The 57671-nt window shown below is 44.8% G+C and carries 58 protein-coding genes (1 of these 58 running past the window's edge); 56 read left to right on the forward strand and 2 right to left on the reverse strand.

From position 1 onward, the window contains the following. Positions 1-242 precede the first annotated feature (242 nt). Positions 243-506: a transposase gene (locus SIN01_RS00920; protein ID WP_047035351.1), complete on the reverse strand. Its 264-nt coding sequence runs from the start codon at positions 504-506 to the stop codon at positions 243-245. A gap of 463 nt (positions 507-969) precedes the next feature. Here SIN01_RS00920 and SIN01_RS00925 point away from each other — a divergent pair, with 463 nt between their 5' ends. The 19 genes from SIN01_RS00925 to spoVM all read left to right on the forward strand — a co-directional run bounded on the left by SIN01_RS00925 (position 970) and on the right by spoVM (position 21547). Further along, positions 970-1863: an ATP-binding cassette domain-containing protein gene (locus tag SIN01_RS00925; protein WP_010027083.1), complete on the forward strand. Its 894-nt coding sequence runs from the start codon at positions 970-972 to the stop codon at positions 1861-1863. Continuing rightward, positions 1850-2788, forward strand: a complete 939-nt coding sequence (locus tag SIN01_RS00930) for an ABC transporter permease (RefSeq protein ID WP_010027081.1) — start codon at positions 1850-1852, stop codon at positions 2786-2788. Before SIN01_RS00925 ends, SIN01_RS00930 begins: the two co-directional genes overlap by 14 nt. An 87-nt stretch (positions 2789-2875) precedes the next feature. Further along, on the forward strand, positions 2876-3475 hold the full coding sequence (locus tag SIN01_RS00935; RefSeq protein WP_010027080.1) for a hypothetical protein: 600 nt from the start codon (positions 2876-2878) through the stop codon (positions 3473-3475). Between the two features lie 433 nt (positions 3476-3908). Next, positions 3909-4601 carry a response regulator transcription factor gene (locus SIN01_RS00940; RefSeq protein ID WP_010027079.1) on the forward strand — a complete coding sequence of 231 codons (693 nt, stop codon included), beginning with the start codon at positions 3909-3911 and terminating at the stop codon, positions 4599-4601. Then, entirely contained in the window at positions 4579-6765 is a 2187-nt protein-coding gene (locus SIN01_RS00945) for a sensor histidine kinase (protein ID WP_010027078.1), read from the forward strand. The genes SIN01_RS00940 and SIN01_RS00945 overlap by 23 nt, the downstream gene beginning before the upstream one ends. Positions 6766-6879: 114 nt before the next feature. Beyond that, positions 6880-8607 carry an Rqc2 family fibronectin-binding protein gene (locus SIN01_RS00950; RefSeq protein ID WP_047035354.1) on the forward strand — a complete coding sequence of 576 codons (1728 nt, stop codon included), beginning with the start codon at positions 6880-6882 and terminating at the stop codon, positions 8605-8607. A 75-nt stretch (positions 8608-8682) separates the two neighbouring features. Further along, positions 8683-9570 carry a YicC/YloC family endoribonuclease gene (locus SIN01_RS00955; RefSeq protein WP_029548068.1) on the forward strand — a complete coding sequence of 296 codons (888 nt, stop codon included), beginning with the start codon at positions 8683-8685 and terminating at the stop codon, positions 9568-9570. A gap of 34 nt (positions 9571-9604) precedes the next feature. Next, a complete protein-coding gene (gmk, locus tag SIN01_RS00960; protein WP_010023268.1) occupies positions 9605-10228 on the forward strand; it encodes a guanylate kinase in 624 nt (207 codons plus the stop codon). Continuing rightward, on the forward strand, positions 10228-10422 hold the full coding sequence (gene rpoZ / locus SIN01_RS00965; protein ID WP_010023266.1) for a DNA-directed RNA polymerase subunit omega: 195 nt from the start codon (positions 10228-10230) through the stop codon (positions 10420-10422). Before gmk ends, rpoZ begins: the two co-directional genes overlap by 1 nt. Before the next feature lie 137 nt (positions 10423-10559). Beyond that, entirely contained in the window at positions 10560-10937 is a 378-nt protein-coding gene (locus tag SIN01_RS00970) for an iron chaperone (protein WP_010023264.1), read from the forward strand. 77 nt (positions 10938-11014) lie between these two features. Continuing rightward, a complete protein-coding gene (coaBC, locus tag SIN01_RS00975; RefSeq protein WP_010023262.1) occupies positions 11015-12211 on the forward strand; it encodes a bifunctional phosphopantothenoylcysteine decarboxylase/phosphopantothenate--cysteine ligase CoaBC in 1197 nt (398 codons plus the stop codon). Beyond that, positions 12208-14628 (forward strand): primosomal protein N', encoded by a 2421-nt coding sequence (gene priA, locus SIN01_RS00980; RefSeq protein ID WP_010023261.1) that lies wholly within the window; start codon positions 12208-12210, stop codon positions 14626-14628. Before coaBC ends, priA begins: the two co-directional genes overlap by 4 nt. Positions 14629-14718: 90 nt before the next feature. Further along, complete coding sequence (gene fmt, locus SIN01_RS00985; RefSeq protein ID WP_010023260.1) at positions 14719-15663, forward strand: methionyl-tRNA formyltransferase; 945 nt, start codon at positions 14719-14721, stop codon at positions 15661-15663. After that, positions 15660-17015, forward strand: coding sequence for a 16S rRNA (cytosine(967)-C(5))-methyltransferase RsmB (gene rsmB / locus SIN01_RS00990; protein WP_010023259.1), 1356 nt, complete (start codon positions 15660-15662; stop codon positions 17013-17015). Before fmt ends, rsmB begins: the two co-directional genes overlap by 4 nt. 23 nt (positions 17016-17038) lie before the next feature. After that, a complete protein-coding gene (locus SIN01_RS00995; protein ID WP_010023257.1) occupies positions 17039-17788 on the forward strand; it encodes a Stp1/IreP family PP2C-type Ser/Thr phosphatase in 750 nt (249 codons plus the stop codon). Further along, positions 17785-19758, forward strand: a complete 1974-nt coding sequence (gene pknB, locus SIN01_RS01000; RefSeq protein ID WP_010023255.1) for a Stk1 family PASTA domain-containing Ser/Thr kinase — start codon at positions 17785-17787, stop codon at positions 19756-19758. The genes SIN01_RS00995 and pknB overlap by 4 nt, the downstream gene beginning before the upstream one ends. A 32-nt stretch (positions 19759-19790) precedes the next feature. Beyond that, the gene (rsgA, locus tag SIN01_RS01005; RefSeq protein WP_010023253.1) at positions 19791-20681 is read left to right on the forward strand and encodes a ribosome small subunit-dependent GTPase A; all 891 of its coding nucleotides are present in this window, start codon (positions 19791-19793) and stop codon (positions 20679-20681) included. A 44-nt stretch (positions 20682-20725) separates the two neighbouring features. Next, entirely contained in the window at positions 20726-21367 is a 642-nt protein-coding gene (locus tag SIN01_RS01010; protein WP_010023252.1) for a thiamine diphosphokinase, read from the forward strand. A gap of 99 nt (positions 21368-21466) precedes the next feature. Beyond that, positions 21467-21547, forward strand: coding sequence for a stage V sporulation protein SpoVM (spoVM, locus tag SIN01_RS01015; RefSeq protein WP_010023251.1), 81 nt, complete (start codon positions 21467-21469; stop codon positions 21545-21547). 130 nt (positions 21548-21677) lie between these two features. Here the strand turns inward: spoVM and rpmB are convergent, their stop codons facing one another. Next, a complete protein-coding gene (gene rpmB, locus SIN01_RS01020; protein ID WP_010023250.1) occupies positions 21678-21866 on the reverse strand; it encodes a 50S ribosomal protein L28 in 189 nt (62 codons plus the stop codon). Positions 21867-22116: 250 nt separating this feature from the next. Between rpmB and SIN01_RS01025 the strand changes: the two genes are divergently transcribed. The 37 genes from SIN01_RS01025 to SIN01_RS01205 form a co-directional block, all read left to right on the forward strand. After that, complete coding sequence (locus SIN01_RS01025; RefSeq protein WP_010023249.1) at positions 22117-22515, forward strand: Asp23/Gls24 family envelope stress response protein; 399 nt, start codon at positions 22117-22119, stop codon at positions 22513-22515. Positions 22516-22530: 15 nt separating this feature from the next. Then, a complete protein-coding gene (sdaAB, locus tag SIN01_RS01030; protein ID WP_010023248.1) occupies positions 22531-23193 on the forward strand; it encodes an L-serine ammonia-lyase, iron-sulfur-dependent subunit beta in 663 nt (220 codons plus the stop codon). Between the two features lie 33 nt (positions 23194-23226). Next, positions 23227-24126 carry an L-serine ammonia-lyase, iron-sulfur-dependent, subunit alpha gene (gene sdaAA, locus SIN01_RS01035; RefSeq protein WP_010023246.1) on the forward strand — a complete coding sequence of 300 codons (900 nt, stop codon included), beginning with the start codon at positions 23227-23229 and terminating at the stop codon, positions 24124-24126. Next, complete coding sequence (recG, locus tag SIN01_RS01040; RefSeq protein ID WP_010023245.1) at positions 24126-26174, forward strand: ATP-dependent DNA helicase RecG; 2049 nt, start codon at positions 24126-24128, stop codon at positions 26172-26174. Before sdaAA ends, recG begins: the two co-directional genes overlap by 1 nt. A gap of 236 nt (positions 26175-26410) precedes the next feature. Next, positions 26411-26986, forward strand: coding sequence for a transcription factor FapR (gene fapR, locus SIN01_RS01045; RefSeq protein ID WP_010023244.1), 576 nt, complete (start codon positions 26411-26413; stop codon positions 26984-26986). A 64-nt stretch (positions 26987-27050) separates the two neighbouring features. After that, a complete protein-coding gene (gene fabD / locus SIN01_RS01050) occupies positions 27051-27998 on the forward strand; it encodes an ACP S-malonyltransferase (RefSeq protein WP_010023243.1) in 948 nt (315 codons plus the stop codon). Between the two features lie 2 nt (positions 27999-28000). Further along, positions 28001-28747 (forward strand): 3-oxoacyl-[acyl-carrier-protein] reductase, encoded by a 747-nt coding sequence (fabG, locus tag SIN01_RS01055; RefSeq protein WP_010023242.1) that lies wholly within the window; start codon positions 28001-28003, stop codon positions 28745-28747. A 114-nt stretch (positions 28748-28861) separates the two neighbouring features. Then, positions 28862-29104 carry an acyl carrier protein gene (gene acpP, locus SIN01_RS01060; protein WP_010023240.1) on the forward strand — a complete coding sequence of 81 codons (243 nt, stop codon included), beginning with the start codon at positions 28862-28864 and terminating at the stop codon, positions 29102-29104. Positions 29105-29219: 115 nt separating this feature from the next. Then, complete coding sequence (gene rnc, locus SIN01_RS01065) at positions 29220-29948, forward strand: ribonuclease III (protein WP_010023238.1); 729 nt, start codon at positions 29220-29222, stop codon at positions 29946-29948. 172 nt (positions 29949-30120) lie between these two features. After that, complete coding sequence (gene smc, locus SIN01_RS01070) at positions 30121-33690, forward strand: chromosome segregation protein SMC (protein ID WP_010023237.1); 3570 nt, start codon at positions 30121-30123, stop codon at positions 33688-33690. A gap of 52 nt (positions 33691-33742) precedes the next feature. Continuing rightward, a complete protein-coding gene (ftsY, locus tag SIN01_RS01075) occupies positions 33743-34744 on the forward strand; it encodes a signal recognition particle-docking protein FtsY (protein ID WP_010023236.1) in 1002 nt (333 codons plus the stop codon). A 93-nt stretch (positions 34745-34837) separates the two neighbouring features. Further along, a complete protein-coding gene (locus tag SIN01_RS01080; RefSeq protein ID WP_010023235.1) occupies positions 34838-35173 on the forward strand; it encodes a putative DNA-binding protein in 336 nt (111 codons plus the stop codon). A 12-nt stretch (positions 35174-35185) separates the two neighbouring features. Further along, positions 35186-36529 (forward strand): signal recognition particle protein, encoded by a 1344-nt coding sequence (ffh, locus tag SIN01_RS01085; protein WP_010023234.1) that lies wholly within the window; start codon positions 35186-35188, stop codon positions 36527-36529. Positions 36530-36567: 38 nt separating this feature from the next. After that, positions 36568-36840 carry a 30S ribosomal protein S16 gene (gene rpsP, locus SIN01_RS01090; RefSeq protein ID WP_010023233.1) on the forward strand — a complete coding sequence of 91 codons (273 nt, stop codon included), beginning with the start codon at positions 36568-36570 and terminating at the stop codon, positions 36838-36840. Positions 36841-36860: 20 nt separating this feature from the next. Further along, positions 36861-37097 (forward strand): KH domain-containing protein, encoded by a 237-nt coding sequence (locus tag SIN01_RS01095; protein WP_010023231.1) that lies wholly within the window; start codon positions 36861-36863, stop codon positions 37095-37097. An 82-nt stretch (positions 37098-37179) separates the two neighbouring features. After that, entirely contained in the window at positions 37180-37707 is a 528-nt protein-coding gene (gene rimM, locus SIN01_RS01100; protein WP_047035358.1) for a ribosome maturation factor RimM, read from the forward strand. After that, positions 37697-38440 carry a tRNA (guanosine(37)-N1)-methyltransferase TrmD gene (gene trmD, locus SIN01_RS01105; protein ID WP_047035360.1) on the forward strand — a complete coding sequence of 248 codons (744 nt, stop codon included), beginning with the start codon at positions 37697-37699 and terminating at the stop codon, positions 38438-38440. Before rimM ends, trmD begins: the two co-directional genes overlap by 11 nt. A 141-nt stretch (positions 38441-38581) precedes the next feature. Continuing rightward, the gene (rplS, locus tag SIN01_RS01110; protein ID WP_010023499.1) at positions 38582-38923 is read left to right on the forward strand and encodes a 50S ribosomal protein L19; all 342 of its coding nucleotides are present in this window, start codon (positions 38582-38584) and stop codon (positions 38921-38923) included. A 116-nt stretch (positions 38924-39039) separates the two neighbouring features. Then, positions 39040-39906 (forward strand): ribosome biogenesis GTPase YlqF, encoded by an 867-nt coding sequence (gene ylqF / locus SIN01_RS01115; protein WP_010023500.1) that lies wholly within the window; start codon positions 39040-39042, stop codon positions 39904-39906. Positions 39907-39974: 68 nt separating this feature from the next. Further along, the gene (gene rnhB / locus SIN01_RS01120; protein WP_047035362.1) at positions 39975-40736 is read left to right on the forward strand and encodes a ribonuclease HII; all 762 of its coding nucleotides are present in this window, start codon (positions 39975-39977) and stop codon (positions 40734-40736) included. A gap of 24 nt (positions 40737-40760) precedes the next feature. After that, a complete protein-coding gene (locus tag SIN01_RS01125; protein ID WP_010026554.1) occupies positions 40761-42290 on the forward strand; it encodes a flagellar hook-length control protein FliK in 1530 nt (509 codons plus the stop codon). Continuing rightward, the gene (locus SIN01_RS01130) at positions 42290-42574 is read left to right on the forward strand and encodes an EscU/YscU/HrcU family type III secretion system export apparatus switch protein (RefSeq protein WP_010026555.1); all 285 of its coding nucleotides are present in this window, start codon (positions 42290-42292) and stop codon (positions 42572-42574) included. Before SIN01_RS01125 ends, SIN01_RS01130 begins: the two co-directional genes overlap by 1 nt. A 152-nt stretch (positions 42575-42726) precedes the next feature. Beyond that, positions 42727-43605: a DNA-processing protein DprA gene (dprA, locus tag SIN01_RS01135; RefSeq protein ID WP_010026556.1), complete on the forward strand. Its 879-nt coding sequence runs from the start codon at positions 42727-42729 to the stop codon at positions 43603-43605. Positions 43606-43741: 136 nt separating this feature from the next. Continuing rightward, complete coding sequence (topA, locus tag SIN01_RS01140; RefSeq protein ID WP_010026557.1) at positions 43742-45829, forward strand: type I DNA topoisomerase; 2088 nt, start codon at positions 43742-43744, stop codon at positions 45827-45829. A gap of 34 nt (positions 45830-45863) precedes the next feature. Then, a complete protein-coding gene (gene trmFO, locus SIN01_RS01145) occupies positions 45864-47171 on the forward strand; it encodes an FADH(2)-oxidizing methylenetetrahydrofolate--tRNA-(uracil(54)-C(5))-methyltransferase TrmFO (RefSeq protein ID WP_047035364.1) in 1308 nt (435 codons plus the stop codon). Between the two features lie 492 nt (positions 47172-47663). Continuing rightward, complete coding sequence (gene codY, locus SIN01_RS01150; RefSeq protein ID WP_010027764.1) at positions 47664-48440, forward strand: GTP-sensing pleiotropic transcriptional regulator CodY; 777 nt, start codon at positions 47664-47666, stop codon at positions 48438-48440. An 820-nt stretch (positions 48441-49260) separates the two neighbouring features. Next, complete coding sequence (gene flgB / locus SIN01_RS01155) at positions 49261-49638, forward strand: flagellar basal body rod protein FlgB (protein ID WP_010026264.1); 378 nt, start codon at positions 49261-49263, stop codon at positions 49636-49638. Next, positions 49638-50084, forward strand: a complete 447-nt coding sequence (gene flgC, locus SIN01_RS01160) for a flagellar basal body rod protein FlgC (RefSeq protein WP_010026266.1) — start codon at positions 49638-49640, stop codon at positions 50082-50084. Before flgB ends, flgC begins: the two co-directional genes overlap by 1 nt. 9 nt (positions 50085-50093) lie before the next feature. After that, a complete protein-coding gene (gene fliE, locus SIN01_RS01165) occupies positions 50094-50396 on the forward strand; it encodes a flagellar hook-basal body complex protein FliE (RefSeq protein ID WP_010026267.1) in 303 nt (100 codons plus the stop codon). 36 nt (positions 50397-50432) lie between these two features. Then, a complete protein-coding gene (gene fliF, locus SIN01_RS01170) occupies positions 50433-52022 on the forward strand; it encodes a flagellar basal-body MS-ring/collar protein FliF (RefSeq protein ID WP_010026268.1) in 1590 nt (529 codons plus the stop codon). A 13-nt stretch (positions 52023-52035) separates the two neighbouring features. After that, complete coding sequence (fliG, locus tag SIN01_RS01175) at positions 52036-53052, forward strand: flagellar motor switch protein FliG (protein ID WP_010026270.1); 1017 nt, start codon at positions 52036-52038, stop codon at positions 53050-53052. After that, positions 53045-53806, forward strand: a complete 762-nt coding sequence (gene fliH / locus SIN01_RS01180) for a flagellar assembly protein FliH (protein ID WP_010026272.1) — start codon at positions 53045-53047, stop codon at positions 53804-53806. Before fliG ends, fliH begins: the two co-directional genes overlap by 8 nt. Beyond that, positions 53803-55128 carry a flagellar protein export ATPase FliI gene (gene fliI / locus SIN01_RS01185; RefSeq protein WP_010026273.1) on the forward strand — a complete coding sequence of 442 codons (1326 nt, stop codon included), beginning with the start codon at positions 53803-53805 and terminating at the stop codon, positions 55126-55128. The genes fliH and fliI overlap by 4 nt, the downstream gene beginning before the upstream one ends. Beyond that, on the forward strand, positions 55118-55555 hold the full coding sequence (gene fliJ, locus SIN01_RS01190; RefSeq protein WP_010026274.1) for a flagellar export protein FliJ: 438 nt from the start codon (positions 55118-55120) through the stop codon (positions 55553-55555). Before fliI ends, fliJ begins: the two co-directional genes overlap by 11 nt. A gap of 17 nt (positions 55556-55572) precedes the next feature. After that, positions 55573-56202: a MotE family protein gene (locus tag SIN01_RS01195; RefSeq protein WP_010026275.1), complete on the forward strand. Its 630-nt coding sequence runs from the start codon at positions 55573-55575 to the stop codon at positions 56200-56202. A 34-nt stretch (positions 56203-56236) separates the two neighbouring features. Next, a complete protein-coding gene (locus SIN01_RS01200) occupies positions 56237-57649 on the forward strand; it encodes a flagellar hook-length control protein FliK (protein ID WP_047035378.1) in 1413 nt (470 codons plus the stop codon). 1 nt (position 57650) lies between these two features. Next, positions 57651-57671, forward strand: the beginning of a protein-coding gene (locus tag SIN01_RS01205; RefSeq protein WP_010025514.1) for a flagellar hook capping FlgD N-terminal domain-containing protein. Its footprint extends 450 nt past the window's final position; only the first 21 of its 471 coding nucleotides appear in the window; it begins with the start codon at positions 57651-57653; its stop codon lies off the right edge, out of view.

Here is a 57671-nt window from a genome sequence, read left to right on the forward strand (position 1 = left end):
CTTGGTTAAGCAGACAGGTCATCCGACGAGAACCATAAAACGGGGATTTGGTGTACAACGCATCAAGACGATGCTTGATCATGAGCTCCCTAGGCGAGGGCAGAACGGGCTTGTAGTAGAGGTTTGAACGATTCAGCGAGAGAAGCTCCGACTGTTTCTTGATGGGCAGTTCTGGATCTTCGCAGTCGACTAAAATCAAGCGGTCATCGCGTGACATCGTCGTAGCAAGATTTTTTTTTAAGCTACGAGAGTTCCGTGGTTAAACGTCCAACTTCGCCATAGAGTCGTTCAATTCTTTCTTCGTATTCCTCCTGCATCCGGCTCTGATCATTCCGCTTACGATCGAAGAGCTGTGGGAGCTGGTCTAGGGCTGTCTTTTTCCATTGCCGAAGCTGATTGACATGAACACCGTACGTAGAGGACAATTCGTTTAACGTCTTTTCCTCTTTCAGAATTTCGAGCACGACTTTGACTTTGAATGTTTGAGAGTAAGATTTTCGTTTCATAGATCTACCTTAACACATCCTTATTTTGTGTCTTAATTCTTGGGTCCATTATACTGGAACAATTAGTCCGCAAAATACTGTTAGCGGTGATGGTGGTAAGTCATGGGTTTATTTAAATTATGTTAATCATTTGACGTCTCAAACATCAATGGGCGCAAAATCAAGTGTTGGGAACATGCTCCTTGTAAATTGGCTTCTCACTTATTCTACAGGGAAAACAGCTAGCGGTACAGATACTCCATTCAATAGCACGTGGAAGAGTACTCACATCAAAAATTACGCTAGTACTGGATGGAAGGGGGTTGTATTGAGCGGAACGGCACATACTTGGAATATGAATCTGGTATTACTTAATCCATCAGATAGTGTTTATGTTTATTAATTGCCCGACCCATTCATTCTCAATAACTAACAGAAAATGAATGGGTCATACATAAAAAGTTTGTTGTTGGGAGGATTGAAGATGATCGAATTGAAAAATGTGAGTAAGGCATTTCGAAAACACGTGATACTTCGCCCAACTCATTTAACGCTACACTCAGGAATCAATGCAATGATTGGATTAAACGGAACAGGAAAGACGACTTTATTAAAAATGCTGTCCGGAATCATTAAGAGTGATGAAGGACAAATTGCTTACAATCAGCAAACGATCCGTTCAACAATTTCAAAAATCGGTGTTGCATTTGACCTGCCTTCTTTTTACGGACATTTGTCTGGGTGGCAGAATATGGTCTATTTTAATCAATTTCAACAATCACCCGTTTCTGTCGACGATCTTAAGAAGATTGCTACTGAATGGAACGTCCCATTGGATAAACGCCACACGTCAAAGTACTCACTTGGTATGAAGAAAAGACTATCGTTAGCACTTTCGCTTATTGGTAATCCAGAATTTTGGTTTTTAGATGAACCGTTTAACGGACTTGACTTTGAGTCGAAGGAACAACTGACTGCTAAAATTGAACAATTTAGAAGGAAGAAAAAGACTATTCTACTCATTTCTCATGACCTTAATCTCTGTCTTAACCTCGCCGATCAACTTTTATTTATGCATCATGGCGAACTTCACTATTTACCAAACCAAGAACCCTTGTTGAATCAAGTAATTTTCACCATTATTCATATTGAAAAGTGTCAAATCCCATCCTCAATTCAGCGTTTAATCGTTGAACAAGCGGAAGAGCATAACGGCTTGAGATTAGTCATTATGAAGCAGGACGAACGGCAAATACTTTGCGCTCTAAACGAACGACGCATCTCTATTCTCGGCTTAGAGCATAAGATTCCTTCAATCAGTCAGGCGATCAAAATACTGCACAATAGAATAGGAGGAGAAAACAATGTTGAGTACTGAATGGTTAAGAGTGAAATCAAAGTGGTCACTTTTTATTCTGCCCATTATTCCTGTACTTTGTATCCTAGCGACACTATTTCAACACTATCAGTTAGCTGTGGGCTATCATCACATGCCTTCGGGATCAGACCCATTGGCGGGGCGCTCGTATGCGGTTTTAATGGAATGGTTAACCCCGGATCATCTCTATTATTACGCAATGAATCAGACGATGCAGACGATTTATTTTTTTCCACTGATTTTTTCAGCGGTTATTTGGACTTATGACGATTTAAAACAAGGCATTCTTGCCTATGTTGCAACGCTCCATCGAAATCGCACCCGCTTTTTCGTGACAAAGCTCTTATCGTTAACGATTTATTATGCGCTCATTTTGTTCTTCTATTTTATTTTTTACACGCTGATTTCTTTTTTTATTCCGCATGTCCCGATCGAGCATTGGTGGCATATCTTTTCATGGCAAACGCTCTGTGCCTACTTAATTTATCTGTCCAGTTTGCTCTTTTGGGCAGGCTTCGCCATTGCCATCACCTATGCATTAAATTCTGCGATTGCGGGAACAGGGATTACCGTTTTCTATTTGCTGTTTGAGCGATTGTTCACGAGCATGAGTTCAACGCTTGTTCATCAGCCGTTATTGATGAAAATAAATGAATTCCTTCCTTGGGCAAACTTTCAATCTCTGTTTCTTTATGCAATAGGCTCAGAGCAATGGACCAATCAACTCCATCATAAAATTGATCTTAATCTTTCATCGATGATTCCCGGTATGTTCCGTTTAACGAAAACGCAGCTCAGTGGGGTTTCCGTACCTTTCCCATTTTTGACTCCTTTATATGTGCTTATTATTGTTATTACTGTCTATTTTAGTGTCATGCTCTATGCATGCTGGACACTGTATCATTATCGAATAAATAAATCTTGAAAGTGATGGTGATCACGTTTGCGACGTAGAATCTTTTTTATCTTGCTCTCGGTTATCCTTTTAGGTGCAGCATGGTTTTCCGGAAGGGTGATCTATCAAAAAATGCTCCGTCATCGTGCTGCCCAATCCGTTGCGTGGTTTGATCACACTTGGAGCCATTGGCGATCGAATCCGCAGCTTCATCAGACCGTTGCGAACGTGGGTAATCAGCGGATCACGTATCAAGATTTATGGTCACAGGCAGGATTGGCTATGATTAATCAAGCTTCCTTTGATCCTGAGACTAAGCTGAACGATGCAACTTTTTCAGAAAAAGCGCTTCAGGCTGCTTTTGATCATTGGGTGCTAATTGCTGCGCTAACAAATTATGCACAGGATCATGGGATGGAAGTTAAGCAAAAAGAAGCCATCAATTGGAAGCAGATGGTTCTTGACAGCAACATTCAATCGCCTGTTTCGAAAGACTCCGTGAATGTTTTGGTGACGAGTCAAATTGAAAAGAAGTACTCTTCGATATATAAAAAGGAATGGGTATTCCATTATGCGAATAATGTGATTAACGAAACAATCAGAGTACAAGGAAAACATAAAGCCATTAATGAAATGAAAATCACGACCCAGGCACTAAAAAAATATAAACCGATACTCACGAAAAATGCCCCAAAAGAATTGCAAATCAGAGATTAATAAAAGCGTTTTCCGACTGCACAAAGAGATGGCGATTTGTTGCGTATAGACAGGATGTCATCTCATTCGTCATCCGAAAAATAACGAGTAGCTTGGACACAAAAACATAAAGATCCCCTTTTTTAAAACGTAATCCCAAGTTGTGACACCCCAGATACAACCGTCCGCCATTCCCCAATGCTCTTCTTCAAACGACGTAAAATGGTCTATACGTAGCCTTCATAAACATCAGGAAATATTCCATGCGCCGATTTCATCAATTCATAGCCGTAACATATACTCCTTTTTTCATTTGTGTGTCGACCGGGATCAGCTACGATTCTTTTTCTCACACGGCCTCTCTTAAGAAATCCTTCATTTTTTTCCATTGTCTTTTTTAAGAACTGCCCTTTACAATGAATGAAGTAAGATATAGCGCGGGGGAGCGAAGCGATTGGAAAAATATAATGTGCTTGTTGTTGATGACGATAAAGAAATACGCGATGTTATCGGTATTTACTTATCGAATGAAGGGATGAATGTACTCAAGGCAGAGGATGGGCTGAAGGCGATCGAGCTTCTGCGCAGTCAGACGGTGCATTTAATATTACTTGATATTATGATGCCGCATATGGACGGGATTCAGACAACCTTTAAAATACGCGAACAAAAGAATATACCGATCATTATGATCAGCGCAAAGAGTGAGGATATGGACAAGATCAATGGCCTTCAAGTCGGAGCGGACGATTATGTGACCAAACCGTTCAATCCATTGGAGCTTGTTGCTCGCGTGAAATCGCAGCTGCGCCGTTATGTCACGCTGGGGACCTATGAAGGGAAGAAGAAAACGATCAATTTAAATGGGCTAGTCTTGGAGCAAGCGGAAAAAAGGCTAATGGTCAACGGTGAACCCATTCGCCTGACGCCGATTGAGTATCGGATTGTTGATCTTTTGATGCGCCATGCCGGACGCGTGTTTTCCATTCACGAAATCTATGAACGGGTTTGGCAGGAACCGAGTTACCATGCGGAAAATACCGTTGCAGTACATATTCGTAAGATTCGTGAGAAGATTGAAATTGATCCGAAGAATCCAAGATTCCTGAAGGTGGTGTGGGGCATTGGCTATAAAATGGAAAAATAATACGGTTGCGAAGCTCGTTACTGGTTTATTGATTGTTGGTCTTTCTTTGTTAATTTTTGTTTTTTCAACAGGTCACAACGCCATGTTTGGTTCTTTTGAAAAAACAGATGCTTTTATGAGTAGCTATTATGACTTTCAACACCATTTGGCTTTGCTGAAGCTTAATTATCCGTTTAAGGCAACTGTTGAAAAGTTGCCGGTAACCGATTCGGATATCCACGAGTTCCGCTACCGGTACGGAAGCCTGGAAAAACAGTTGGCCAACGTGCACGGTCAATATGAAGATGTGATTGCAAAAGCAGAGAAAAATAATGATAAAGACGTGGTCAGTTATTATAAGAAAGAACAAAATCGCAAAGTTAAAGCGATTCAACAAAACTTTAAAAGCGACCAGCATGTGATCAAACAAATACGCGATGAACGTGCGGAAAAAATGGATGAGTATGATCAATCGCTCAATGAAGAACGGCAATACTTTAATCAATTGACGAAGGTGTTTCACTACGATTTCGTCAATAAACGGACAGGTGAACGAATCACGAATGTTCGCGCTTCCGACGACAAAGCGCATGTTCAGTTTGAGAAAAAGTTTACGGATTTATCCGCTTATCAAAATTCTGGGAACAGTGATAAAATTGTTGATCGCGTGTTGAAGCTTTCTGCTGATGACTATCAGGGAAGGATCTTTGTCGCAGAAAATGCACCGTTGAAACCGTTGCGTGGATATGCACAGTACCAGTCTGAAAAAAATACAGGTTTTAGCTTACTTGTATTAGGGGTGCTGATGATTGCTGCGGCACTTTTCATTGGCTTCAAACGATCAATCCGTTCACTTGCTGATATTGAGCCAATCCATCACTGGTATGCGCGCATGCCAATCGAACTCAGATTGATCTTCTTTGCCATAGAAAGCTATATCTTTCTTGGCATCTTGGAAATGATTAAGGGTCAAAACTATTCGAGTAGTTATTATTTTGGGGTCATTGGCGGCATCGGCTTCTCAGCTGGGTTTTTCTCGATTGGGTTAGGAATTGCTGTAGCTGTCGCAACGTTGCTCTATCAGGTACAATGGCTGGCACAGATGCTGCGCGATCCATTAAAACGGCAGGTGTGCTGGAACAACAGCATCGTCAAGCAAACCGGTATGATTTTTCAAGAACTGCTGCGGCCGCCATTTACTGTTTTAAAAGTACTCGTGTCCCTTGCGGCGCTGTTCCTTCTTGGCATGTTTACAATGTTCTGTTTCTTCAACAATGTGTCTGCTTTTACTCTGTTCATTCTCTTCTGCACCGCAATGCCGTTGATGTGGTTCATTCTGCATCGCGCTGCTCAGCTTAATCGTATCATCAAACAGGCAGAGGTTGTAGCTGCAGGTGGTGATCCAATCGACTTTTCGACACATGGAAAAGGGACAGTAGGCAGACTGAGCCGCACAATCAATCAGATGCAGGGCGGCATCAGATCTTCACGGCATGCGCAGCTTAAGAGTGAGCGCTTGAAGACCGAACTGATCACCAATGTCAGTCACGACCTGCGTACACCGCTGACGTCGATCATCACCTATAATGATCTATTGAGAAAACCAGGTGTAAGTGAATCGGAACGGCACGATTATGTAGCGATCATTGACCGCAAAGCGAAACGATTGAAACGCTTAATTGACGATTTGTTTGAGGCCTCGAAAATGGCGAGCGGGGCGGTTGAGTTGACAAAAACAAAAGTTGATTTAAGTGAATTGCTTACTCAGGCGCTTGCTGAATACGATGAAGCCATCGAAAAATCGTCGCTTAAATTCCGGATAAAGACGCCGGATGATCGAATCCCGGTTAACGTCGACGGTCAAAAAATCTGGCGCGTGTTTGATAATTTAATCGGCAATATCTTGAAATATTCAATGGAAGGAACGCGCGTTTATATCGAATTGGAAAAGAAGCAGAATCAGACGGTGATTACGTTTAAAAATATCACAAAATATGAACTTGGACGTAATGTCGATGAACTCTTTGAGCGCTTTAAACGCGGAGATGCGTCAAGACATACCGAAGGATCGGGACTCGGGTTTGCCATCGCCAAGTCGATTATCGATCTGCATGATGGAATTTTCGAACTGGATTTAGACGGGGACTTGTTTAAAGTGATGATCAAACTCCCGCTTGTTTCATGATTGCTCAGCCTTGACGCATAGGCATTATGAGTGAGACAATGGAATTCGATATTTAATCGGAAGTTGAAAAGCGAGGGCTCTGCCCCGCTTTTTTTTGAAAGTGAGGAATACGCCATGGCTTATGACGGTATCGTTACGCATGCTGCGGTTGAAGAACTTCAGGACTTTACAGGCGGACGGATTGCCAAAATCTATCAGCCTACACCCACAGATCTGATCTTTCATCTCCGCTCGCGACACGCGCGCGGCAAGTTGCTCATTTCGATAAATGCAGCATTTGCTCGAATGCATTTGACGGAACAGTCTGCCGACAATCCGCAAGAACCGCCGATGTTCTGCATGCTGCTTCGCAAGCATCTTGAGGGCAGTGTGATCCAGCGGATTGAGCAGCTGGGATTTGAACGGATTGTACACATTGACGCGCGGTCGCGCAATGAGTTCGGTGATTTAACGGAAAAACAACTCATTATCGAATTGATGGGCCGCCACAGCAATGTCATTTTGATTGATAAAGAAAGCAAGCGGATTATTGATTGTATGAAACATTTGACACCGGCAGTCAACCGTTTTCGTACCGTGCTTCCTGGTGAAACCTACGTGTCGCCGCCCGACCAGGCTAAAATAAACCCGCTTGAGATGACGGGCAGCGATTTAACGAGCAGAATTGAATGGAACACAGGAAAAATTGATCGACAGATTGTCGGCATTGTCAGCGGTTTTTCACCGCAAATCGCGACTGAAGTGGTTCGTCGAGCAGGTCTCCCGCACAAGGATGCGATTGCAGCAGCCTTTGAGAAGATCCAGTCGGAAATCCGAGGGCACAAGTATCAGCCAACAATCTTCTTCAATGAACGTGGAAAAGATGACTTTCATGTTCTGCGTCTCAGTTTGAATTCAGATCGAACGGAGACTTTCAAGTCGGTGCATCAAATGCTTGACCGCTATTATATGGTTAAAGCGCAGACGGACGCCGTTCGGCAAAAGGCCGGAGATCTCAGTCATTTTATTACAAACGAATTAAAAAAATATAAAACGAAATTAAAAAAACTAAATAAAACGCTGCGGGATGCTGAGGATGCGGACAAGTACAGGTTGTATGGCGAGCTTTTGACCGCAAGCATGCATCAGATCAAACGCGGCGATCAGCGCGCTGAAGTCGTCAATTATTATGATCCGAATCAAGAAAAAGTGACCATTAAACTGAATCCGAACCGTACACCTTCTGAAAATACGCAAGCTTATTTTAAAAAATACAATAAGGCGAAAACGGCGAAACATGTGGTTGCCGAGCAGGTGGTCGAAACCCAGCGTGAAATTGCCTATTTTGAAGGGTTGGTGCAGCAGATCGAATCCGCTTCACTAAAAGATATTGAGGAAATTCGTGAGGAATTGGTTGATGGGGGCTATTTGAAAAAGAAACACAGGCAGAAAGAGCGGAAAAGCAAGCATAAACCGGTGCTCGATCACTATTATGCTTCCGACGGAACTTTAATCCTAGTCGGGAAGAATAATAAACAAAATGATTATTTGACGACTAAAGCAGCAGCGCGTGACGAGATCTGGCTGCACACGAAGGACATTCCAGGCTCCCATGTTGTGATCCGGTCTCAGGATCCGAGTGAAGAAACGTTGTTGGAGGCCGCTCATTTAGCTGCATTTTACAGTAAATCACGAATGGGCAGCGGTGTTCCTGTCGATTATACAAAAGTAAGGTATGTGAAAAAGCCAAGTGGTGCAAAGCCAGGATTTGTGATCTATACGGATCAAAAGACGGTTTACATCACTCCGGATGAATCATTGGTGCTAAAAATGCGCAATCAGCCGGCACGCGAAACGAAATAAATGGCTCGTACGGTCGTTTTGGGACTTGCTTCATTTCTATAAAGTTGTATACAATAAACAAGTGGAAGTGATCGGATGATTAAGAGTATGACCGGATTTGGGATGAGCGAAAAATATGCAGGTTCTGCACAAGTGCATAGCGAGATTAAATCGGTCAATCACCGCTATTTTGAGTGTACGTTCAACGCACCAAAGCCGCTCCTTTATCTTGAAGATCAAGTACGAAAGATCGTCCGCTCCTACGTGCATCGCGGCTCGCTTTCATTATTTTTATCTGTGGCGGGCAGTTCGGCAATCGCTTCCCGAGTTGAAACCAATTGGGACGTCGTCGACCAATATATCCGTGCAGCAAAAAAAATTGAACAGCGCAGCGGCTTATCCATTTCAGACGCAAATGCGTTTCTTCAGCTCCCTGGCGTCTTTTCACTAAGGGAAGCGGATAATCAGTCGGCAAAAGCTATTGAACCGGTTATTCTGGAAGCCGTCCACGAATCTTGCGAGCGTCTGATCCGTATGCGTGAAAAGGAAGGGGCGGCAATGCGGCTGGATCTGTTGCAGCGCGTGCAGACGATCCATCACGCTGTCGCTGCACTTGAGGCGTTTGTTCCACAAATACGCACTCAGTATGAACAGAGGCTGCGTTCTTCTGTTGCTGCTTTTCTAGAAAAGAATCAAGCGATTGATGAAGACCGATTAATGAATGAAATTGCTCTATTCATAAACAAAACAGCGATTGACGAGGAAACGACACGATTGAAAAGTCATTTGCATCAATGCTCCGATCTCTTGTCTGAGGATGAGCAGGATCCGGTTGGAAGACGCATTGATTTTTTGATTCAGGAAATGAACCGAGAAGTGAATACGATTGGTTCAAAGGGCAATCATGCTGAAGTGACGCGTTTTGTTGTGACGATTAAAAATGAGATTGAAAGATTACGCGAACAAGTGCAAAATATAGAGTAAATGATTGTTTGATCGACTGCTTGGAGGCAAAGTGATGAGTTTTAAAGAGAAAGGCTTGCTGGTGGTTCTTTCCGGACCATCCGGTGTCGGCAAGGGGACCGTGTGCCGCGCATTGCGTGAACGCGGCACACAATTAAACTATTCCATTTCAGCGACAACGCGTAAGCCGCGCGAAGGCGAAATTAACGGCGTCCACTATTTTTTCAAGACGCGTGAGCAGTTTCAAAAGATGATTGAACAGGAAAAACTACTTGAGTGGGCCGAATATGTTGGCAACTGCTATGGAACACCGGTGGACTATGTACACAAAATGATTGAATCGGGGCAGGATGTTATTCTTGAAATCGAAGTTCAAGGGGCCCTTCAAGTAAAGAAGAAGTTTCCCGAGGCACTGTTTATTTTTCTCGCTCCGCCGAATTTGAACGAACTAAAAAATCGGATCGTTGGCCGCGGAACCGAAACGGCCGAATTAATTGAAAGCCGGATGAGTGTTGCCAAGTCGGAAATGGAACTAATGCAGAATTATAATTATGTTGTGGAAAACGATCAGGTACTGAAAGCCTGCGACCGTATTGAAGCGATTGTACTCGCCGAGCATTGCAGGGTGGACCGTCTGATTGAGAAATATATGAACAAAGAAGGAGTTGACGGGAAATGATGATTTATCCGTCCATTGACAACTTACTTAAAAAGATTGATTCAACGTATACACTTGTGACGCTTTCTGCAAAACGTGCGCGCCAGCTGCAAGAGGGAAACGGTCATTTAATGGTAGAACATCCGCGTTCGGTTAAGGAAGTTGGCCAGGCATTGGAAGAAATCAATGCGGGTCTGCTGACGTGCAAACGCTAATGTTATGCTCTGCACACTTAAGGCAACAACCGTTTTAAGGTTGTTGCCTTTTATATATAACACAAACCTTGAGCGAACTCTGTGCGTTGCTGTTGCAATCCGTATACATCATTTATGATTGAGGAGGAGAGCGCAACATGGACACTTTTGCAGACTATTTGGCACGTATCGATCATCCGCAACATCAGGCACGATTAAAAGAAATTTTGGATTGGGTCACGAAGCAATTCCCACAGCTAATGCCCAAAATTGCATGGAATCAGCCGATGTATACCGATCACGGCACCTTTATTGTTGGCTTTAGCGTAGCCAAACGTCATTTGGCCGTTGCTCCAGAGAGGATCGCGATTGATCGTTTTTCTGATGAAATTGTACAAGCCGGTTATACGCACAGCAAAGAATTGGTACGCATCCCATGGGATCATCCGGTTGATTTCTCATTGCTTCAGAAAATCATTGCATTCAATAGTTCAGATAAGGCGGACTGTACAACGTTTTGGCGCAAATCTTTATAACAGAGCGTATTTAGAGATCTCATAGGAATTAACCATTCAACCTTTTATCAACACATAAAAGTAACGGAAGTGATCAAATGACTGTGGAAGGAAAAAAGATCTTACTTGGTATTTGCGGCGGCATTGCCGCTTATAAATCGGCTGATTTAGCAAGTCGGTTAAAAAAAGCCGGCGCAGATGTTTCCGTTGTAATGACTGAATCGGCGAAGCAATTTATTGGACCCGTCACGTTCCAAGGCCTAACGAGGCATCGGGTCTATGATCACGTTTTTTTAGATGAAAAAGAAGGACAGATTGCTCATATTGATTTAGCGGATGAAGCAGATTTAATGATCATTGCACCGGCAACAGCTCAAACCATTGCGCGATTGGCGCAAGGATTCGCTGATGATATGCTTACCACTGTCGCGCTGGCAACAAAGGCTCCGATATGGGTTGCACCGGCGATGAATGTTCATATGTATGAACACCCTGCTGTTCAGCACAATCTTCAGTTGCTTGAGAGCTATGGCTATCATGTGATCGGTCCGGCTGAAGGTCATCTTGCTTGCGGCTGGGTAGGAGCAGGGAGAATGACGGAACCTGCCGATATCATGCGTGAAATTGAAAGCCAATTTTCAATTCAAAAGCTATCCGGAAAGAAACTATTGGTGACCGCTGGACCAACGAAGGAAGCACTCGACCCGATCCGCTTTCTCAGCAATCAATCCAGTGGGAAAATGGGTTACGCAATTGCTGAGGCGGCACGCCAAGCCGGTGCCGAGGTGACGCTTATCAGCGGCGCATCGCTCGCCGACCCAAAAGGGATGACGGTTGTTCATGTGACTTCAGCACAGGAGATGCATGACGCGGTAATGCAGCGGTTTGCAACCTGTGATGCTGTCATTAAGGCAGCGGCAGTGGCCGATTATCGCCCTGAGCATACGGCATCTCGGAAAATTAAAAAGTCGGACGGACCGATGACCCTAACGATGGTACGCAATCCCGATATTTTGAAAGCACTTGGTGAGCACAAGAAGGATCAGCTCTTGGTCGGATTTGCAGCGGAAACGGATCATTTAGAGGACAACGCAAAGAAAAAGCTTAATTCAAAGCACTTGGACATGCTGGTGGCAAACCATGCTTCTGATGGGTTTGGCTCAGAAACGAATAAAGTAACCCTTTACTTTGCTGACGGAAGAAAACAGGCGTTGGAAAGGATGCAAAAACAGCAGGTTGCTCGGCACATCTGTAATGCGCTCTCAGGTCTGTTCGAAATGAGTGTGTCAAAGTGATTGCTGAAGTCTATATTGATATTCCTGCGAAGCCGGTAAATCGCCCGTTTGACTATCGTATTCCGGACAATTTGACTGAACTTGTCAAACCTGGGGTGCGGGTTACCGTTCCGTTTGGGAGGACGCGAAGGCTCGGCTTTGTCACCGCCTTAAAGGAGAAATCCGAATTTAAACAATTAAAAGGGCTTGATTCGGTTGAAGATCATGTTCCGGTGCTTACGCCGGAACTGATTGAGTTAGGCGGATGGCTTGCAAACCAGACCCTGTGTTCGACGGTGACCGCCTTTCAGGCAATGCTTCCGGCTGCGATGAAAGCCGACTACAAAAAATTAATTGTGATCGATCAGATTGAACGGCTGCTTGAGGAGGACCCTGAACTTGCCGCATTTCTCCAGTCGGCCAAACAGCCGATTTGGTCCGAAATCATAAAGGCTCATCCTGAATGGGCGAAACGGATGCAGCGGGCAATCAAGCATGGGCTGATCTCCGTTCAACAGCTCGTTAAGAATCAAGCAAAAGCAAAAAAAGCAGCTGCTGTTACGGTGGAGGCCCCTCGTTCATTGTTGGAGGACGAACTGAATCAATTAGACAAACGCTCCCACCGTCAGAAAGAAGTGCTTGAATTTTTGCTGAAGCAGCCTGATCTTCAGCACTTTCATGAAACCATCCAGAAATTAGTCAAGCATGGCCTAAGTCGTGAAGCAATCATGAAATTGGCGGAAAAAGGGCTGCTTAAGCAGGGCTACATCGAACAATTTCGCGATCCCTATAATCGACCGGTTGACAGAACGCAGCCGCTTGCTTTAACGGAAGAACAAGCGCATGCCCTTGAGCCGATCTTAACGGCGATGCAACGTGAAGAACACAAGGTCTTCTTGTGTCACGGGGTTACAGGAAGCGGTAAAACGGAAATCTACTTGCAATCGATCCAGCGCGTCATCGAACAGGGAAAACAAGCGATCGTCCTCGTTCCTGAAATTTCGTTGACCCCGCAAATGGTGAGCCGATTTAAAGGCCGTTTCGGCGATCACGTCGCCGTGATGCACAGCGGATTGAGCCGAGGCGAGAAGTATGATGAGTGGCGCAAGATTCGTGAAGAAAAAGTTCAGGTGGTTGTCGGCGCGCGATCCGCGGTATTTGCTCCCTTTAAAAAACTAGGGCTGATCATTATTGATGAGGAACACGAATCCAGCTATAAACAGGAGGACATGCCGCGCTATCATGCACGGGACGTGGCAATCCATCGCGCTAAAAAACACCATTGCCCGGTCGTGCTTGGCAGTGCAACGCCTGCATTAGAGTCATTCGCTCGCGCACAAAAGAATGTCTATACATTATTAAGTTTAAAAGAGCGGGTGAATCATCGTCCGCTTCCATCGGTGCATATCATCGATCTGCGTGAAGAACTTCGCGAAGGGAATCGCTCTGTCTTTTCAAAAGAACTGCTTGAAAAAATAAAAGATCGGTTAGCTAAACAAGAGCAGAGTGTGCTGTTTTTAAATCGACGCGGCTACTCTACATTTATGATGTGCCGTTCCTGCGGTGCGGTTGTCAAATGTCCGCATTGCGACATCTCGCTCACGTACCATCGTGCCCAGCAACTGCTTAAATGCCATTATTGCGGCTATGAACAAGCGGTTCCTGCGGCTTGTCCAAATTGTAGCAGTGATGCCATGCGCTTTTTCGGTACGGGTACGCAAAAGGTGGAGGCAGAACTCAATCGGCTGATTCCGGAAGCGCGTGTGATTCGAATGGATGTTGACACAACGAGAAAAAAAGGCAGTCACGAAAAGCTGCTGCGTCGTTTCGGCAAAGAAGAGGCCGATATTCTGCTTGGCACCCAGATGATTGCAAAGGGACTGGATTTTCCCAAAGTGACGCTGGTCGGCGTGCTGGCGGCTGATTCATTACTGCATCTTCCTGATTTTCGCGCCTCTGAGAAAACGTTCCAACTTTTAACACAGGTATCCGGTCGAGCAGGCAGGCATGCGTTACCTGGCGAAGTGGTCATTCAGAGCTATGCGCCCGATCATTATGCAGTGACAGATGCAGCCCATCATGACTACGGAGCCTTTTATCAGCAAGAAATGCTGTTGCGAAAGCGAGCCGGATATCCGCCGTTTTACTATTTAGTTCTGATCAGCCTGTCTCATCCGGAACCGGCGAAGGCTGCTGAATCTGCAGAACGCATTGCATCGATATTGAGGCGAAAATTGTCCCATACTTCGCAAATTTATGGACCGGTCGTCCCTTCTGTGGCTAAGATAAAGGATAGATATCGCTATCAGTGCATGGTAAAATACAAAAGAGAACCTGAACTTATGCCTGTGCTGCATCAAATTATGCAGCATTTTCAGGATTCAGGCAAAGCACAATTGCAGCTGACGGTTGATCTTAATCCCGTCACCTTAATGTAAGTATAGATGCAAGCAGTGGCGCAGATGGTTACGATCGTGTGCAGTAACGAAATGATCATAATGTGATTGAATAATAAAGAGGATGATTTAATGAGAATCGTTTTTATGGGAACTCCGGATTTTGCAGTTCCTGTTCTTCAGCGTTTGATTGAGGACCCGAATAATGAAGTCGTATGCGTGGTCACGCAGCCGGACCGCCCAAAAGGAAGGAAACATCAATTAACCCCGCCGCCGGTTAAGCTTCTTGCTCAAAACTATTCCATTCCGGTCTTACAGCCGGAACGTGTGCGTAATCCGGAGGCGGTTCAGAGCATTTTGGCTTATCATGCGGACCTTTTCATCACGGCTGCCTATGGACAGATTTTGCCTGAATCTTTATTGAAAGAACCAAGGCTTGGTTGCATAAATGTTCATGCTTCCCTTCTTCCGGCTTATCGTGGTGCAGCGCCAATTCAACAATCAATTATTGATGGTCAAAAAGAGACCGGCGTTACCATTATGTACATGGTTAAAAAATTGGATGCCGGTGATCTTTTGACTCAAGTCCATGTACCAATCGAATCAGCCGACACTTTCGGTAGCCTGCATGACAAATTGAGCGCTGCTGGTTCCGATCTTCTCATGGAGACGCTTCCGAAACTTGCAGCAGGAGAACTGACACCGCAACCTCAAGATGAGGCGCGTGTTACCTACGCACCGAGTATTCAGCGTGAGGACGAGCAAATTATATGGACGCGCAGCGCCGAGCAGATTCGCAATCAAATTCGCGGTCTAAATCCGTTTCCCGGCGCATTTACAAGCTTGTATGGAAAAAACTTTAAAATTTTCGCAGCTGAGCTGACGGACGGAGCGACTGACGAATGCCCCGGTACCGTTGTTGCATGCCACACCGATGCATTTTTCGTAGCAGCTGGTGACAAATGTGCTCTAAAAATAACGGAGTGTCAGCCATCGGGAAAGAAAAGAATGCATGCGGCAGACTTCTTACGCGGGAAGCCGTTGTCTGTGGGCGTTGTGCTTGGGGGACAGTCATGAGTCATCAAACGGCGAGGGAGACGGCTTTGGACCTGCTCCTGTCGATTACAACAAAGCATGCGTATAGTCAGATTGCATTGAACGAAGCGCTAAGTGCGGGGCAGCTACGCGAGAATGACAAACGGCTGGTTACTACACTGGTTTATGGGGTTCTGCAGCAGAAATCTGTGCTGCGCTTTTATTTATCTTCATTTGTCAATCGTAAACGGAAATTAGATGCATGGGTAGAAATGCTGCTCTTACTGTCCATTTATCAAAAAGTATTTTTAGACCGTATTCCGGATCATGCCATCGTTAACGAATCGGTAACAATTGCAAAAAAACGCGGACATCGCGGGATCTCCGGGTTTGTTAACGGGATATTGCGCAGGCTCATGCGTGAAGGGGTACCGAGCTTATCCTCAATTACCCCGGAACAAAAACGGCTCTCCATTCAATACAGTCATCCCGAATGGCTGCTCAAACTTTGGCGGGAGCAGTGGGATCTGGATACGGCAGTTAAAACCGCCCAAGCAGATAATCAACCACCGAATCTCTGTCTGCGCGTCAATCGGTTGAAACTTTCGCGTCAAGAATTAATGGAGCATCTCGCTCAAGAGGGAATCCAAACGGTTCCCGGACCGTTGTCTCTAGACTGCATCGTTGTTACAAGTGGTAATGCCGTTGCAACGGCCGCTTTTCAAAAAGGATGGTTCACTGTTCAAGATGAGAGTTCGATGCTGGTCGCCGATTGTGTGGGAGCAGAAGACAATATGCTGATCTTGGACGCTTGTGCCGGGCCGGGAGGGAAAACAACGCATCTCGGCGAGCGGATGAACAATAAAGGCAAAATCATTGCACTTGACCTGCATCCGCATAAAACAAAGCTGATTGATCAAGCGGCCAACCGACTGGGACTTGAGAACATTGAAACACGTGCGATGGATGCGCGGGCGGCTCGAGATACCTTTGGCGAAGCTGCGTTTGATCGCGTTCTGCTTGACGTCCCCTGTTCCGGTTTAGGTGTCATTCGGCGAAAGCCGGAAATTAAATGGAGCAAAACGGCTGAGGAAATCAGCGGACTCATCCCCATTCAACGCGCAATTTTAGAGGAAGCTGCACCTATGGTTAAACCGGGTGGTCGCTTAATTTATAGTACCTGTACGATTCAGAAAGAAGAGAATGAACAGCAAATCCTTGCGTTTCTCAGGCGGCATCCAGAGTACAGAACAGATGCTGCTTTATTCGAACGCTTGCCAAGTGTTTTAAGCGATGATCGAGAATCGCTGAAGCCGGGAATGATTCAGATTTTCCCGTATCAATTTGATACAGACGGCTTTTTTATCTGCTGTCTTGAACGTAAGGATAACTGATTTGCGGTAAAGAGGTGATTCAGGTGGAAACAGCTTATTGCACGCATCCCGGCAAGATTAGATCTCATAATGAGGATAGTGTAGGCGTTTATAATGGCGAGAGCTGCTTATTGGCGATTGTTGCAGATGGAATGGGCGGTCACGCTGCCGGAGAGGTTGCCAGCAAGATGGCTGTTGACTTATCGGCTCAGCGATTTATGGAACATGAGGGCATCTTTACACGTGAGAAAGCGGAAATTTGGCTGAATCATCTGGTTCGCGGAATTAATTTGCGATTGTATGAACATGCAGAATCACATGATACGTGCAAAGGGATGGGCACAACCTTTGCGGCAGCCTTGTGTACGAATGAATTTATTGCTGTTTCGTCTGTTGGCGACAGCAGGATATACATATGGAAGCATCCTCAACCGGTGAAGCAGATTACTGAAGACCATACTTTTGTCAATGAATTGCTTAAAACAGGTCAAATTACTGAGGATGAAGCAGCAGGCCATCCCAAACGGAATATATTAATGCGGTCGCTCGGGACAGAACCAACGATTGCCCTAGATACAGCTATTGTCGAATGGTCAAGTTGGTCGCATGTGCTGCTCTGTTCGGATGGTTTGTCAAATAAATTAACGGATGAACGATTAACAGAAATCATGAACAAGTCAATGAATTTGGAGGAGAAAACGGGGATGATGGTCAAGGAAGCAAACCGAGCCGGTGGCGAGGATAATATTTCAGTGATTCTCATCTCTAATGACAGAGATGGTGAAAAACAATGATTGGTAAACGAGTAGGTGGGCGCTATCAAATCATCTCCCGTCTGGGCGAAGGCGGGATGGCCGTGGTATACAAAGCGAAAGACTTAATTTTGGACCGCCTTGTCGCAGTGAAAACACTTCGCCCGGAGCTGGCCGGCGATGAAGAATTCGTGCGTCGCTTTCATCGAGAAGCGGAGTCGGTTGCGAGTTTATCGCACCCCAATATTGTTGCGATCTACGATATTGGGGAGGAAGATTGTTACTACCTTGTCATGGAATACATCGAGGGAATGACGCTCAAGGAATTTATTAAGAATTATTCGCCGATTTCTATTGATGATTCCATTTATATAATGAAACAAATTCTGCTTGCAATTGGTCATGCGCATGAACACGGAATCGTTCATCGTGACATTAAACCGCAGAATATCTTAATCAACGAGTCAGAATCAGTAAAAGTGACTGATTTCGGCATTGCGCTTGCAGTAAGCGGAGCGACAATTACCTACACGCATTCAATTATGGGATCAGCACATTACTTGTCGCCTGAACAAGCGAAGGGCGGCACAGCGACGATTAAATCCGATATTTACGCATTAGGTATCGTCATGTTTGAACTTTTGACCGGGAAGCTTCCATTTCCAGGAGCGTCACCGGTTTCTGTTGCTTTAAAACACCTAAATTCGCCGATGCCTTATCCGCGCGATTTTCGTTCGGATATACCGCAATCCATTGAAAATGTGATGATTCGTGCGCTTGCTAAAAATCCGGATGACCGCTATGAGTCGGTTACAGAGATGCTTAACGACTTGATGACGGCACTAAATCCGGACCGTGCCAACGAGGAGCGGCTGATTATCGCTGAGCCATTGCCGGATAAAGAGCGTACTGAAGAAGATTTAGAAAAAACAATTAAGATGGCTCCGATTAATAACGATATGGGCTCGCTTCGAGAACAGAAAATGACGCATTCATCCAAAGAGACGCATGATGAAGTGGAAAAGAAATCAGGAGCGAAGAAATGGCTGACCATTTCAGGAATACTGATTTTATTAATTACAGCTGGATTAATTATTGGGATTACAGTTCTTCCGAAACTATTCTATGTGTCAAATGTTCAGGTCCCTGATGTTACCGGACAAACTTATGAAACAGCCAAGCAAACGCTAATGAATCGAAAGTTAAAGGTGATTCGTACGGATCGTGTCAGTGAAACCATTGCATCGGGCAAGGTGATCAGTCAAAGTCCTGGAAAAGGTGTTGAGGTAAAGGAGAACACAGAAATATCGCTTTCGGTAAGTAAGGGAGCTTCTAAAGTCGCGATGGATAACTATGTCGGCTACAGTAAGGAAACCGTTGAAGAAGCATTGAAAGACGCCGGCTATAAGGACATTGTCTGGCATGAGGAAGAGTCGACAAGCATTCCCGTTGATCAGATTATCCGTCAAAATCCTGTTCGGGGAACAAAAGTGATTCCGTCAAAAACAATTTTAGAGCTCACGTATAGCACCGGAGCACCGCAAGCAACCGTGCCGAATTTGCTGGGCAAAACCAAAGCGGAAGCCTCTGAACTCTTAGAAAACCGGGGATTAGTCGCCGACTTTACCGAGGGGGACTATTCCGATGAGGTTGCAGAAGGCAGCGTGCTTGAACAGGATCCGGATGCGGGAAGTAAGGTGAACCAGGGAGCGGAGATCAATGTTTCCCTTTCTAAAGGTAGCGAGTTGAAGCCTAGAGAGATCGATCAGCCAATCAAAGTGGTTTATCCGAACAAGGGTGATCACTCAGAAGAGCCGTCACCGATTCGGGTCCAAATCTACTATACCGATGCAAACCATACTGAATTTCCATTCGTTGATGAAGAAATTACGGAGACGAAAACCTATACAATCCCGTTTACCATCAATCCTGATGAAAAAGGGAGTTACCGTGTATTAATTGATGAAAAAGAGCAAAAAACAGGAACAGTTGACTATCCACGTTCACGTTAATGGAGCGTAAGCAACAAGTTAGGAGATTACCGATGCCTGAAGGAATAATCTATAAAGCCTTAAGTGGTTTTTATTACATTAAGAATGGAGATCAGGATATTCAATGCCGGGCACGCGGCATCTTCAGAAAAAGAAAGGTCAGTCCGCTTGTCGGTGATCACGTTACGTATGAGGCAAAGAAGCCGAGCGATGGCTATATTTTATCGATTCAAGCACGAAAAAATGCATTAAAGCGGCCACCAATCGCAAATATTGATCAAGCCATTCTTGTTTTTTCGGTAGAGGAACCGTCTTTTGATTGTCAGCTGCTCGACCGATTTCTCGTTACTATGGAAGCACATGCGATTCATTCGCTGATCTGCTTTACAAAAAAGGACCTGTTAACCGCGAATGATTTATCTAAATTTAAGACGCAGATAAATATTTATGAACGTATCGGTTATCCTGTTTTTTTTATCTCAAGTGTCACTAATGAAGGAATTTCCGAGCTGAAGAAACAAATGGCTCACCGAATCAGCGTGGTCACCGGGCAATCCGGTGTCGGCAAATCAACGCTGCTCAATCATCTTAATTCCTCATTAAGCATTGAAACCCAATCGATTTCACAAGCTTTGGGAAGAGGAAAGCACACGACACGTCATACCGAATTAATCCCAATTGTAGAAGACGGTTACATTGCAGATACACCGGGATTCAGTGCCCTCGAAATTCCAGAGATCGTATCCGTTGATTTGGAAAACTGTTTCCCCGAATTTTCCGCTTACCGGGACGGCTGCCGCTTTAGGGGCTGCACGCATCTGGCAGAACCGAATTGCCGCGTGAAAGAAGCGGTTTCTGCGGGAGAAATCGATCAAAAACGCTACGCGCATTACAGTTTGTTTTTTCAGGAACTTAAAGAGCGTGAACGAAAGAAATATCAATAATTTCTCGTTTTTTTCGAATTTGCGATGAGGAGATGCAGACGCGTATGAAACTTGCAATTGTTGCTGGCGGACCGGATGTGCTCGTGCCTGATTTACATGCACCGGAATATTCGGATTATGAATGGATCGGGGCGGACCATGGGACGATCGTCTTATTAAGACAGCAAATCAAACCGATGATTGCATTTGGTGATTTTGATTCGCTCAGTGATGAGGAGCGGGAGGAAGTCAATGGACAACGATTGCTGCTTCGTTCCTATTCTCCGGAAAAAGACAAAACAGATCTTGAGCTGGCACTTGATTGGGCATTAAGCCGAAAGCCTGAGCACTGTTTAATCTTCGGTGCGACTGGCGGACGAATGGATCATACACTGGCAAGTGTGCAATTATTGATGCGGGCGGTCAGTCAATCGGTTGATGTGGCGATTGTCGATAAGAAAAACAAGATCACATTATTGACTCCGGGCACATATCCTATAAAGAGCAATTCATCATATCGTTATCTTTCATTTCTTGCGCTGACTGAAAAAGTTATGGGGCTGACATTGTCCGGTTTAAAGTATCCGCTTCAAGATGCTGTACTTCCTTTGGGATCAAGCCGATGCATCAGCAATGAGGCTGAAAAAGATTCATTTACCGTTTCCTTTTCAAAAGGCTGTCTGCTGATGATGCAATGTCGTGATTAGATGAGCAGCCGATCCGGGCATACTTTTTCTCATCCATTCATATAGTTTAGAAGCACGTGATTATGGATGTCGGCGCTTGAGACAAGGAGGAGCAGTGCAATGAAATTTTATACGATTAAGCTGCCAAGATTCTTAGCGAGTATTGTGAGAGCCCTCCTCGGTTCTTTTAAGAAGGGATAATCGGCTCGCAGAGCAAAAAAAGACATCTCAAACGAGGTGCCTTTTTTTGCTAAAGCAAATCAGTCAAAAGAGCCGAATCTTAGATAAGATTCGGCTCTTTTGATGTTCATCAATACATTATTGTTACGGATCAAGCGCGTTCAACTTTGCCTGACTTAAGCGCTTTTGTCGAAACATAAACTCTTTTTGGTTTTCCGTCAACCAAGATACGTACTTTTTGCAAGTTCGCTTTAAATGTTCTCTTCGATTTATTTTCAGCAAATGAACGGTTTTGACCAAACTTCGTTGTTTTGCCGGTTACAAAGCATCGACGTCCCATTAATATGACCTCCTTGACCATAGCAATTCAATAAAGCAATAACTTCATAGTAACACGATTGCAGGTGTCACGCAACCGAATTTGTTCGGTTGTTTTCGATGATGAAGCGGGTGCTTGGGACCTTCGCTTTAAAATTTGTCTAGGCTAGTGTAAAATAACGTTAAGTTAAATCGGTTTGCGGATGAAACGCACCAACCAAGGTGGACCGACGCATTTGTTTTAGTGCAAAATGAATTTGGAGGCAGCGTATATGAGTGTTTCGATAACAAATAACTTCGGCCAGATCGACATTTCACTTGATGTCATTTCAAAGATTGTCGGTGGTGCAGCAATGGATTGTTACGGTATTGTCGGTATGGCATCAAAGAACCAATTGAAAGATGGTTTTACAGAACTTTTGAAAAAAGATAATTTAAGCCGCGGGATTGTTGTCCGTTTTGACGAGGAACAGAATTTATTAATTGACATGTACATTATTGTTAGTTATGGAACGCGAATCTCAGAGGTGGCAGGCAACGTTCAGACGAAAGTAAAGGCGAGTTTGAACGAGATGCTTGGTCTCAATGCGGCCTCCATCAATATCTTCGTTCAAGGGGTTCGATTGGTTGAGGAGAAAGAACAGGCAGAGAATCAGACTCTACAAGTATGAGGAGCGTCAAACGAGATGAACTATCGAAGTGTTTTTGATATTATCGGACCTGTAATGGTGGGACCATCAAGCTCCCATACTGCGGGCGCTGCAAAAATAGGGCGAGTTGCAAGAAAGCTGCTTGGCACGGTACCGATTGAAGCAGCGGTGACCCTTTATGGATCTTTTGCTGAAACTTATCAAGGACATGGAACGGATGTGGCTATTGCCGCCGGTCTGCTCGACTTTGATGAGCGTAACCCAAATCTTCCTGATTCATTAAGTATTGCTGAGAAACTGGGGATGAAGATTACATTTACAGCAGATAGGCAAACACCTGTTGACCACCCGAATACCGCGCGAATTTCATTAACGGACGGCAATGAAATGATGGAGATCGTCGGTGTATCAATTGGCGGCGGGAAAATAGAAATACATGAAGTAAACGGATTTTCCGTTTCCCTTTCCGGAAGCAACCCGGCGCTTCTTGTCCTGCATCATGATCGGTATGGTGCTGTAGCAGAAGTTGCCGGACTGATCGCAACTTATGAAATGAATATCTCTTATATGCAAGTGTCACGGAAACAAAAAGGAAGTTTAGCACTCATGGTGATTCAAACAGATGAAGAAATCGGGGATGATTTAGTTACCGGGGTTTCGCATCTTCCCAATATATTAAATGTTGCTGTTTTAACTTGATCATGAGTTTTATGGGGAGGGGGAGATGTTTCAATGTTTCAAACGGTCGAAGAACTAGTAAAAGAGGCAAACAGTCGAAGTCTGCCTCTATCTGAAGTGATGATTCAAACGGAGATTGAAACAACCGGTAAAAGTCGTGCGGAAATTATCGAAAAAATGTCCGGACATTTAACCGTTATGGAAAAAGCAGTTCAAAGAGGGCTACAAGAAGAAATCAAGTCGCGCTCAGGTTTATCCGGAGGTGATGCGCGACTCCTGAAACATTATATCGAGCACAATGAATCGTTATCCGGATCGGTTGTACTGGATGCCGTGAGTAAAGCGATGGCAACCAATGAAGTCAATGCGGCCATGGGGACAATCTGTGCAACCCCTACAGCGGGTTCAGCCGGTGTTGTACCTGGGGTTCTATTCGGTCTGCAGCCTAAACTCAATCCAACCAGAGATCAAATGATCGCTTTTTTATTTACAGCAGGTGCGTTTGGTTTTGTTGTTGCAAATAATGCCTCCATTTCCGGTGCTGCCGGCGGTTGTCAGGCAGAAGTCGGATCGGCAACGGGCATGGCTGCTGCTGCGGCAGTCGAGATGGCTGGCGGAACCGCGGAACAATCCGCCCATGCAATGGCAATCGCATTAGGCAATCTGCTTGGACTGATTTGCGATCCGGTTGCCGGATTGGTCGAAGCGCCTTGTGTGAAACGTAATGCAATCGGTGCGTCAAGTGCTCTCGTTGCAGCTGACATGGCACTTGCTGGAATTAAAAGCGTGATTCCTTGTGATGAAGTGATTGACGCGATGTACCGGGTGGGCCGAATGATGCCTACCGCTTTGAGAGAGACGGCACTAGGAGGGCTTGCCGACACCAAGACCGGCCGTGCTCTGAAAGAACGAATTTTCGGGTTAAATGCCAAGCGGTCTGTATCAAAAGAATAATGAAAGCGTTGCGTTCTAAAAACCCAATTACAGAGCTTCGCGGTGTCGGGGCGCGGCTGGCGGAAGACCTGGAACAACTCGGAATCAGGACTGTTGACGATCTTTTTAATTATTATCCCTATCGCTATGACAATTATGAAATCAAAGATCTTGCTGAAGTTCAAGATCAGGAGCAAACCACGGTCTTAGGAAAAGTGCAGAGCAGCCCGTTGCTCAATTATTACGGAAAGAAAAAGTCACGATTGAGCGTTCGCGTCTTAACCGGGCGCTATTTAATATCGGTAATCGTGTTCAATCGGCCTTATCTGAAACGAATGTTATCCATCGGTGATCAGGTAACAATTACCGGTAAATGGGAGCGCAATCGTGCAACGCTGGCTGCTACTGATTTTCACAAAGGCGAACCTGATCAAAACGCCCAATGGGCTCCGGTCTATCCGGTAAAAGCAGGAGTTTCGGTTAAACGAATCCGCACTTTAGTGAAACAGGCGTTTAAACAATTTCCGGACATCATAGAGGAAAATCTTCCTGCTTCACTACGCACAGCCTATAAATTGGCAGGAAAAGCGCAGGCGGTGCATACAATCCATTTTCCCGAAGACCAGCAGCATTTACATCAGGCGCGGAGACGACTTGTTTATGAGGAGTTTCTCACCTATCAGTTGAAATTGAAAGCCTACAAGCGATTAAAGCGAGCTTCAGAAACAGGAATTCCATTTTCGATCGATTCAAAACAGCTGCAGGCATTCATAAAATCCCTGCCTTTTCCCTTAACGCAAGCACAAAATAAGGTGCTGTCTGAAATACTGCAAGATATGGCCCATGCTGCACCGATGAATCGTTTGCTTCAAGGCGACGTTGGATCAGGGAAAACAGTCGTTGCTGCAATAGCGCTCTACGCGGCGGTATGTGCCGGATATCAAGGGGCTTTAATGGCGCCAACTGAAATACTTGCGGAACAGCACACAGAAACGCTGCGTGAATTGTTCCGTCCCTTTTCCGTTTCTGTCGGTCTTCTGACCGGGAGCGTTCGCGGGAAAAGGAGACGGGAACTGCTTGAACAGATAAGTTCCGGAGCGGTTCAAGTTCTGATTGGTACCCATGCCTTGATCCAGCCGGAGGTTCATTTTCATCAGTTGGGACTTGTAATCACTGATGAGCAGCATCGATTTGGCGTGGGCCAGCGAGGGGCTTTGCGGCTTAAGGGCAAAGAGCCGGATATTCTATATATGACTGCAACCCCAATTCCGCGCACGCTTGCCTTGTCGGTGTTTGGCGACATGGATGTTTCGACAATTGATCAATTGCCTGGCGGGAGAAAGGAAATTAAAACATACTGGGTTCAAGACAATGCGATGGACCGAGTGATTCGTTTTATGAAACACGAGCTCGATCAAGGCAGACAAGCCTATGTGATTTGCCCATTAATCGAGGAATCAGAGCAACTCGATGTACAGAATGCACTCGATGTACATGGGTATCTGACTCAGGCGCTGCCTGAATATTCGGTTGCCTTAATGCATGGAAAACTGACTTCTGAAGAAAAGGATCAAGTTATGGAAGCGTTTAAGGAACATCGCGCGCAAATTCTTGTATCAACAACTGTCGTTGAAGTCGGTGTCAATGTCCCAAATGCGTCACTTATGATCATTTATGATGCCGACCGTTTTGGCCTATCGCAGCTGCATCAGCTGCGTGGACGCGTTGGACGAGGCAGCGTGCAGTCCTATTGCGTTCTGCTTGCGGATGCCAAATCTGAGACGAGCAGAGAGAAGATGCGTATGATGACCGAGACAACGGATGGGTTTAAACTTTCCGGCTATGACTTGAAGCTGCGTGGTCCGGGAGATTTCTTTGGAACAAAGCAAAGCGGCGTGCCATCCTTTAAACTTGCAGATCTCGTACATGATTATCGAACATTGAATACGGCACGGGATGATGCTGCCAGGTTGGTTCACTCTGAAGCTTTTTGGAAGTCGGACACCTTTCGTTTGCTGCGCGAGCCACTAATAGAAATGGGTCTCGGAGAATCAAGCCATCTCGACTAATCCCATGCGTCGATTGATACGTTCCGGTTTAATTTCTGCTTGCGAACGTGGAAAACTTTTTTGACTCACAACGGAAAAATGAAACCGATAGGGGGGCGTGTATCGTATATAGGTGATCGATTTTCTTGTTTAAGAGAAATCTGTCACCCGTACACCTGTTATGATATACTAACTATTATTATCTAGTCTTAATTCCGAGTTGCTGGCGATTAGGACGAGACGGCGGTGGCCAGTTGATGAGAAAAAGCAAGAAAGACAGACAGGAAACGTTAAAAAAAACAATTGATGAGAATCCGTTTATTACTGATGATGAACTGGCAAAGAAGTTTTCGGTCAGTGTACAGACGATTCGCCTTGATCGGATGGAACTATCTATCCCTGAGCTCAGGGAGCGGATTAAACACGTCGCCAAACGGCAATTCGATGATGTTAAAGCACTTCATAAAGAAGAAGTGATTGGAGATATCCTTGATTTGCAGTTGGATACAAGTGCCATTTCGATTCTTGAGATTACCCCTGATTTTGTTTTTTCAAGAACAGGTATCGCACGCGGACATCATTTGTTTGCACAGGCCAATTCGCTTGCTGTAGCAGTGATTAATGACGCATTGGCACTGACATCGAAAGCTGAAATTCAATTTATGCGGCCGGTAAGATCCGGTGAACGCGTGGTCGCGAAAGCCAAGGTCATGCGTAAGGAACGGGTGCGGACAATCGTTGAAGTAAATAGCTATTCTGGTCGGGATCATGTTTTTAAAGGTGTATTTACGATGTTTCGTGCGCACGGAGGAAAAGAGCGGGTGGAAGGGTAAGCGGTCGGCTGCTCTTTCGCTTGTTTTGCCGTGATGAATTATTTCTCGTGGAGGTTGATGTGTTGTGAGTAAGATTGCATTTGTTTTTCCAGGACAAGGATCACAGTCAGTGGGTATGGGTGCCGATTTGCTGGATGTTTATCCAGAAGCTAAATCGATGTTTGAAGCTGCTGACAAGCGTTTATCTTTTCCATTAACCGAGCTGATTATGAGCGGTTCTGATGATCAATTAAAAAAAACTGAGAATACGCAACCGGCACTGCTGACTGTAAGTGCGGTGCTGTATACATTGCTGGAAAAGCAAGGCATTAAGCCGGATTACTTAGCCGGTCACAGTCTAGGGGAATACAGTGCGCTGTTTGCCGGCGGAGTTCTTGGATTTGAGGACGCCGTGCATGCGGTAAGAGAACGTGGACGGTTAATGGAGGCAGCTGTACCTGCAGGTCAAGGAACAATGGCAGCCGTTTTAGGACTTGATGCAAATCAATTATCCACCCTTTGTGCCGATGTATCAAAAGCAGGAGAATCCGTACAAACGGCGAATATTAACTGTCCGGGACAAATTGTCATTTCGGGAACGGTTTCAGGCGTTGAGCAAGCGTCCAAACGTGCAACTGAAGCCGGCGCTCGTCGCGTCGTTCCCCTTTCAGTAAGCGGTCCCTTTCACTCTGCTTTAATGAAACCGGCAGCCGAAAAAATGCGTGTCGTTTTGGACCAGCTTCCGGTTCAGAATGCGAAGATCGCTGTTATTGCAAACAGCACCGCTAAAGAAGAATCGGAAGCGGATGAGATTCGTAATCATTTAATCGAACAGATCTATTCACCGGTTCGCTGGACGGAAAGCGTTGAGCGGCTGATTGAATTGGGCGTTGACACATTTGTTGAAGTCGGTCCTGGAAAAGTACTTTCCGGTTTAATTCGTAAGATTAATCGTAAAGCAACGGTCATCCAAGTTAATGACGTTCAAAGCTTGCAAAATGCAGTTGAACAACTGAAGGAGCGTGTATCATAAACATGGCACTTGAAGGAAAGGTTGCCCTTGTCACCGGAGCCTCTAGAGGTATTGGTAGAGCAATTGCGTTGAAGCTTGCGCAACTCGGTGCTTCTGTAGTTGTCAATTATTCAGGAAGCAAAACAAGGGCGGAGGACGCAGCAGCAGAAATCCGCAATACCGGCTGCGAAGCGCTCGTCTGGCAATGTGACATATCCGATGAGCAAGCTGTTCAAAAAATGATAAAGGCAGCGATAGAGCACTTTGGAAAGATCGATATCCTCGTCAATAATGCAGGAATCACGCGCGACGGATTGTTGATGCGCATGAAGGAAGAGGATTGGGATGCTGTTTTGAATACCAATTTAAAAGGTGTATTTTTAACAACAAAAGCGGCTATTCGACCAATGATGCGCCAAAAACAGGGAAGAATTATTAACATAGCTTCTGTCGTCGGCATTTTAGGAAATGCCGGACAAGCAAACTATGTTGCCGCAAAAGCGGGCGTCATTGGTTTAACCAAATCTACAGCGCGAGAAGTCGCGTCTCGTGGGATAACGGTTAATGCCGTCGCACCTGGTTTTATCGTAACGGACATGACGGATCAATTGCCTGAAGAAGTAAAAGACAAGATGAAACAGGAGATTCCGCTTGGCAAACTTGGCACGCCGGAGGATGTCGCTAATGTAGTCGCCTTCCTTGCATCAGAAGACAGCAAATACATGACGGGGCAAACATTAAGTATTGACGGCGGTATGTCAATGCAATAAAATAATTGAGGTATGCTTTAAAAAAAGAGGCTTGGGCAACAGAAGAAATGTCGCACTGAAAGAAACTGCAGATGTTTTCCAGGTGGAAGATGCCCCTCGAGAGGAGGTGAAGACATGGCAGCAGAAGATGTTTTGACACGTGTCAAGAAGATCGTTGTCGATCGATTGGGTGTAGACGAAGCAGACGTGAAGACGGAAGCTTCATTTAAAGAAGATCTCGACGCAGATTCACTTGACATTGTAGAACTTGTCATGGAACTTGAAGATGAATTTAATTTGGAAATCTCCGATGAAGATGCGGAAAAGATTCAAACCGTCGGTGACGTCGTATCTTACATAGAGAACCATAAATCCTGAGATTCTCTAAACCCATGGGTCCCGTTTTTATAAATCCGTTTATAAGGGCGGGACTTCTTATTTTTTATTGAATTGGGAAGAATGGATTTTGCGTTTGTTATCGGAGGTGATGTGTGTGCCAAGTTCAAAAAAAGAACTGAGCCACGAAAAAGAAGTAACGAAAAGGTTGCATCATTTTCTTGATGATTTTTCCTTTTCCTTTCAAAATGAAACACTATTAAAACAAGCATTTACTCATTCATCTTATGTGAATGAGCACCGTCGAGAGTCTCAGGATGATTACGAGCGACTCGAATTTCTTGGGGATGCGGTATTAGAACTTTTGATTTCGCAGCATTTATTTAAGAATTATCCTGAATTGTCTGAGGGAGATATGACAAAACTTCGCGCTGCAATCGTCTGCGAAACGGGCTTGTTTCAATTTGCCTCTTCACTTTCCTTTGAAGAAATGATTTTCCTTGGCAGAGGTGAGGAAGTAACCGGGGGAAGAAAGCGTCCGTCGTTGCTTGCGGATGTATTCGAAGCATTTGTTGGCGCTCTATATCTCGATCAGGGACTTCAAGAGGTTGAGCGGTTTTTAGAGAAAGTCGTTTATCCAAGAATCAGCGACGGTTCTTTTTCCCATGTGATGGATTACAAGAGTCAGCTTCAAGAAACCGTTCAACGAAAAAATCTTGGTGAACTGGATTATGAACTGATTTCAGAAAAAGGCCCGGCCCATCATCGCGAGTTTACGTCCCATGTGTTGCTCAATAGCGAAGTGATCGGGAAGGGAAAGGGACATTCAAAGAAAGACTCGGAGCAGAGCGCGGCATCAAAGGCGCTGAGAAATCTCGCCGAGTAACAAAAGCAGCCGGGAGACTTCGGCTGCTTTTGTTACAGGATAAGCGAGAATCGGGTATGATCAAAGGAGCAAATGATTGTGAGTCCAACTCGCCCTGTCACATGGAAGAAAGAAGCAGATTGAAAAGAAAAAGAAATGAAGATGAATGACGGAATGAAACGGAGGGATTGAGATGTTCCTCAAACGATTGGATGTCTCAGGTTTTAAATCGTTTGCCAATAAGACAACGGTTGCATTTGTTCCAGGCGTGACTGCAGTTGTCGGGCCGAACGGAAGCGGGAAAAGCAATATTACTGAAGCAATCCGCTGGGTGCTTGGGGAGCAGTCGGCTAAATCTCTGCGCGGATCGAAAATGGAAGATATCATTTTTTCAGGAAGCGATGCAAAAAAAGCGGTTAATATGGCTGAGGTTACCCTTACTCTAGAGAATAGTGATCGCTATATTCCAATGGATTACAGCGAAATTAGTGTGACACGCAGAGTTTTCCGGTCGGGGGAAAGCGAATTTCAACTCAACCGCCAAAGCTGCCGCCTAAAGGATATTGTTGACTTGTTCATGGATTCCGGATTAGGTAAAGAAGCTTATTCAGTGATCGGTCAAGGAAAAATTGACGAAATACTAAATAGTAAAGCCGATGAGAAGCGGCGCATTTTTGAAGAAGCATCAGGTGTACTTAAATATAAGTTACGCAAGCAAGCGGCAGAAAAACAACTCAATGAATCCGAAGACAGCTTGAATCGTGTTGAGGATATTTTGCATGAATTAGCGGAACGACTCGATCCTCTTGAACAACAAGCATCTGTAGCCAAGGATTATTTAGCGAAAAAAAGCGAGCTTGAAGAGGTCGATATTGCGCTGCTCGCTCATGATATTGAAACGCTTCACAATGAATGGACACAAACAAAGCAGCAGGTTGACGAATTAAAGACAAAAAAAGAATCGTTAAGTACTGAAATCGACCAGCATGATCAAATGTATCGAGACAATCGCATCGCCCTCGAGCAAATTGATCGAACGATTGAAGCGAAGCAAACCGCATGGGCAGAAGCAGGTGAACAACTGGAAAAGCTGCTTGGAAACCGGCAAGTATTAAATGAACGGAATAAACATGCACAAAGCAGTGCTGAAGAATTGAATGAGCGGATCGCCCGGTTAACGGAACAATTAGCATGCGAAAAAGAACATGTAAAAGAGGCTTTTGCAAAGGATCAACAAGAAGCATCGATTCAGAAAGAACTTCAGAAGCAGCTGTCTGAAAAACAAAAAAAGTTTCATGGCTTTGCGCAAAATTTAGATGAACGAATCGAGAAACTGAAAAGCGACTATATTGAAATCCTGAATGAACAAGCATCGATGCGCAACGAGCGCCGCTACCTAACGGACCAAATCGAATCTTTAAAGACGAAAAAAACGCGCATTCAAACGAATACTGAAGAAGTAAAGAAGGTCGCTGAACAAGCAGGGAATCGAAAGAAGGCACTTGTTGAGAAACTGGAAGCGATACAAAAAAATGGGAAACAGCTGCAAGCGGACTATGAGCTGTATCAAGCGCGACTTGACAAAGGGCAAAAACGCTACGCGAAAGAGCGTGACGCCGTGGAACAAATCAGCCGGTTTATTGATCAGGCAAAGTCGCGCCGGGAACTGCTCGAATCCTTAAAAGACGACTATGCCGGCTATTACCAAGGCGTCAAAGTGGTCCTAAAGAACCGCAAACGCCTTTCGGGTATTCATGGCGCCGTAGCTGAATTAATTCAGGTGAAGAAAGCACATAGTACTGCTATTGAGACGGCATTAGGCGGTTCTTCACAAAATGTTGTGGTTGCAGATGAAGCGGCGGGCAGGCAGGCGATACAATTCCTTCGGCGCAACAAATCCGGCCGTGCAACCTTTTTGCCCTTGTCGGTGATTCGCCCGAAATCAATTGGCCGGTCAGAGCACGCAAATCTGCAACAAATCGATGCCTTCATTGGTTCGGGTTCGGATCTTGTAACTTGCGCGCCGCAGTACCAAAAAATTATTGACTTTTTACTCGGAACGGTCATTATTTCAAAAAATTTGGAGGGCGCAAATCAGATCGCCCGGCATGTGAATTATCGTTATCGAATTGTGACCTTGGAAGGCGATGTTGTTTCGCCAGGAGGTGCGATGACCGGGGGGAGCGCGAAACAGCGGCAAGGAAGTTTGATCGGCAGAAGTACGGAACTTGATGAACTCAGCCGTCAAATTAAAGAAATGACTGAGAAAAGAGCCCAATTACATAAAGATTTCTCAGAACTTAAAAATCAAATGGCAGCCGATGAACTTGAAACAAATAAAATTCGTGCACAGCTGCAGAAGGTATTGGATCAGTATCGTGAGATCGAGGTTCAGAAACGAGAAGCAGAAGCAGAAGAAAAAGCAGGACAAGAAAAATACCACTTGCTGACTAGAGAGAATGGCGACTTCAATTTGGAACATGAGAAAGTCAATGCTCGGTTAGCTGAAATTGACCAATTGTCTGTCGAATACGAAAAAAAAGGTACTGATCTTACAGCAGAGATTAGCAGCTTGACAAAGAGCCGTGAAGATATTGATTCCTCAAAAGAGGCCTTGCAGTCGGAAATTACGGCGCTTAAAGTGAAACTTGCGGAACAGATTCAGATTGCAGCACATCAAAAAGAACGCGCCGCACAATCAAAGGCTAAAGTGGACGAACTTGAGGCATCGATTGAAGCGTTGCGTGCATCGGTACAAGGGATCGATTCTGAACTGGCCGATCAGCACATAGATGAAGATAAACTAAAACAACGTATCGCCACCGCAAAAGAAGCAAAAACAGCTCTGGCTGATGAATTAACGTCGATGCGCAAAGACCGCGAAGTACGTCAGAGGGCGCTTGCGGATGACGAGACAATGATCGCAAGCCGGCGGGATACACTGAATCGAATCACTGCGTTATATCAAGAAAAGAATGTAAGTCTCGGTCGAATGGATGTTCAACTGGATCATCTTTTAGATACATTAAGAGATGAGTACGAACTTACGATCGAAGCTGCAAAAGAAAAATACACATTAACGATGGATGTTTCCGAAGCGCGCAAAAAAGTCAAACTGATTAAACGGGCGATTGAGGAGCTTGGGACAGTCAATATTGGCGCCATTGAAGAACATCGAGCAGTTCAGGAGCGGCATCAGTTTTTGACCAGTCAGAGAGACGATCTGTTGAAAGCGCGGGAGACGCTGAACCATGTGATGACTGAGATGGATCAAGTGGTTGAACAACGTTTCACAGAAACCTTCACACAGATTCGTAAACATTTCCGAAGCGTCTTTCAAGAACTGTTCGGCGGTGGGCGCGCTGATCTTCAGTTGATTGCTCCTGAGGATATGCTGAATAGCGGCGTCGATATTCTTGCTGAACCGCCTGGCAAAAAGCTGCAGAGACTCTCGCTGCTCTCAGGCGGTGAGCGCGCACTAACCGCGATTGCTCTTCTTTTTGCCATTTTAAAGGTTCGTCCGGTACCTTTTTGTGTCTTAGATGAAGTGGAAGCAGCACTTGATGATGCTAATGTGGACCGCTATGCCGCATTTCTGAAAAAGTTCAGTGCCGAAACACAATTTATCGTGGTGACGCACAGACACGGGACAATGGAACGCTCTGATGTGCTCTACGGCGTTACGATGCAGGAGTCCGGCGTATCGCGGCTTGTTTCGGTACGCTTGGAAGATACGGAGGAATTACTTACAGTGGGAAGCTAACACGTTTTGGCACGCGTTGCATAAAGCACGCATATAACGAGGAGGAGTAAAGATGGACTTCTTTAATAAACTGAAAGATAAATTAACAGGAAAAAGCACAGCGATGAACGACAAGTTCAAGGATGGATTAACGAAAACAAGGAAAACATTCGCAGAGCGCATGAATCAGCTTGTCAAAAGATATCGCAAGGTTGATGAAGACTTCTTCGATGAGCTGGAAGAAGTACTCATTGAATCCGATGTTGGTATGAATACGGTAATGGATTTAGTGGATCGGCTCAAAGACGAATCGCGCTCACGCAACATTAAAGATACGGACAAATTGAAGGATGTTATTGTTGAAGTTCTTGCTGAGTTCCTGGCAAGAGACAACGAAGAAACCAAACTCAACATTAATCCGAACGGTTTGACGGTGATCCTTGTGGTCGGTGTAAATGGCGCGGGAAAAACGACCACAGTTGGCAAACTCGCCGGACGATTGAAAGATGAGGGAAAACATGTGCTGCTTGCTGCTGCCGATACATTCAGGGCAGGAGCAATTGAGCAGCTTCAAGTTTGGGGCGACCGAACCGGTATTGATGTCATTAAGCATCAAGAAGGATCCGATCCGGCATCGGTTGTCTATGATGCCATGCAGGCAGCGAAGTCGCGAAACGTCGATGTGCTTATCTGCGACACGGCCGGAAGATTGCAAAATAAAGTGAATTTAATGAAGGAACTTGAAAAAATTAAACGCGTCATTACACGAGAGTGCCCCGGAGCGCCGCACGAAGTACTTCTCGTGCTGGATGCGACGACCGGGCAGAATGCATTAAGCCAAGCGAAACTTTTCCGCCAGGCTTCGGAGGTCACCGGAATTGCACTGACAAAGCTAGATGGAACAGCAAAAGGTGGCATTGTGCTTGCCATTCGTAATGAGATGGATATTCCGGTGAAATTAGTTGGGCTCGGCGAACAGCTGAATGATTTACAGACGTTTGATGCAGATGCTTTTCTTTATGGACTATTCTCGGAACTTTTTCAGAATGAGAACGAAGATACGGAAGACCAATAATCCACTCCTCATTAAGAAAACTTGACACGAATACGAAAAAACTGTATGATTTACCAGTAAAGTAAAAAGCCTTTACAGTCAAGGGGATTTGCTATGCTTGAGAAGGTTTTACGCGTTAACGCCCTATATGATTTTTATCAGCCGCTTCTCACCCCGAAACAACAGGAGTATCTCAATCTTTACTATCTCAATGATTTTTCTCTTGGGGAAATTGCGGAAAAAAGTCAAGTAACGAGACAAGCTGTTCATGACAACTTAAAACGGGCGGAACATGCTCTCGAAGCGTTTGAGGAAAAACTTGGGTTATTTCACAAACATGAGGTTCGCCTTTCCGTAATTTCAGAAATGAGAGCACTATCCGGTCATTTAAATAGTGAAGAACGTGAAAAACTAGATTCTTTTCTCAGTGAACTGGAGAATTTAGATTAGGATGTGAGAAGTATGGCATTTGAAAGTCTTTCGGACAGATTACAAGCGACGATGAAGAAGATTCGCGGCAGAGGCAAAGTCTCCGAGAATGATGTCAAACAAATGATGCGTGAAATACGCCTTGCACTTCTTGAAGCCGATGTCAATTTTAAGGTTGTAAAAACCTTTATTAAAAAGGTTCAAGAGCGGGCGGTTGGTCAGGAAATTATGAAAAGTCTGACCCCGGGTCAGCAGATCATAAAAGTCGTTCAAGAAGAACTTACCGAGCTGATGGGCGGCGAGCAGACCAAACTGAACTTTTCTTTGAAACCGCCAACGGTGCTTCTCTTTGTTGGCCTTCAGGGGGCAGGTAAAACGACCTCTGCAGCAAAACTTGCCAACCATATTCGAAAGAACAATAATAAAAAGCCGTTGATGATTGCAGCAGATATCTATCGTCCTGCAGCGATAAAGCAGTTACAGACGTTAGGGTCACAGTTGAACATTCCGGTATTTTCACTTGGCGATCAAGTCAATCCGGTTGATATTGTTCGTCAAGGTATGGATCAGGCAAGAGCGGATCACAATGATTTGGTGATCATTGACACTGCCGGTCGACTTCACATCGATGAAGGCTTAATGAATGAACTGGAACAGATTAAGGAAGTCAGTCATCCAGATGAAGTTTTTCTTGTCGTTGATGCGATGACCGGACAGGATGCTGTGAACGTTGCCCGTGCGTTCAATGATCGTTTGGATATCACAGGGGTCATTATGACCAAACTTGATGGTGATACACGTGGCGGGGCAGCTTTATCGATTCGCTCAGTCACCGGTAAGCCGATTAAGTTCGTCGGTATGGGCGAGAAGATGGATGCACTTGAACCTTTTCATCCGGATCGCATGGCTTCGCGGATTCTTGGTATGGGCGATGTGCTCTCGCTGATTGAAAAAGCTCAGGCAACAATTGATGAAGAAAAAGCACGCGATATGCAGCAAAAGCTGCTCTCGGTGAGCTTTACGCTTGACGATTTTCTTGAGCAAATTGGTCAGGTTCGTACTATGGGACCACTCGAAGATCTGCTTGCGATGATGCCTGGAGCAAATAAGTTCAAAGGCATGAAAAACATGCAGATTGACGAGAAAAAGATTGATCAGACAGAGGCCATTATCCGTTCCATGACCTCCCATGAGAAAACGGAGCCGGAGATTATTAATGCAAGCCGCAAAAAGCGGATTGCGCTCGGGAGCGGGACCTCTGTCGCTGATGTCAATCGCCTGCTCAAACAGTTCAAGGACATGAAAAAAATGATGAAACAGTTTATGGGCAAGGCAAAAGGCAAGAAACGCAATCCTTTTAATTTACCATTTATGTAAGTCCATTAAATTTGATTAAAATTAGGAGTTGTTCGATTATGTCAGTTAAAATTCGTCTCAAACGCATGGGTGCTAAGAAGCGTCCTTTCTACAGAGTTGTTGTTGCAGATTCACGTTCACCTCGTGACGGCCGTTTTATCGAAGAAATCGGTACGTACAATCCGGTAGCAACACCGAAATCGTTCACGGTTGATGAAGAAAAAGCACTGGATTGGCTGCAAAAAGGTGCTCAACCGTCGGACACGGTGCGCAATCTGTTCTCTAAGGAAGGGCTTATGGAGAAATTCCACCTTTCGAAACTACAAAAATAATGATTGAGGGCGGCAGATGAATGGAAGAGTTAATTAAAGCCATTGTATTTCCGCTCATTGATGATCATGAACATGTTCAGATTAAGAAACGGGTAACGCCGGATCATGGTACTACTACCTATGTGCTTACAGTTGCCAAACAGGACATGGGAAGGATTATCGGTAAACACGGTCAAGTTGCTGAGGCCGTGAGATCAATCATTTCCGCGGTTGGCAATGCGAACGGTATAAAAACCCGTTTCTTAATCCGAGAATAACCAAGAAAAAGAGAAGGGGAATGAGCCCTTCTCTTTTTCGCCATACATAACCCCGCAGCATTATACCCAAGGAGGCTCATCAATGGCTGATCAGTGGCTTTATGTCGGAAAAATTGTTAACACGCAGGGAATCCGTGGTGAGGTGCGTGTAATCAGCGCGACCGATTTTGCGGACGAACGCTATGCAAAAGGTGCTACGCTCTATGTACGCGATCAGAAAAACGGTGATTATAAGCCGCTGAAGGTAAGCAATTACCGGAAACACAAACAATTTGATTGTTTGAAATTTGAAGGCCTTCCATCGATTAATGATGTAGAAAAGTATAAAGGGTGCTCACTGTTTGTAACAGAAGCACAATTATCTGAGCTTGAGGAAGGCGACTTTTATTATCATCAAATCATCGGTATGGACGTAATCACCGATACAGGAAAAGAACTGGGAACCATTAAAGAGATTCTGTCTCCAGGTGCCAATGATGTCTGGGTTGTGGATACCGGTGCAGCGGATGTTTTAATTCCTTATATTCGTGATGTTGTGAGACGAGTCGATCTGAAAACGAAAAAAGTGATCGTTCACTTAATCCCGGGGTTGATTGACCATGAAGATTGACATCCTTTCCCTTTTTCCAGAAATGTTTGACGGTGTCTTGCAAAGCTCAATCATCGGTAAAGCAGCGGAAAAAGGTGCTGTTTCTTTTAGGGTAACAAATTTCAGAGATTTCACGACGAACAAACATAATAAGGTTGACGACTACCCGTTTGGCGGCGGAGCAGGTATGGTTTTGATGCCGCAACCACTGTTTGACGCCGTTGATGCGGTATGCAGTAAGCAATGTGCAAAACCGCGCATTATTTTAACCTCGCCACAGGGCAAACCGTTTAAGCAACGCGATGCAGAGTTGCTTTCAAAGGAGTCTGGCCTTATTTTTATTTGTGGTCATTATGAAGGCTTTGATGAGCGAATTCCGCAACACTTGGCAACCGATGAATATTCGATTGGGGACTTTGTGATGACCGGCGGTGAACTTGCAGCAATGGCCATGATCGATAGTGTTGTTCGTCTGCTTCCTGGAGTACTGGGAAATGATACATCGGCAGTAACAGACTCATTTTCCACCGGCTTATTAGAGCATCCGCATTATACCCGGCCGGCCGATTTTCGAGGAATGAAAGTCCCTGATCTTCTGCTTTCGGGGAATCATGAAAAGATTGCGGAATGGCGCTTAAAAGAATCCCTTCGCCGAACCTATGAACGAAGGCCGGATCTGCTTGAAGGCCTCAGTTTAACCGATCAAGAAGAAAAATGGCTGCGCGCATGGAAAAAAGATGCTGATCATAGGTAACCGATTCATTGGTACAAAAAAGCTTGCAACTAATCTTTTAATTATGTTATGATTGAATGCGTGGCAATTGCCAGTGAATACGATGTTCCGCTGTGTTCTATAAGGATGCATGAGCATTTGTACGGAAGGAGGACATTCCTCATGTCTCATATTATTGATGAAATTACCAAAGAACAACTGCGTTCAGATCTCCCGGATTTTCGTCCTGGCGATACGCTCAAAGTGCACGTAAAGATTGTTGAAGGTTCACACGAACGTATTCAGGTCTTTGAAGGTGTTGTGATCAAACGTCATGGCAGCGGCATTAGCGCAACGTTTACCGTACGTAAGATTTCTTACGGTGTCGGTGTTGAGCGTGCGTTCCCGGTGAACTCGCCGAAGATCGATAAGATCGAAGTCGTTCGTCATGGTAAAGTACGTCGTGCGAAGTTGTACTATCTGCGTGCTCTGCGTGGTAAAAAAGCACGTATTAAGAGCAGATAAGCGATTTGAACGTCAAAGTACACAGAAACAAAAAGGAGAGGCTTGGGGTGACCGGGCCTCTTCGTTTTTTTTACAAGATAAGAAACTAAAGGAAATGTAGATTGGAGGATTGTGTGATGTCTATTCAATGGTATCCAGGCCATATGGCCAAAGCGAAGCGGCAGATGATTGAGAAAATCAAGCAAATCGATGTTGTGATCGAACTGGTTGACAGCCGGGTCCCAATGTCTTCAAGAAATCCACTCGTAGACGAAATTGCATCAGGGAAACCGAGACTTTTGCTGATGAATAAAATCGATATGGCGGATCGACGTGCAACGAAGGCATGGCAGAATTATTTTGAAGATCATGGTTTAAAAGTTCATTTAGTGAACAGTCAAACCGGACAAGGCGTTTCCATGATTCCAGAAGCTGTCCGTCAGTTGACTGCTGCAAGGAGGAAGAAGTTGGAGGATAAAGGCTTCCGTCCACATGCAGATCGCGCCTTGATTTTAGGTATTCCTAATGTTGGGAAATCGACCTTGATTAACCGTCTTGCTGGAAAAAGGATCGCGAAAATTGGCGATCGTCCAGGGGTAACAACAGCTCAACAATGGATTAAGGTTGGAAAGACAATGGAGCTGCTGGATACACCGGGGATATTATGGCCGAAATTTGATGATCCGCAAGTTGGCCTCCGTCTTGCGGCAACCGGTGCAATTAAGGAGGAATTGCTTGATTTTCAAGAAATTGCGTTCTTCCTCATAAAAACAATGCTCGTTCATTATCGCGAAGCTTTCGCAAAGCGTTTTCAACTAGCCGATCTTCCTGAACTTGACGGAGTGGACGATCAGGACCTAATTGTTAAGGTGTTTGATCAGATTGGCAAAAAAAGAGGTTGTTTAATGAGCGGCGGTATAATTAATTATGATCGCGTCTCTGAGCTGATTATTCGCGATTTTAGAGGACAAAAAATTGGACCGTTAACGCTAGAATGGCCGTGAACGGTGCCTAAAGTGCTAAATAGATAGGCAACTGCGTCCGATATAGAGAATACAGGGGAAGAAGATAAATGAGACGAATGACGATTGCTGAACTTAAAACGAGATTGTCGGATGGTGTTAGTCTAAATGAAGAGGAGCAGCAACAGCTTCGTGCCGATTCGCGTGCGGGTGTCCAAAGGCTCTTGGTTAAATGGGAGAAGAAACGCGCACATCTGCAAGCCCTCGTTGAACGGTACCATCAAATGAATCACTTTGAGAACGAAGCCCGGCTGGCTGGTGCGCAACGTGTTGCCGGTATTGATGAGGCAGGTCGCGGTCCGCTGGCCGGCCCGGTTGTGGCAGCCTGCGTTGTGCTCAAACCTGAGACGGTGATTCCGGGAATAAACGATTCAAAACAACTCACTGCGGCAAAACGGGACTTCCTATACGACCAAATACGTGGATCTGCAGCGTTTTATGGGATCGGAATTGTATCGGCTCGGGAGATCGATGAAATCAATATTTATCAAGCCGCAAAAAAAGCAATGGTACGGGCAGTTAAGCAAATGGATCACCAGCCGGATCATTTACTGATCGATGCAATGGAGCTTCCGCTAGACGTTCCGCAAACGTCACTGATCAAGGGTGACGCGCGCAGCAACTCTATTGCAGCAGCGTCCATTCTGGCTAAAGTAACGCGGGATCGTCTGATGTGTGAGCTTGATTCCGTTTATCCCGGATACGATTTCGCATCTCATAAAGGATATGGAACAAAAGCTCATTTAAAAGCAATCGAGCGCTTAGGCACATGTCCGGAACACCGAATGACCTTTGCGCCGCTTAAATCGTGAACATGTCTATGAGAAGGTGATTGTGTGAACTTCCAGCCTTATGCAATCAGTCAAAGCCAAATGATCGGTGCCTATGCTCCGGAACAAATACTGCGCGGCAAGGTTCTCGAACTGCTTCCCGACCGAACAGCGATTGTCCGGCTTGGTGCGAAGCAAATCGTGGCAAAAGTTGCAGCTGTTGAACCGCCATTGGAAATGGGAAAAGAATACTTATTTCAGCTTCTGCAAAAGACAAATGAAGTGCGCGCGAAGCTGGTTGCGCACGCACCTTCTGCATCGGTTACGGAATATATACATAATGCAGCTGATTCGGTTGCTCAGGCCCTCGACTTGAAAAACGATGCATTGACCCGAAAAATTGTTCAATTCTTTCTCGAGCACAACATGCCGGTCTCGCGAGAACCGATTCAGAATGCGAGTGCGTTATTATCGATGAGTCGGAACTTAGCATCAGACTTGCAAGCGATTCGCTGGCTGCAGCAGAAGCAGCTGCCGCTTTCAGAATCCTTTTTTAAGGCTGCGCAGGCATTGTCAGGGCCAGATCCGATACAGACACAGCTCAATCAGTTGATGCAAAGGATTGAGCAGACGCACTCAGAGCATCCATCCATCCAAAAGTTGAAAGCAACGCTACATTCTTTTATCGACTTCTTTCCGGAACAGGCGAGTGCAAGACTCCTGCATCAAATTGGTGCTGAGAAGAGCGGTGCGCTGTTAAGGGAGTATCTGTCCGCGCACATAGACACCGTTCACTCAAACGATCTTAGATCATCTGTCGCTGCATTTATCGATGGAGCCAATGATCCTCAAGCACTTGCTGCGCTGTTAAGCAAGACGGGTCTGAGGCAATCCCCACAACAATTTTCCGAAAATTTTTTCACATTTGTCACAGAACATTCAGAAATTAAACCACAGCTTCATACAGGTGAAGGGGAAAACTTATTTTTCACGATGCTTAAGAAATTGGGATTCGACTACGAATTTCGGATCGGTCAACAGCAAGAGGAGCAGACAAAAGGAAGCGGCTTGGCTTTGGATACCCTGAAGGGGCATTTGATTGCAGTTTCCCAAAATCAGACGATTCCACAATCCGTTCGGGAAACAGCGCAGATGATTGTTCAAAAGATTACCGGACAACAATTGCAGCTGGCAGCAGCTGATCCATTTGTTGCACAGTTTTCTTTACAGATTCCCGTTCCCCATAATCAATCGCTGACCGATGTGTCGGTCTATCTCGAAAGCAAACGGGACAGAAAAGGAAAACTGGACCCAGATTCATGCACCATTGCACTATTACTTGACTTAGCACATCTGAAAGAAACCCTGATCACGCTCCATAGTCAAAATCGTTCTTTATCAATTAATATACAAAATGATCACATGGATGTGCGCCCCTTTTTAAAAGCCAGAGAACCTGCGCTTAGCGAACGGCTCGCGGCGATGGGCTACCGATTGCTTTCCTTATCTCAGTCTGCCCAAGTTGATGAACAGCTAAAAAAAAGAGTAACCGAACCGCTCACTCAAACCACTTATCGTATGGATGTGAAAATATAATGGAACATTCTGAACGAAAAAAGAAAGCTGTTGCACTAAGCTATCAAAGAGGAGAAGATCAAGCGCCACGGGTCGTTGCTAAAGGAGATGATCAACAGGCGGAACGCATCATTATGGAGGCGAAACAGCATGATATTCCCATTCAAGAAGACCCAGAACTTGTCTCCGTTCTAGGGCAGCTCGACTTGGAACAGACGATTCCTCCTGAACTCTATCAAATCGTTGCGGAATTATTTGATTTCATCTATACTGTGGATGAACAAGTTTCAGAAAAAAAAGAATAACAAAATCGTTTGACCTTCGTTTCGACGGTAACTCGTTTCTTCCGTTCAGCTTTCCTCATGGCCGAATCGCTTACGTGATTTTGCTTAGCCCCCTCATCTTATTTGTTTCAACGTTTGTTGTACACTACTTTTTTGCATTGGAAGGTGTGTCCATGGATCATTTTACACGAGAATTAATTGTGCTCAATCATTGCCGCGGAGTAGGCAGAAAAATGATTTGGCGGCTGTTGCAACGAGACCCGGATTTAAGTCGATTCCGCAACTATTCAGCACGTGATATCCAGCGATTTTTCCATATATCCCAAGCAAAAGCAAATGTTTTTATTGACGATCTTCACCAGTTAGACCCCAAAAAACTGCTGTCAATGCTTCACGCGCAGCAGATTACCCCCATAACTTTTCACCATTCATCGTATCCTAAATTATTGAAGCATATTTTTGACCCGCCGTATTTAATCTATGCCAAAGGAAATATTTCGTTATTAAATGAAACAAAAATGCTAAGTGTCGTAGGTACGAGGCATCCGAGTCGTGAAGCGCTTCAGATTATCAACAAAATTGTCGTTCCGTTAATGAAAAGTGGATGGACGATTGTCAGCGGAATGGCAATGGGAATCGATGGTATGGCGCACCAGCAGGCATTGGCGCATCAAACGATTGCCGTGCTCGGTTCCGGATTGAACCACCCGTACCCAAGGCAGAACTGTCCCCTGTTCAAACAAATGTGTGCTTCGCAGCTTGTGATCAGTGAGTACCCACCTGATGCACGGCCGGAACGTTGGCGTTTTCCAGAACGAAATCGAATCATAAGCGGAATGACATTGGGAACATTAGTGATTGAGGCGAAAGAAAAGAGCGGTTCATTAATTACTGCTGATCAAGCCCTTGATCAAGGTCGTGATGTGTTTGCAGTTCCGGGTTCTATTTTTAAGGAAACATGTGGTGGAACGCATCGTCTAATTCAGCAAGGCGCGAAACTGGTCTGTGATTGGCAGGATATTATCCAGGAATTAACTTGGAGAATGGAGTAATTTTAAGAAAAGAGCAGTTAATTCGGCTTTCCTTACGAATCCTTGATATTGCCGCTCTGTTAATGTTTGACAAAGCCTTCATCAATCATTACTATTAGTGAAGATTTGACTATTCACAGAAAGGGGGAGAACAATCATGAATGATTATCTCGTCATTGTCGAATCTCCCGCTAAAGCGAAAACAATAAAACGTTATCTTGGTTCAAAATATGAAGTGAAGGCATCAATGGGGCATGTACGCGATTTACCGAAAAGTCAGATGGGCATTGATGTGAATGATCACTTTAAACCGCGTTATATTACGATTCGCGGGAAGGGACCAGTGCTCAAAGAACTGAAAAGCGCCGCAAAAAAAGCGAAAAAAGTATACCTTGCAGCCGACCCCGATCGAGAAGGAGAAGCGATTGCATGGCATCTCGCCCACAGTCTTGATATTGATGATCGCTCCGCCTGCCGCGTTGTTTTCAACGAAATTACGAAGCCGGCGATTAAGGCAGCGTTTAAAAAGCCGCGTACGATCAACATGGACTTGGTTGATGCGCAGCAAGCAAGACGTATTCTCGACCGGCTTGTCGGTTATAACATTAGCCCACTTTTATGGAAAAAGGTGAAAAAAGGGCTGAGTGCTGGGCGTGTTCAATCGGTCGCGCTGCGTATGATCATGGAACGCGAAAAAGAAATAAAAGCATTCGTTCCGGAAGAATACTGGTCGATCGGCAGCTCCTTTCGAGTCGGCGACGAATCGTTTGAGGCTGCATTCTACGGCATTGAGGGAAAAAAGAAAGAATTGAAAACTGAGGATGATGTAAAAAACGTCCTCGCAAAGATAAAGGATCAAACGTTTACCGTTCAAAACGTTCAGAAGAAAGAACGGCTGCGCTATCCGGTTGTGCCGTTTACGACCTCTTCGCTGCAGCAGGAAGCTGCGAGAAAGCTGAATTTCAGAGCGCGAAAAACCATGATGATTGCCCAACAGCTTTACGAAGGAATTGCGCTTGGCAAACAGGGCAGCACCGGGCTCATTACGTACATGAGAACCGATTCTACACGCATTTCCGAGGTTGCTAAAACGGAAGCAAAGTCCTTTATTTTTGAGAATTACGGCGAAAACTATTATAATAATAAACCTCAGAAAGCCAAAAAATCGGAAAACACACAAGATGCACATGAAGGTGTGCGCCCAACGTCGGTATTGAGGCAGCCAAAAGAAATAAAAGACTATTTGAGCCGTGATCAATATAAGTTGTATAAACTCATTTGGGAGCGCTTCGTTGCAAGTCAAATGGCACCGGCAGTCCTGGATACAGTACGTGCGGATCTTGAACAGAATGGGGTTGTGTTCCGAGCAACAGGCTCTAAAGTTAAATTTCAAGGGTTTATGAAGGTTTACGTTGAAGGCAGTGATGAGCCGAAAAAGAAGACCGCGGCAAAGGCGAAAGAGAATGATCTTCCGGAACTGGAGAATGGAATGCAAGCGCTACAAGATCAAACAGATCCGAAACAGCATTATACCCAGCCGCCGCCACGCTATACCGAAGCAACACTCGTGAAAAAAATGGAGGAAATTGGAATCGGTCGCCCGTCTACCTATGCACCGACGATTGACACGATTCAGCGACGCAACTATGTGACCATGGATGCGAAGCGATTTGTGCCGACTGAACTAGGCGAGATCGTATTGAATCTGATCGTTGAATTCTTTCCTGAAATTATAAATATTGATTTTACGGCTAAGATGGAAACGGATTTGGACGAGGTTGAGGAGGGCTCAAGAAACTGGATTACTCTGATTGACCATTTCTATGAGGACTTCTCAAAGCGACTATCCAAGGCGGAAAAGGAAATGCAGTCGGTATCCATTAAGGATGAGCCTGCAGGCATTAAATGTGAGAAATGTGGGCATGAAATGGTTTATAAGATGGGAAGGTTCGGCAAGTTCCTTGCCTGTTCCAACTTTCCGGAATGCCGCAATACAAAACCGATATTGAAGAAAACAGGCGTACCGTGCCCGAAATGCGGCAAAGGTGAGGTTGTTGAGCGTAGAAGCAAAAAAAGGCGTATTTTCTACGGATGCGATCGTTATCCTGAATGTGACTTTGTCTCATGGGACAAACCGATTCAGCGCAAGTGTCCGAAATGCGATTCATATCTGGTTGAAAAAAAGACGAAAAACGGTAAATCCGTTGAATGTCCGAAATGCGACTATAAAGAAGAGGTACAGTAATCGTTTGAATTGCTTAAAGAAATGAGGAAGATTTATGGCAGGACAATCAGTCAATGTTATCGGTGCTGGGCTCGCAGGAAGTGAAGCGGCATGGCAGATCGCAAAAAGAGGCATTCCAGTTACACTATATGAAATGCGTCCGAAAAAACAGACACCGGCGCATCATACGGATAAGTTTGCTGAACTTGTATGCACCAACTCGCTTCGGTCAAACAGTCTTACCAATGCGGTTGGCATTCTTAAAGAAGAGATGCGCCGCCTTGATTCATTGGTTATTGCCGCTGCCGATTCTGCAGCAGTTCCGGCAGGGGGAGCCCTTGCTGTTGATCGTCATGATTTTTCTGGGATCGTCACAAGAAAACTAAAAGAATTGCCGAATGTAACCGTAATAAATGATGAGGCAGTAACGATTCCGCAAGTGCCGACGATCATCGCCACCGGTCCGTTAACCTCTGCAGTGCTGTCAGAAGAGATAAAGCGTTTGACTGGTGAAGATTATTTTTATTTTTATGATGCGGCGGCACCAATTATTGATGGGGAAACGATTAATCGTGACAAGGTTTATTTAAAATCGCGTTATGACAAGGGCGATGCGGCTTATTTAAATTGTCCGATGAACAAGGAGGAGTTCGAGGCATTCTTCCGTGAGCTGACGACCGCTGAGACCGCTCCTTTAAAAGATTTTGAACAAGAGAAGTATTTTAGCGGCTGCATGCCTGTTGAAATTATGGCAAGACAAGGCGCAAAAACCCTATTGTTTGGTCCTTTGAAACCGGTCGGCTTAGAGGATCCTAAGACCGGCAAGCGGCCGTACGCGGTTGTGCAGTTGCGGCAAGACAATTCTGCGGGTACACTTTTCAATATGGTAGGGTTCCAAACGCATTTGAAATGGGGCGAGCAGAAACGTGTCTTTCATATGATTCCAGGTTTGGAAGATGCAGAGATCGTGCGTTATGGTGTGATGCATCGAAACACATTTCTTAACGCTCCATCTATACTAAAGCCAACGTATCAGACAAAGGTGGACGATCAGTTGTTTTTTGCGGGGCAGATGACCGGTGTTGAGGGCTATGTGGAATCGGCGGCTTCAGGACTAATTGCTGGAATAAATGCAGCGCGTCTTGCAGTAGCCGAACAGCCAATGAATTTCCCTGAGGAAACTGTCATTGGCAGTATGGCCCACTACATTACAACGGCCAGTTCAAAGAATTTTCAGCCGATGAATGCAAACTTTGGTTTATTGCCACCGTTGAACGAACGAATTAAGGATAAAAAAATACGTGGAGAACGCTATGCGGCACGAGCGTTAGAGCGCCTCAATGATTTTGTTATAAAATTATAAATATTATTGCTAATTTAAATACCGTGTGCTAACATGAATAAGCAGGATTTGTCGGTTTAGTGAGTTTTCCTTGATCATAATAACTTAGATGTTTTAATACGAGAATTTTTGATCATTTATAGATTTTATAAAAATAGTAAATTCGGATGCCGCAGACCGAATTAGGGGGCTCAGTACAATGGGAGGTGCCTGCCCATCGTATTGCGGCTTTATTTTATGAAAGCGTATAAAGATTCAATATTCTGACGAGACTGCAAGCGATGCCACTTTGCATTGCAGATTAGGTACACGGTTCGAAAACTTCTTGGTTGAGAAGATTGACTACAATTTTTGGAAAACTAATTATGTTTAACCCAATAGAACAGATTCAATTCGTTTGTTACGGCCTGAATTTAAAAGCGGATGGCAAATGGATTCATTAGGATTGTACAAGTAGTTGTTTCTCAGCCAAACATTTTAACTCAGTATTTGTTGTTTTTAGGAGGAATTATGATGACGTTGCTTGAAAAAACAAGAAAGATTAATCAATTATTACAAGGTACTAAGACACAGGTTGATTTTAATGAAATGGCGCAAACGCTGCGCGATGTCATTCAGACCAACACTTTTGTTGTCAGCCGTCGGGGAAAAATTTTGGGGATGTCTTTGAAACTGGAATTTGATAACGAACGGATTCAAAAGATGTTTGAGAGCAGGCAGCTGCCTGACGATTATACACAGAGTCTGTTTTCTGTAGTCCAAACTTCATCAAACATTGATGTGGACAGTGAATTCAGTATTTTCCCTGATGAAAATAAGGAACTGTTCAAAAGTGGTTTGACAACGGTCGTTCCGATTGTTGGTGGCGGCGAACGTTTGGGAACTTTAATCCTTTCGCGCCTTGGTGAAACATTCGCCGACGAGGATCTCATCCTTGCAGAGTATGGGGCAACCGTTGTTGGAATGGAAATCCTGCGTGAAAAAACCGATGAGGTTGAAGAAGAAGCACGTGAAAAAGCGATCGTTCAGATGGCCATCGGATCGTTATCGTACAGCGAACTTGAAGCAATTGAGCATATTTTCGAAGAGCTGGACGGCAAGGAGGGTTTGCTGGTCGCAAGTAAAATTGCCGATCGAGTTGGCATCACGCGTTCGGTCATTGTCAACGCACTGCGCAAATTAGAAAGTGCCGGCGTAATCGAATCACGTTCACTCGGAATGAAGGGCACTTATATTAAAGTCCTGAACGATAAGTTCCTTTATGAACTGAACCGAATCAAGGGCGAATAAGCTTCGAAAAATTATAGCTTTGGTGTCATCAAAGGACCTTTGGCAATTTATAAATTGCCAAAGGTCCTTTTTTCAATTTTGCCCCTTCTTCAAACCAATAGACCAGTGTCTTGGCCAAGAATCAAAGCGGAGGTGCTCTGGCGCCTGTGGGATCGCTCACTGTTGATGCGTGCCAGCAAGACCCCGCAGATCTCAGCATGTCTGAGGAGGCTCGTGGACTGCCCACGGTCGCACCCTGTTGATGCGAGCAGCTGAAGTGTTGTTCGTGCACAACGCGGAAGTCACCGCATCCTCCGGAAGTAAGGACCGGGCGCTTTTTGCCTAGTTTTTCTAACGAGTCAATAAGGCTTATGACTTTGGTTTTGCAGACCGGATATATAAGCGCTCGGGCGCCTGTGGAGCGGAGCTGTTGATTGCGAGCTCGGTGAGAATTCACAAATTTTTGCTTACAGTCATCCCAGTAAACGCAATGGGCAGTAAGGGAGAAACAGCAGTTTTGCTACGCTTTTATACTAAATTCAATAAAATATATTATCTCATTATTAAAAATAAATAAAAATTGGGACTGATAGTCCATAAGACCCTTTTTATCTTTTTAAAAAAAATAGAAACCGCATACATTGAATGTCTTTTATATTTAATATGGAAATTAGTGGTAATTCAAGGGGCAAAACGCCCACAAAAAAATGATTGTGTCTGTCGAATTCAGTCGAATAGTAGAAAACATCGTGAACTTTGGTCGAATAATTGATAAAATAGGTAGAGTAAAGATTGTGTCTTGTCAGTACTTATCTGCAAGAAATGAAAGGGTGAGATGATCATGCAAATAACCCCCATGACTGCTTTGGAACAAGGGTTGAACAGATCAATGGCCGCTCAAAACGCAATCGCTCAAAATATTGCTAATGTTGATACGCCAGATTACAAAGCAAAGAAAGTGTTGTTTGAAGACGTTCTTGACAGCAAAATGCAAGCGAATCGGACAAATCCGAAGCATCTAAGCTTCACTTCTGCTGGCGAACCAGGTTTCCGGATCGTGAACGATTCATTTGGTTCGGTACAAAATAATGGAAACAATGTTGACCTCGAGCATGAAATGTCTGAACTGGCACAAAATCAGTTGCTTTATCAAACGTTGAGCCAAGCTGCAAGCGATCAATTTCAAAAGTTTAACATTGTTTTAGGGGGTGCTAGATAATGGGGATGTTCAGCGGACTTGATGTTTCGGCTTCTGGATTGACAGCACAACGCTTTCGGATGGACGTCCTGTCGGCGAATATTGCAAATCAAGATACAACACGGGGACGCTACGTGAATGGACACTGGGAACCGTACACGAGAAAAGTTGTCAACCTAAAGACGCTTGATTCGCATTCGTTTGACACTCATTTTAATCAAGCGCTCGGCAACGCTTCTGGTGGGGTTGAAGTAGCCTCGGTAAGTGAAGATCCGACTGCTTTCCCAGTGAAATACGACCCACAAAATCCGGATGCGGACGCTGCCGGCTATGTACGTCAATCCAATGTTGATCCATTAAAAGAAATGGTCGATCTGATGGATGCCAACCGTGCTTACGAAGCCGGGGTTACAGTGATGAATGCAAATAAAAACATACTGTCCCGAGCATTAGAAATAGGAAGGTAGGCTGGAGCTTTGACACTAAATGCAGTTAATCTAAATCACACATTTTCCAATGCATCGAATCAATCGGTTAAATCGGTTTCTCAAACGCAAAATGATTTTGCAAAGATGTTCAAAGATGCGTTAGGTTCTGTGAATGACGCGCAGCAATCGACAAATCAATTGGTTAGTGAAGTGGCGAGCGGAAATAGTGATATGGACTTACATAACGTTATGATTGCCATGCAAAAATCGAACGTTCTATTGAAAACCACGGTTCAAGTCCGTGATCGGGTTGTTGAAGCCTACCAAGAAGTTATGAGAATGCAAGTCTAATTTTGGTATGTGCGGACGATGAACGGAGGTAGCGGAATGAAAGAACGGCTCGTATCATGGTTTAATCGATTAAAGACATTTTGGAGCAGGATACCGAAGAAAAATAAGATTTGGATGATCAGCGGTTCAGCCGTCGTTTTCGCTGCGCTGATAGCGATTCTGCTCATAACAAATATAAAGCATTACACGCCGCTGTACAGCGACCTTTCGGAAAATGAAGCAGGGCAAATTACAGATGACTTAGATAGCAAGAGCATTCCTTATAAACTATCAAATGGCGGAACAACGATTAGTGTACCTGAAAAGCAAGTTGATCAGCTTAAAGTTGAACTTGCTGCTCAAGGATTGCCGAAGACGGGACAAATTGACTATTCTTTCTTTGGCCAAAATGCCGGATTTGGGATGACAGATAAACAATTCGATGTGCTTCAGCGTGCCGCAATGCAAACGGAGCTTGCCAATTTAATCGCGAATACAAAGGGCGTGAAGTCCGCTAAGGTAATGATCAGTTTGCCGCAAAACGATGTATGGGTGAGCGATCAAGACAAGAAAAGTGGTACATCGGCATCAATTGTACTTAATGTAACACCTGGTGATCAGTTGAGTGCTGATCAGATCAATGGACTCTACCATCTTGTAGCCAAAAGTGTACCGAACTTATCTGTAGATAATATTGTCATCATGGATCAGTATTTCAACTATTATGATTTGAAAAATAATAATGCCAACGGATCAACATTATCTGCTTATGATCAGCAGCAAGCGATTATTCGTGATGTTGAAAATAATGTTCAACGAAGAGTCACACAGATGCTGACGATGATGATGGGTGAAGGCAAGGTAATGGTTAATGTAACGGCTAACGTTGACTTCACGCAATCGAAGGAAAAACAGGAGCTTGTAGAGCCTGTCAACCAGCAGACAATGGAAGGTATTCAAACGAGTACGGAACATATAACGGAGAACTATACCGGCCAAGGGGCAGCAGGACAGGCCGGGACGGGAACCAATGATTCTCAAACACCTACATATCAAGATGGAACAAGCGGCAACGGGAACTATCAGAAAGTTGAAGACCGAGTCAATTATGAATTTAATCGAATTCATCGGGAAGTAACAAACAGCCCATACAAAGTGAACGATTTGGGCATCCAAGTGATGATTGAACCTCCGACAGCGAGTAACAATGCCAGCTTATCGGCGCAGAGCGTGAATGATGTACGGCAAATATTAAATTCAATTATTAAAACAACCATTTCCGATCCGCAAGGCCAAGAATTAATGAACAACGCGATTAACCAGAAGACATCGGTAACGGTTGGACGATTTAATGGAAAGCCGACCGCACAACCACAAGGCAGCAAAATCAATTGGCTCTGGATTGCGGGAGGTAGCCTACTCGCACTGCTCATGGTCGGGCTCATTGTATGGCTGATCCGGCGCAGAAAAAATGATGAGGATGCTGAGACGGTCGTTGAGGATATTCCGCAGCAAGAAGATTACCAAGCGATGCTTAATCAAGAAAATCCGGAACAGAGGAAATTCCACGAACTGGAAGAGATGGCAAAAGAGAAGCCTGATCAATTCGTTAAGCTGCTGCGTGGCTGGCTAGCAGAGGATAAGTAAGGGAGGCGATAATATGCCTGATCGAAGAAGCAAATTAACAGGAAAACAAAAGGCCGCTATTTTAATGATCGCTTTAGGAACCGACGTTTCCGCACACATTATGAAGCAATTTACAGAACAAGAAATTGAAGATATGACCTTGGAAATTTCCAATGCACGGAAAATAGATTCCGACACCAAAACGCAAATAATCGATGAGTTTTTTCAAACAGCGGTTGCGCAAGATTACATTGCGCAAGGCGGAATCGGCTATGCGAAACAGGTCCTTGAAAAAGCGCTGGGATCAGATGAAGCCAATAAAGTGATCCAAAGGCTGACGTCAACGCTTCAGGTGAAACCATTTGATTTCATGAGAAAAAGCGATCCACAACAAATCCTTAACTTTATCCAAAACGAACATCCGCAGACGATTGCACTGGTTTTATCTTATTTGGAGCCTGATCAAGCGGGCGCTGTGCTTTCAGCACTGCCCGTAGAGCTGCAAGTACAAGTTGCACGCAGAATCGCTCAAATGGATCGCACCTCACCTGAAACAATCGCACAAGTGGAACGGATTTTGGAGAAGAAAGTTTCCAGTTCATCGGTGACCGAGGACTATACACAAACGGGCGGCATTACGTCAATTGTCAGCGTCTTAAACGGTGTAGACCGTACAACTGAACGGAATATTCTTGAAAAACTGGAACAGCAGAATCCTGATCTTGCCGAAGAAATTAAAAAGCGAATGTTCGTATTCGAGGACATTATCATTCTGGATGATCGTGCGATTCAGCGCGTTATCCGTGAAAGTGAGAATGAAGATCTGATCTTAGCGATGCGTACAGCAAGTGATGAAGTGAAGGATCTTTTGTTTAAGAATATGTCGGACCGTATGGCTGCAAGTTTTAAAGAAGAGCTGAATTATATGGGTCCCGTGCGGTTGCACGATGTCGAAGAAGCTCAGACGCGTATCGTAAATACGGTTCGAAAATTGGAAGATGCCGGTGAACTTGTAATTGCACGCGGAAATGGGGATGACGTGATTGTCTAACCTGCTCAAGAATATTCGCCTTGATGGACAAACAAAATTTGTGCATCGCATGGCAACAATCGATCCGAAACTTGATTCGTTGAATGAATCCTCGGATGCACAATCCGTTGAAAAAACGTTGCAACAAAAAATTGAGGCGGCAAAACACGAGGCAGAACAGATCATTCAAAAAGCGCAAGCAAGAGCAGAAGCAGTTGAACAACAGGCTGTTGTCAAAGAGCAGGAAGCAGAACATCGGCGTGCTGACGCTTTCCAGCAGAAGGTTCAGGAAGGTTATGAAACAGGATTCAACAAGGGCACCAATGAAGCGGCAGCACACTATGCTGCATTGATTGAACAGGGAAATCAGTTTATTGATCAGGCGCATACCGTTTATGACGATGCGATTCAAAAGGCAGCGCCGGATATTCTTAGAATGTCGATCGCCATTGCCGAGAAAATTGTTAATGTTTCGCTTGCAGAAGATAAAAAGAAGTGGCAGGGACTGGTTGCTAAAGCAATTCAGGAAGTTCGCGATCAGGAAAAAATCAAAATAATCGTTGCTCCGCTTCATTTTGATTTTCTTAACCAAAGTCGGCAAATTCTTCAACAATATGTTCAGGACGGCAAACTTTATATTTATGCTGATCCTGATTTTGCTGAAAATGATTGCATCATTGAAACAGCGTTTGGAAAAATTGATGCCGGAGTGGACAGCCAATTACAGGTCATTAAAAAGAAATTGACGGAACTGATGGAGGAAAAGGAACAATGAATGCGGACACACTGATTGAACATCTCGCGGATATTGATAGCTATCGCCGTTATGGAAAGATTCATCGTGTTGTTGGGCTGCTCATTGAGTCCAAAGGACCATCGGCATCCGTAGGTGACGTCTGTCTGATACATATTAAGAGTGGCAAGAAAGTATTGGCGGAAGTGGTGGGGTTTAAAGGAGAGAACATATTACTTATGCCTTTTACTTCGGTGGCAACGATTGCGCCGGGGTGCTTGGTAGAAGCGACAGGCAAACCGCTTGAAGTAAAGGTAAACGAGGAATTGATTGGTCAAGTTTGCGACAGCTTGGGCCGACCGCTGTCTGACATGCACTTTACGAAACCGTTTGATCGCGTAACAACGAATCAGAGTCCGCCCAACCCTATGACACGGCCGCGAATTTCAGAGCCTATTGAGCTTGGGGTTCGCTCGATCAATGGATTACTGACTGTTGGAAGAGGTCAGCGGATCGGGATTTTTGCCGGAAGCGGTGTGGGAAAGAGTACGTTAATGGGGATGGTTGCCAGAAATACATCGGCCGACCTCAATGTGATTGCATTGATCGGTGAACGGGGGCGTGAAGTCAGAGAATTCTTGGAGAAGGATCTGGGACCTGAAGGAATGAAACGCTCAATTATCATTGTCGCAACCAGTGATCAGCCGGCTTTAATGCGCATAAAAGGTGCCTTTACCGCGACATCGATCGCCGAGTATTTTCGATCAAAAGGAAAAGACGTATTGCTGATGATGGATTCATTGACGCGTGTTGCCATGAGTCAGCGTGAACTGGGGCTAGCAGTTGGCGAGCCCCCAACGACAAAAGGGTATCCGCCCTCGGTTTTTGCCATGCTGCCGGAATTGCTTGAACGAACGGGGACAGATGCCCATGGAACAATTACCGCTCTCTATACGGTTCTCGTCGACGGTGATGATCTTGATGAACCGGTATCCGATACAGCACGTGGAATCCTCGACGGACATATTGTTTTGGATCGCGCATTAGCGCAGAAAGGGCAGTATCCCGCAATTAACTTGCTGAAGAGTGTCAGTCGAGTGATGAATGAGATTTGTACGCCTGAACATTTGAAAGCGGCCCAACATTTTCGGGCACTGCTTGCTCAGTATACGGAATCCGAGGATCTGATCGCTATTGGTGCTTACAAGCCGGGAAGTTCTGCGTCAATTGATGAGGCGATCCATTTCCATCCCAAACTCATCAGTTATTTGCGGCAGTCGGAAAATATTGGCGTGAGCCTTCACGAGTCGATCAAGCAATTAATTGCCGATTTTGGTCAGGAGGTCGAAGACAATGGAGTCTGATTACCGCTTTGAACGTGTGATGAAACTTGCAGATCACGAAAAACAAAATCTGGAAATTGAATACAAACAGCTCTATGAGCAGTTTGATCAGATCGCGCATCGCTTAATTGATCTTGTTGATCAAAAGGAGTCCATACAAATGGATATTCAAAAAAAGATGGTGCAAGCGATGCGCGTTGATCAAATGACACTGAAATTTTCCGATATTAATAAACTGGAACTTCTGATTGAAGAAACGCGCAAATACTTTCTGTCTTTAAAAGAACGGCTTGAAGCGCTTCAGACTAAACTGCAGGAGAAAACGATTGAGGTCAAAAAGTACAAGAAATTGAAAGAGCGCAGACAAAGCTTTGAACGGAAGCAGAAAATAAGGGCCGAGATGAAGGAAATGGATGAAATTGCCGGCAGACGTGCTGCCAATCGATGAAGGGAGGGTGACGCGGCATGGAAGAAACGAAAAAAACGAGCTTTGGGATGAAGCTTTTTAAGGTACTACTGGCAATTCTAGTTCCCTTGCTTTTTGTCGTGCTGCTTGCTGCATTATTTCTTAAACTCTCTGGTGCGGATCCGATCAGCGAAGTAAAGCATCTGATTTTTCCGGAATCGAGAACTTCTCAGCAATCCGATTCGTCTGGAACCGAAGAGACAGCGCAACTAAAGCAGGACTTATCGAACGCTCAGGCACAGAACAAACAATTGAATCGTGACAATAAAAAATTAACAACTCAAATAAACGATTTGAAAGACCAATTAGAACAACAAAAAAATGATGCCGATACAAGCAGCAATCAAATGAAAAGTCAGTCGGAAACCGCCACACAGGCGATGTATGCGCAAACCTATCGATCAATGGATCCGGCTAAGGCCGGAGCAATTCTCAGCAAGCTGTCCGTGAAGCAGGCTGCAAAGTATATCAATTACTTAGATGATAAAACCAAAGCAGCAATTCTCGAAACAATGGATCCGGAGAAGGCGGCCGAACTGACCAAGTTGCTCGAGGCAAAGCTGCCAAACACAAATACTACTGAAAGTGCCGGCACTTCGGCTTCAACTGCAACGACATCAGCGCCATGATCCTCGTCTATTCCTTTGAAAGGAGGTGAAAATCATGAACGTAACGGGACTGAAACAGGGAAAAGCGATCGCTGAGTTTGCAGACCAGCCAGCAAAAAAGAAAAAGAAAGCAGCAGCTGCGGATTCTGTTTTTCTATCATTGATTCAGGTGATGCAAGCAAACGAGAAGCTGAATCGCGGTGCGCATGCGTTTGACTCTGGACAAAGGTCCGGCTTCAAGAAGCATGTGGCCAAGAGTATGGGTACAGCTAAAGCGAACGAACATGGCATCGGTCTAAACAACAGATCACAAGTTTCTGATGGGGCAAAGAAACTTGATTTGAGGAGCACGATACCGGTGGCCGACCCATTATCCGATCAATCACGAACAGATTCAATGAAACGCAGGAACAAATTTAAGAAATCAGCACCCGAAAATAAAGCGGTTGATCAGGCACCGGCACAGAGGAAACATCAATCTGCGGCTACGCTGGATCAAACGAACAGAATGGCGAAGCGAATTTTTTCTGTCAATCAGAAATTGAACGAAGATTATTCACCCGAGCAGTCAAAATCTTCTACTTCTGCTCATGAGACGAACCGATTACCGGCGGATCTACTGCAGATTTCCGAAAGGCAGCCGAGACAAGTAAAAGAAAGCGATGAAAGCCCAGTGATCAATCGTTTTAAGCGCAAACAAATAGCGGCTCACGCTGAATTGGCTAAAGCCAGACCTAATACGGACGAAATGGATCTGTTTCAGCGCGTAAATAGAGGTCACTCTGCAGGGGAAACGTTACGAAGCGCGAAAACAGCGATGGCTGCAGCGGATCGATTGCAGGATAAGGATCACTTAAACTCAGAAACCGGAAAGCAGAAGAAAAACGTACAGGACACACATTCCCCACTGTCTGTGGATCAAACGTGGATCGGGTCAAGAAAAATGAACAAGCTCGAGATGCTGCATCTTTTTCGAAGCCATCCTCAGCAATCAATAGAAAAGCCAGTGCATGAACAAGTTGCCGATCATTTGAACGAGTGGCTGGGAAAAGCTTCGTTCAAAATTGATGAAAGTGGAATGAAGTCCTATACGATGACTCTTTATCCACAGCATCTCGGAAAACTGACGGTTTCAATTCGACAAGAGAAACAAATGGGGCTAACTGCCGAGTTTACCGCGGAAACACAACAGGCAAAAGCGCTGTTGGAAGGCGATTTGGGAAAGCTGAAACATCAATGTATGGCACACGGCATTTCATTAACGCGTGTAGACATTCATCGGTTGGATCAGCAAGTCGTCGATCAACCCTATAACCAAGATCAGTCGAATCATGAATCGGGCCAACAGGATGACCATCATCAGAATCATTCCGAGGACGAGCAACAGCAGAATCTGCAATCAATAAATCGTAATAGTGAAAATAACGAACATTCTTTTAATGAATGGATGACGGGAGAGATGATATGAGATGAGCGGTCTTTCGGTTCAA

Source organism: Sporolactobacillus inulinus (assembly GCF_006539285.1).
Classification (GTDB): domain Bacteria; phylum Bacillota; class Bacilli; order Bacillales; family Sporolactobacillaceae; genus Sporolactobacillus; species Sporolactobacillus inulinus.

Coding starts and splice junctions, on each gene's coding strand:
- dprA (WP_010026556.1), top strand. CDS start 42,727: ATGGATCATTTTACACGAGAATTAATTGTGCTCAATCATTGCCGCGGA.
- SIN01_RS00955 (WP_029548068.1), top strand. CDS start 8,683: ATGATTAAGAGTATGACCGGATTTGGGATGAGCGAAAAATATGCAGGT.
- SIN01_RS00930 (WP_010027081.1), top strand. CDS start 1,850: ATGTTGAGTACTGAATGGTTAAGAGTGAAATCAAAGTGGTCACTTTTT.
- codY (WP_010027764.1), top strand. CDS start 47,664: ATGACGTTGCTTGAAAAAACAAGAAAGATTAATCAATTATTACAAGGT.
- fliI (WP_010026273.1), top strand. CDS start 53,803: ATGAATGCGGACACACTGATTGAACATCTCGCGGATATTGATAGCTAT.
- topA (WP_010026557.1), top strand. CDS start 43,742: ATGAATGATTATCTCGTCATTGTCGAATCTCCCGCTAAAGCGAAAACA.
- SIN01_RS00920 (WP_047035351.1), bottom strand. CDS start 506: ATGAAACGAAAATCTTACTCTCAAACATTCAAAGTCAAAGTCGTGCTC.
- rnhB (WP_047035362.1), top strand. CDS start 39,975: ATGAGACGAATGACGATTGCTGAACTTAAAACGAGATTGTCGGATGGT.
- SIN01_RS01130 (WP_010026555.1), top strand. CDS start 42,290: ATGGAACATTCTGAACGAAAAAAGAAAGCTGTTGCACTAAGCTATCAA.
- gmk (WP_010023268.1), top strand. CDS start 9,605: ATGAGTTTTAAAGAGAAAGGCTTGCTGGTGGTTCTTTCCGGACCATCC.
- SIN01_RS01010 (WP_010023252.1), top strand. CDS start 20,726: ATGAAACTTGCAATTGTTGCTGGCGGACCGGATGTGCTCGTGCCTGAT.
- trmFO (WP_047035364.1), top strand. CDS start 45,864: ATGGCAGGACAATCAGTCAATGTTATCGGTGCTGGGCTCGCAGGAAGT.
- SIN01_RS00925 (WP_010027083.1), top strand. CDS start 970: ATGATCGAATTGAAAAATGTGAGTAAGGCATTTCGAAAACACGTGATA.
- fliJ (WP_010026274.1), top strand. CDS start 55,118: ATGGAGTCTGATTACCGCTTTGAACGTGTGATGAAACTTGCAGATCAC.
- smc (WP_010023237.1), top strand. CDS start 30,121: ATGTTCCTCAAACGATTGGATGTCTCAGGTTTTAAATCGTTTGCCAAT.
- rsgA (WP_010023253.1), top strand. CDS start 19,791: ATGCCTGAAGGAATAATCTATAAAGCCTTAAGTGGTTTTTATTACATT.
- rimM (WP_047035358.1), top strand. CDS start 37,180: ATGGCTGATCAGTGGCTTTATGTCGGAAAAATTGTTAACACGCAGGGA.
- fapR (WP_010023244.1), top strand. CDS start 26,411: ATGAGAAAAAGCAAGAAAGACAGACAGGAAACGTTAAAAAAAACAATT.
- SIN01_RS00950 (WP_047035354.1), top strand. CDS start 6,880: ATGGCTTATGACGGTATCGTTACGCATGCTGCGGTTGAAGAACTTCAG.
- sdaAB (WP_010023248.1), top strand. CDS start 22,531: ATGAACTATCGAAGTGTTTTTGATATTATCGGACCTGTAATGGTGGGA.
- rpmB (WP_010023250.1), bottom strand. CDS start 21,866: ATGGGACGTCGATGCTTTGTAACCGGCAAAACAACGAAGTTTGGTCAA.
- fabG (WP_010023242.1), top strand. CDS start 28,001: ATGGCACTTGAAGGAAAGGTTGCCCTTGTCACCGGAGCCTCTAGAGGT.
- SIN01_RS01095 (WP_010023231.1), top strand. CDS start 36,861: ATGGAAGAGTTAATTAAAGCCATTGTATTTCCGCTCATTGATGATCAT.
- SIN01_RS01200 (WP_047035378.1), top strand. CDS start 56,237: ATGAACGTAACGGGACTGAAACAGGGAAAAGCGATCGCTGAGTTTGCA.
- rpsP (WP_010023233.1), top strand. CDS start 36,568: ATGTCAGTTAAAATTCGTCTCAAACGCATGGGTGCTAAGAAGCGTCCT.
- fmt (WP_010023260.1), top strand. CDS start 14,719: ATGAGAATCGTTTTTATGGGAACTCCGGATTTTGCAGTTCCTGTTCTT.
- trmD (WP_047035360.1), top strand. CDS start 37,697: ATGAAGATTGACATCCTTTCCCTTTTTCCAGAAATGTTTGACGGTGTC.
- SIN01_RS00970 (WP_010023264.1), top strand. CDS start 10,560: ATGGACACTTTTGCAGACTATTTGGCACGTATCGATCATCCGCAACAT.
- pknB (WP_010023255.1), top strand. CDS start 17,785: ATGATTGGTAAACGAGTAGGTGGGCGCTATCAAATCATCTCCCGTCTG.
- SIN01_RS01195 (WP_010026275.1), top strand. CDS start 55,573: ATGGAAGAAACGAAAAAAACGAGCTTTGGGATGAAGCTTTTTAAGGTA.
- rsmB (WP_010023259.1), top strand. CDS start 15,660: ATGAGTCATCAAACGGCGAGGGAGACGGCTTTGGACCTGCTCCTGTCG.
- spoVM (WP_010023251.1), top strand. CDS start 21,467: ATGAAATTTTATACGATTAAGCTGCCAAGATTCTTAGCGAGTATTGTG.
- flgC (WP_010026266.1), top strand. CDS start 49,638: ATGGGGATGTTCAGCGGACTTGATGTTTCGGCTTCTGGATTGACAGCA.
- coaBC (WP_010023262.1), top strand. CDS start 11,015: ATGACTGTGGAAGGAAAAAAGATCTTACTTGGTATTTGCGGCGGCATT.
- sdaAA (WP_010023246.1), top strand. CDS start 23,227: ATGTTTCAAACGGTCGAAGAACTAGTAAAAGAGGCAAACAGTCGAAGT.
- ylqF (WP_010023500.1), top strand. CDS start 39,040: ATGTCTATTCAATGGTATCCAGGCCATATGGCCAAAGCGAAGCGGCAG.
- ftsY (WP_010023236.1), top strand. CDS start 33,743: ATGGACTTCTTTAATAAACTGAAAGATAAATTAACAGGAAAAAGCACA.
- SIN01_RS01080 (WP_010023235.1), top strand. CDS start 34,838: ATGCTTGAGAAGGTTTTACGCGTTAACGCCCTATATGATTTTTATCAG.
- SIN01_RS01025 (WP_010023249.1), top strand. CDS start 22,117: ATGAGTGTTTCGATAACAAATAACTTCGGCCAGATCGACATTTCACTT.
- rpoZ (WP_010023266.1), top strand. CDS start 10,228: ATGATTTATCCGTCCATTGACAACTTACTTAAAAAGATTGATTCAACG.
- fliF (WP_010026268.1), top strand. CDS start 50,433: ATGAAAGAACGGCTCGTATCATGGTTTAATCGATTAAAGACATTTTGG.
- flgB (WP_010026264.1), top strand. CDS start 49,261: ATGCAAATAACCCCCATGACTGCTTTGGAACAAGGGTTGAACAGATCA.
- ffh (WP_010023234.1), top strand. CDS start 35,186: ATGGCATTTGAAAGTCTTTCGGACAGATTACAAGCGACGATGAAGAAG.
- acpP (WP_010023240.1), top strand. CDS start 28,862: ATGGCAGCAGAAGATGTTTTGACACGTGTCAAGAAGATCGTTGTCGAT.
- fliG (WP_010026270.1), top strand. CDS start 52,036: ATGCCTGATCGAAGAAGCAAATTAACAGGAAAACAAAAGGCCGCTATT.
- rplS (WP_010023499.1), top strand. CDS start 38,582: ATGTCTCATATTATTGATGAAATTACCAAAGAACAACTGCGTTCAGAT.
- recG (WP_010023245.1), top strand. CDS start 24,126: ATGAAAGCGTTGCGTTCTAAAAACCCAATTACAGAGCTTCGCGGTGTC.